The organism is Candidatus Zixiibacteriota bacterium, assembly GCA_034003725.1.
Classification (GTDB): Bacteria; Zixibacteria; MSB-5A5; order GN15; family FEB-12; genus WJMS01.
Map to the genome: position 1 here is coordinate 57,672 of JAVEYB010000007.1, position 57,671 is coordinate 115,342.

Annotated in this window: 54 protein-coding genes (2 of these 54 cut by a window edge); 31 read left to right on the forward strand and 23 right to left on the reverse strand. The window is 58.0% G+C overall.

Annotated elements, in window-relative coordinates; all coding sequences use genetic code 11:
* Both RBT76_09400 and ilvC read right to left on the reverse strand, forming a co-directional pair.
* On the reverse strand, window positions 1-2,010 hold the 5' portion of the coding sequence (locus RBT76_09400; GenBank protein MDX9857994.1) for a TonB-dependent receptor. Its footprint begins 225 nt before the window's first position; the window shows 2,010 of its 2,235 coding nt (coding positions 1-2,010); its start codon is at window positions 2,008-2,010; its stop codon lies beyond the left edge, outside the window.
* A 211-nt stretch (window positions 2,011-2,221) separates the two neighbouring features.
* Entirely contained in the window at window positions 2,222-3,184 is a 963-nt protein-coding gene (gene ilvC / locus RBT76_09405; GenBank protein MDX9857995.1) for a ketol-acid reductoisomerase, read from the reverse strand.
* Between the two features lie 55 nt (window positions 3,185-3,239).
* Between ilvC and nadC the strand changes: the two genes are divergently transcribed.
* From nadC to RBT76_09425, 4 genes are all read left to right on the forward strand, one after another.
* A complete protein-coding gene (nadC, locus tag RBT76_09410) occupies window positions 3,240-4,127 on the forward strand; it encodes a carboxylating nicotinate-nucleotide diphosphorylase (protein MDX9857996.1) in 888 nt (295 codons plus the stop codon).
* Entirely contained in the window at window positions 4,124-5,116 is a 993-nt protein-coding gene (locus RBT76_09415) for a biotin--[acetyl-CoA-carboxylase] ligase (protein MDX9857997.1), read from the forward strand. Before nadC ends, RBT76_09415 begins: the two co-directional genes overlap by 4 nt.
* A gap of 58 nt (window positions 5,117-5,174) precedes the next feature.
* Window positions 5,175-5,543 carry an iron-sulfur cluster assembly scaffold protein gene (locus RBT76_09420; protein MDX9857998.1) on the forward strand — a complete coding sequence of 123 codons (369 nt, stop codon included), beginning with the start codon at window positions 5,175-5,177 and terminating at the stop codon, window positions 5,541-5,543.
* A 140-nt stretch (window positions 5,544-5,683) separates the two neighbouring features.
* Complete coding sequence (locus RBT76_09425; protein ID MDX9857999.1) at window positions 5,684-5,977, forward strand: GIY-YIG nuclease family protein; 294 nt, start codon at window positions 5,684-5,686, stop codon at window positions 5,975-5,977.
* A 130-nt stretch (window positions 5,978-6,107) separates the two neighbouring features.
* Here the strand turns inward: RBT76_09425 and RBT76_09430 are convergent, their stop codons facing one another.
* Both RBT76_09430 and RBT76_09435 read right to left on the reverse strand, forming a co-directional pair.
* A complete protein-coding gene (locus RBT76_09430) occupies window positions 6,108-6,758 on the reverse strand; it encodes a TrkA family potassium uptake protein (protein MDX9858000.1) in 651 nt (216 codons plus the stop codon).
* Window positions 6,759-6,770: 12 nt separating this feature from the next.
* Window positions 6,771-8,117 carry a TrkH family potassium uptake protein gene (locus RBT76_09435; GenBank protein ID MDX9858001.1) on the reverse strand — a complete coding sequence of 449 codons (1,347 nt, stop codon included), beginning with the start codon at window positions 8,115-8,117 and terminating at the stop codon, window positions 6,771-6,773.
* 129 nt (window positions 8,118-8,246) lie between these two features.
* Between RBT76_09435 and mutM the strand changes: the two genes are divergently transcribed.
* The gene (gene mutM, locus RBT76_09440; protein MDX9858002.1) at window positions 8,247-9,098 is read left to right on the forward strand and encodes a bifunctional DNA-formamidopyrimidine glycosylase/DNA-(apurinic or apyrimidinic site) lyase; all 852 of its coding nucleotides are present in this window, start codon (window positions 8,247-8,249) and stop codon (window positions 9,096-9,098) included.
* Here the strand turns inward: mutM and RBT76_09445 are convergent, their stop codons facing one another.
* The 9 genes from RBT76_09445 to ileS all read right to left on the reverse strand — a co-directional run bounded on the left by RBT76_09445 (window position 9,099) and on the right by ileS (window position 20,227).
* Window positions 9,099-10,139: an ABC transporter ATP-binding protein gene (locus tag RBT76_09445; protein MDX9858003.1), complete on the reverse strand. Its 1,041-nt coding sequence runs from the start codon at window positions 10,137-10,139 to the stop codon at window positions 9,099-9,101. It lies immediately after the preceding gene.
* Entirely contained in the window at window positions 10,139-11,227 is a 1,089-nt protein-coding gene (locus RBT76_09450; GenBank protein MDX9858004.1) for a DNA replication/repair protein RecF, read from the reverse strand. The genes RBT76_09445 and RBT76_09450 overlap by 1 nt, the downstream gene beginning before the upstream one ends.
* Before the next feature lie 67 nt (window positions 11,228-11,294).
* Window positions 11,295-12,407, reverse strand: a complete 1,113-nt coding sequence (gene dnaN, locus RBT76_09455; GenBank protein MDX9858005.1) for a DNA polymerase III subunit beta — start codon at window positions 12,405-12,407, stop codon at window positions 11,295-11,297.
* A 283-nt stretch (window positions 12,408-12,690) separates the two neighbouring features.
* Window positions 12,691-14,139 (reverse strand): chromosomal replication initiator protein DnaA, encoded by a 1,449-nt coding sequence (gene dnaA / locus RBT76_09460; protein MDX9858006.1) that lies wholly within the window; start codon window positions 14,137-14,139, stop codon window positions 12,691-12,693.
* A gap of 372 nt (window positions 14,140-14,511) precedes the next feature.
* Entirely contained in the window at window positions 14,512-15,567 is a 1,056-nt protein-coding gene (locus RBT76_09465) for an Mrp/NBP35 family ATP-binding protein (GenBank protein MDX9858007.1), read from the reverse strand.
* Entirely contained in the window at window positions 15,557-15,979 is a 423-nt protein-coding gene (locus tag RBT76_09470) for an Rrf2 family transcriptional regulator (GenBank protein MDX9858008.1), read from the reverse strand. The genes RBT76_09465 and RBT76_09470 overlap by 11 nt, the downstream gene beginning before the upstream one ends.
* A gap of 110 nt (window positions 15,980-16,089) precedes the next feature.
* Entirely contained in the window at window positions 16,090-16,635 is a 546-nt protein-coding gene (gene lspA / locus RBT76_09475; protein MDX9858009.1) for a signal peptidase II, read from the reverse strand.
* Window positions 16,625-17,011, reverse strand: a complete 387-nt coding sequence (locus tag RBT76_09480) for a TraR/DksA family transcriptional regulator (protein MDX9858010.1) — start codon at window positions 17,009-17,011, stop codon at window positions 16,625-16,627. Before RBT76_09480 ends, lspA begins: the two co-directional genes overlap by 11 nt.
* 15 nt (window positions 17,012-17,026) lie before the next feature.
* Complete coding sequence (gene ileS, locus RBT76_09485) at window positions 17,027-20,227, reverse strand: isoleucine--tRNA ligase (GenBank protein MDX9858011.1); 3,201 nt, start codon at window positions 20,225-20,227, stop codon at window positions 17,027-17,029.
* A 230-nt stretch (window positions 20,228-20,457) separates the two neighbouring features.
* Here ileS and RBT76_09490 point away from each other — a divergent pair, with 230 nt between their 5' ends.
* The 7 genes from RBT76_09490 (at window position 20,458) to RBT76_09520 (ending at window position 26,107) form a co-directional block, all read left to right on the forward strand.
* Window positions 20,458-20,796, forward strand: coding sequence for a YciI family protein (locus RBT76_09490; protein ID MDX9858012.1), 339 nt, complete (start codon window positions 20,458-20,460; stop codon window positions 20,794-20,796).
* Window positions 20,797-20,802: 6 nt separating this feature from the next.
* A complete protein-coding gene (locus RBT76_09495) occupies window positions 20,803-22,086 on the forward strand; it encodes a sigma-70 family RNA polymerase sigma factor (protein MDX9858013.1) in 1,284 nt (427 codons plus the stop codon).
* Between the two features lie 93 nt (window positions 22,087-22,179).
* Entirely contained in the window at window positions 22,180-22,644 is a 465-nt protein-coding gene (locus tag RBT76_09500) for a TrmO family methyltransferase (protein MDX9858014.1), read from the forward strand.
* 31 nt (window positions 22,645-22,675) lie between these two features.
* Window positions 22,676-23,263: a TetR/AcrR family transcriptional regulator gene (locus tag RBT76_09505; GenBank protein MDX9858015.1), complete on the forward strand. Its 588-nt coding sequence runs from the start codon at window positions 22,676-22,678 to the stop codon at window positions 23,261-23,263.
* Window positions 23,264-23,366: 103 nt separating this feature from the next.
* Window positions 23,367-24,464 (forward strand): class I SAM-dependent methyltransferase, encoded by a 1,098-nt coding sequence (locus tag RBT76_09510; protein ID MDX9858016.1) that lies wholly within the window; start codon window positions 23,367-23,369, stop codon window positions 24,462-24,464.
* Between the two features lie 99 nt (window positions 24,465-24,563).
* Window positions 24,564-24,854, forward strand: coding sequence for a hypothetical protein (locus RBT76_09515; GenBank protein ID MDX9858017.1), 291 nt, complete (start codon window positions 24,564-24,566; stop codon window positions 24,852-24,854).
* Between the two features lie 248 nt (window positions 24,855-25,102).
* On the forward strand, window positions 25,103-26,107 hold the full coding sequence (locus RBT76_09520; GenBank protein ID MDX9858018.1) for an HD domain-containing phosphohydrolase: 1,005 nt from the start codon (window positions 25,103-25,105) through the stop codon (window positions 26,105-26,107).
* A 23-nt stretch (window positions 26,108-26,130) separates the two neighbouring features.
* On the opposite strand, the gene RBT76_09525 is transcribed toward RBT76_09520, so the two are convergent.
* A complete protein-coding gene (locus RBT76_09525; GenBank protein ID MDX9858019.1) occupies window positions 26,131-26,691 on the reverse strand; it encodes a methylated-DNA--[protein]-cysteine S-methyltransferase in 561 nt (186 codons plus the stop codon).
* The gene (locus RBT76_09530; GenBank protein ID MDX9858020.1) at window positions 26,684-27,229 is read right to left on the reverse strand and encodes an Ada metal-binding domain-containing protein; all 546 of its coding nucleotides are present in this window, start codon (window positions 27,227-27,229) and stop codon (window positions 26,684-26,686) included. The genes RBT76_09525 and RBT76_09530 overlap by 8 nt, the downstream gene beginning before the upstream one ends.
* Window positions 27,230-27,471: 242 nt before the next feature.
* Between RBT76_09530 and pepF the strand changes: the two genes are divergently transcribed.
* From pepF to RBT76_09545, 3 genes are all read left to right on the forward strand, one after another.
* Window positions 27,472-29,289: an oligoendopeptidase F gene (gene pepF / locus RBT76_09535; protein ID MDX9858021.1), complete on the forward strand. Its 1,818-nt coding sequence runs from the start codon at window positions 27,472-27,474 to the stop codon at window positions 29,287-29,289.
* Complete coding sequence (locus RBT76_09540; protein ID MDX9858022.1) at window positions 29,286-29,768, forward strand: DUF4440 domain-containing protein; 483 nt, start codon at window positions 29,286-29,288, stop codon at window positions 29,766-29,768. The genes pepF and RBT76_09540 overlap by 4 nt, the downstream gene beginning before the upstream one ends.
* 67 nt (window positions 29,769-29,835) lie before the next feature.
* A complete protein-coding gene (locus RBT76_09545) occupies window positions 29,836-30,129 on the forward strand; it encodes a hypothetical protein (protein ID MDX9858023.1) in 294 nt (97 codons plus the stop codon).
* Between the two features lie 108 nt (window positions 30,130-30,237).
* On the opposite strand, the gene RBT76_09550 is transcribed toward RBT76_09545, so the two are convergent.
* The gene (locus RBT76_09550; GenBank protein ID MDX9858024.1) at window positions 30,238-30,513 is read right to left on the reverse strand and encodes a helix-hairpin-helix domain-containing protein; all 276 of its coding nucleotides are present in this window, start codon (window positions 30,511-30,513) and stop codon (window positions 30,238-30,240) included.
* 115 nt (window positions 30,514-30,628) lie between these two features.
* Here RBT76_09550 and RBT76_09555 point away from each other — a divergent pair, with 115 nt between their 5' ends.
* The 6 genes from RBT76_09555 (at window position 30,629) to RBT76_09580 (ending at window position 36,020) form a co-directional block, all read left to right on the forward strand.
* Window positions 30,629-31,207 carry an ATP-binding protein gene (locus RBT76_09555; protein MDX9858025.1) on the forward strand — a complete coding sequence of 193 codons (579 nt, stop codon included), beginning with the start codon at window positions 30,629-30,631 and terminating at the stop codon, window positions 31,205-31,207.
* A gap of 36 nt (window positions 31,208-31,243) precedes the next feature.
* Window positions 31,244-33,460 carry a hypothetical protein gene (locus tag RBT76_09560; GenBank protein ID MDX9858026.1) on the forward strand — a complete coding sequence of 739 codons (2,217 nt, stop codon included), beginning with the start codon at window positions 31,244-31,246 and terminating at the stop codon, window positions 33,458-33,460.
* Window positions 33,461-33,470: 10 nt separating this feature from the next.
* Window positions 33,471-34,091: a DNRLRE domain-containing protein gene (locus RBT76_09565; GenBank protein MDX9858027.1), complete on the forward strand. Its 621-nt coding sequence runs from the start codon at window positions 33,471-33,473 to the stop codon at window positions 34,089-34,091.
* Between the two features lie 58 nt (window positions 34,092-34,149).
* The gene (hflX, locus tag RBT76_09570) at window positions 34,150-35,262 is read left to right on the forward strand and encodes a GTPase HflX (GenBank protein ID MDX9858028.1); all 1,113 of its coding nucleotides are present in this window, start codon (window positions 34,150-34,152) and stop codon (window positions 35,260-35,262) included.
* 41 nt (window positions 35,263-35,303) lie between these two features.
* A complete protein-coding gene (locus tag RBT76_09575) occupies window positions 35,304-35,663 on the forward strand; it encodes a response regulator (GenBank protein MDX9858029.1) in 360 nt (119 codons plus the stop codon).
* A gap of 162 nt (window positions 35,664-35,825) precedes the next feature.
* Entirely contained in the window at window positions 35,826-36,020 is a 195-nt protein-coding gene (locus RBT76_09580) for a CDGSH iron-sulfur domain-containing protein (GenBank protein ID MDX9858030.1), read from the forward strand.
* A 47-nt stretch (window positions 36,021-36,067) separates the two neighbouring features.
* On the opposite strand, the gene RBT76_09585 is transcribed toward RBT76_09580, so the two are convergent.
* Window positions 36,068-36,595 (reverse strand): ECF transporter S component, encoded by a 528-nt coding sequence (locus tag RBT76_09585; protein ID MDX9858031.1) that lies wholly within the window; start codon window positions 36,593-36,595, stop codon window positions 36,068-36,070.
* 20 nt (window positions 36,596-36,615) lie between these two features.
* Window positions 36,616-37,221 carry a methyltransferase domain-containing protein gene (locus RBT76_09590; GenBank protein ID MDX9858032.1) on the reverse strand — a complete coding sequence of 202 codons (606 nt, stop codon included), beginning with the start codon at window positions 37,219-37,221 and terminating at the stop codon, window positions 36,616-36,618.
* A 280-nt stretch (window positions 37,222-37,501) separates the two neighbouring features.
* Between RBT76_09590 and RBT76_09595 the strand changes: the two genes are divergently transcribed.
* From RBT76_09595 to RBT76_09620, 6 genes are all read left to right on the forward strand, one after another.
* Window positions 37,502-38,494 carry a tetratricopeptide repeat protein gene (locus RBT76_09595; GenBank protein ID MDX9858033.1) on the forward strand — a complete coding sequence of 331 codons (993 nt, stop codon included), beginning with the start codon at window positions 37,502-37,504 and terminating at the stop codon, window positions 38,492-38,494.
* A 110-nt stretch (window positions 38,495-38,604) separates the two neighbouring features.
* Window positions 38,605-39,780: a M24 family metallopeptidase gene (locus tag RBT76_09600; GenBank protein ID MDX9858034.1), complete on the forward strand. Its 1,176-nt coding sequence runs from the start codon at window positions 38,605-38,607 to the stop codon at window positions 39,778-39,780.
* Window positions 39,780-40,358, forward strand: coding sequence for an NUDIX hydrolase (locus tag RBT76_09605; protein ID MDX9858035.1), 579 nt, complete (start codon window positions 39,780-39,782; stop codon window positions 40,356-40,358). The genes RBT76_09600 and RBT76_09605 overlap by 1 nt, the downstream gene beginning before the upstream one ends.
* A 74-nt stretch (window positions 40,359-40,432) precedes the next feature.
* A complete protein-coding gene (locus tag RBT76_09610; protein ID MDX9858036.1) occupies window positions 40,433-40,924 on the forward strand; it encodes a hypothetical protein in 492 nt (163 codons plus the stop codon).
* 147 nt (window positions 40,925-41,071) lie between these two features.
* The gene (locus RBT76_09615) at window positions 41,072-42,895 is read left to right on the forward strand and encodes a DUF4153 domain-containing protein (GenBank protein ID MDX9858037.1); all 1,824 of its coding nucleotides are present in this window, start codon (window positions 41,072-41,074) and stop codon (window positions 42,893-42,895) included.
* A 632-nt stretch (window positions 42,896-43,527) separates the two neighbouring features.
* Window positions 43,528-44,070, forward strand: coding sequence for a hypothetical protein (locus tag RBT76_09620; GenBank protein MDX9858038.1), 543 nt, complete (start codon window positions 43,528-43,530; stop codon window positions 44,068-44,070).
* Between the two features lie 1,211 nt (window positions 44,071-45,281).
* Here the strand turns inward: RBT76_09620 and RBT76_09625 are convergent.
* From RBT76_09625 to RBT76_09645, 5 genes are all read right to left on the reverse strand, one after another.
* Window positions 45,282-46,976 (reverse strand): serine hydrolase, encoded by a 1,695-nt coding sequence (locus RBT76_09625; GenBank protein ID MDX9858039.1) that lies wholly within the window; start codon window positions 46,974-46,976, stop codon window positions 45,282-45,284.
* A 160-nt stretch (window positions 46,977-47,136) separates the two neighbouring features.
* Complete coding sequence (gene uvrA / locus RBT76_09630) at window positions 47,137-49,998, reverse strand: excinuclease ABC subunit UvrA (protein MDX9858040.1); 2,862 nt, start codon at window positions 49,996-49,998, stop codon at window positions 47,137-47,139.
* 403 nt (window positions 49,999-50,401) lie between these two features.
* Complete coding sequence (locus RBT76_09635) at window positions 50,402-51,049, reverse strand: redox-sensing transcriptional repressor Rex (GenBank protein MDX9858041.1); 648 nt, start codon at window positions 51,047-51,049, stop codon at window positions 50,402-50,404.
* 203 nt (window positions 51,050-51,252) lie between these two features.
* Entirely contained in the window at window positions 51,253-52,404 is a 1,152-nt protein-coding gene (gene alr, locus RBT76_09640; GenBank protein MDX9858042.1) for an alanine racemase, read from the reverse strand.
* Window positions 52,405-52,514: 110 nt separating this feature from the next.
* Complete coding sequence (locus RBT76_09645) at window positions 52,515-53,000, reverse strand: ferritin family protein (GenBank protein ID MDX9858043.1); 486 nt, start codon at window positions 52,998-53,000, stop codon at window positions 52,515-52,517.
* A 181-nt stretch (window positions 53,001-53,181) separates the two neighbouring features.
* Between RBT76_09645 and RBT76_09650 the strand changes: the two genes are divergently transcribed.
* The 4 genes from RBT76_09650 to RBT76_09665 form a co-directional block, all read left to right on the forward strand.
* Entirely contained in the window at window positions 53,182-54,309 is a 1,128-nt protein-coding gene (locus RBT76_09650; protein MDX9858044.1) for a hypothetical protein, read from the forward strand.
* A 76-nt stretch (window positions 54,310-54,385) separates the two neighbouring features.
* A complete protein-coding gene (locus RBT76_09655) occupies window positions 54,386-55,081 on the forward strand; it encodes a YggS family pyridoxal phosphate-dependent enzyme (protein ID MDX9858045.1) in 696 nt (231 codons plus the stop codon).
* An 88-nt stretch (window positions 55,082-55,169) separates the two neighbouring features.
* Complete coding sequence (gene chrA, locus RBT76_09660) at window positions 55,170-56,357, forward strand: chromate efflux transporter (GenBank protein MDX9858046.1); 1,188 nt, start codon at window positions 55,170-55,172, stop codon at window positions 56,355-56,357.
* Between the two features lie 271 nt (window positions 56,358-56,628).
* Window positions 56,629-57,671: the 5' portion of a DivIVA domain-containing protein gene (locus RBT76_09665; protein ID MDX9858047.1), read on the forward strand. It continues 118 nt past the right edge of the window; only the first 1,043 of its 1,161 coding nucleotides appear in the window; its start codon is at window positions 56,629-56,631; the stop codon falls past the right edge of the window.

Below are 57,671 nucleotides of genomic sequence, written 5' to 3' on the forward strand. Positions count from 1 at the left end.
GCGGCTGTGATAGTCCCCCCAGAAAGAGGCGCCCAGGCCCGTGCGCTCGTGGTACCCGGTCAGATAGAATTTAATGGTATGATCAGGTCGGTTGATGAGCTTGTTTCCGGTTTCGAAACGCGAGGTGTCGCCTGCGGGTCCGACTTCGAGCGAATCCGTATTCAAAACGACATTGTGCAGGTACGTATACGAGAAGGACAGGTCGATCGCATTAGAGAGACGCACGCGAGACTCCCACTCGATACCCTGCGTCACGGCCGCATTGATATTGCCATACACGTACCGCCCCCGCCAGTACCCGTCAGCGAAGTCCCGCAACTGGAAATCTATGAGGTCCTCGAGGTGGTTGTAGTAGTAGGTCAGCCGGTGGAGGCCGATCACTCCGTAAGAGAGTTCGACCGAGAGCGCACTGTTCAGGGAGACTTCCTCGTTCAGATCGTTGGTGGCGCCGTCGTCGCCGAAGGGGACCAATCCCCCGTACACGACATACCCGGCCGCAGTGTGATCGAACACGAAGAATTGCTCTTTTATGGACGGCGCGCGGAAGCCGTAACCGACCAGCCCGCGCACCCGGACGTGTGATACCGGTTCGTACATGATGTTGAACGACGGGTTCAGGTGATCGCCGAACGAATTGTGACGTTCGTAACGGACGCCCGGCAGGACACTGAGGTTGCGGGTCGGCGCGAGCTCATACTGGAAGTACGCCCCGGCCGCCTGATCGGCCTCTGCCTCAGCGACAAGCTCGGTCGAGACGAGATCCTGATGCGTCAGCGACAGCCCAAACGTGGCGGTATGATGCGAACCGATCCGGTAGGTGCCGTGCGCCGACACCTCTGCGAAAACGTCCTCCGTATTCGACGTGTCCACCCAGTAACCGAGTGAATCATACTTGTCCCATGAGTGGTCGTAGTAGGTACCGTAGGCGCTCAGGTCGAGAGAAAACACGTCGCCGGCCAGAAAGCCAAGCCCGACCGACCCGCTGTACCGAGTATTGGTTTCGTCGTCATCGAAGGCCTTGAAAAGCGTATCGCCGTGGGCGTTGAGGGCGCGTGCCTCCTCCTCTATCCAGTCCTTCTGCTCCCACATGACTCCACCCGAACCGGTAAGCGTCCATCGGTCGGACAATCGCGCACGCATACGAGAATCGACGTTGATCCGATCGACGGCTTCGAGGCCGTTGGTGTGCCGGGTGGCCGGATCGAGATCGAATCCGCCGGTTGAGTAGAGTTTCCCACCAAGCGTGAGAGCGATATCCGGCGTTCCGTATGCAAATTCTGCCGATGGCTGGTAACTGGTGTGCGAGCCGTAGTCGGCATAGAATCGGCCCGACAGCGTGTTGAAGTCCGGGTTCTTTGTGATGATATTGATAACGCCCCCCATTGCATCCGAACCGTACAGTGTCGACCCGGTCCCCTTGACGACTTCGATCTTCTTGACATTGGTCAGCGAGAACTGGCTCAGGTCGATCGAGCCTCGGACGCGACCCACGGCGCGCTCGCCGTCGATAAGCACCAGGACGCGCTCACCGTCGATTCCGCGTATCTGTGCTCCCTGCCCGGAAAGGTCTTCCGACACCTGAACGCCGATCGCCGAGGAGAGCGCCTGATCGACTGTCGTTGCGCCGGTGCGCTCGAAATCGCGCTCCGAGATCACCTCCGTCTGTACCGGCACGTCCTTGAGCAGGTATGGCGACCTCGTGCCGGTTACGACGATGTCGTCGAGTACCCAGGGTTTCGGGTTCAACCTGATCTGGACGGGTGAAACTGACCCGTTACTCACCAACACCGCCACCGTGTCGCTGGCATCGTACGCGACGTGGGTAACCACCAGCCGATAGCGACCGTCGAGCATATCCGGCATCGAGAACACACCGCGTTTATCGGAGACAAATGCGCGACCGGTTTCGACAATGCGGATGGTGGCGCCATCGACGGGGTTGCCGGTCTCGTTGTCGAACACACGACCGGTCAACTCCCCGGAAGACACTGGAGCGCGCAGAAGGAACATCAAAATCCCGGCGGCACACAGCCGGAGAGCGAAGTCAGCAGGCCGTAATTTCATGCCGCCAAAAAAGCGATTTCGTAGACCGCTTGTGTCACTAATTTGTCATGCCGGGAGGGATTCTCATGTTCGTTAAGTGATTGTCATAAAATGAAAACGGAGGAAGAAGAGATCAGTCGAAGAAGTGGCTACAGTTGAAATTCAAACTGCCGTTTGCTTATCCGTTCCTGCGAACCCGCTTGGCAGCTCGTTCCAGCGCTGGGCTCGTCAAGGCCCGCAAGCGCTCAGTCAGTCTCTTCAGCGAAGCGTCATCCAACTCCGCCAGCGTCCTGGCAAATGCTCCCGATTTCACCCGTCCATACGCATCCTGCATCCGACGCTTCACGGACCGGTCAATCACCGCCGGACCTACTTCCGCCGAACCGAGCCGGGCTGCCACCGAGATCCGCGCGAACATTCCCTCGATGCCGTACCGCTTGATCAGATCGACTATCAGGTCAAGCTGGTATGCCACTTCGAGCCAGGCGTGTTCCGGCTTGTGCCCGTTCTCGACCAGCACGTCGAACCCGGTTTTGATCAGCATCGCCAACCCTCCGCACAGCACGGTCTGTTCTCCGAACAGATCGCCGATCGCCTCGTGGTCAAACGTCGTTGCCACCAGGCGGGCCCGGTCGATACCGATACCCTCGGCCAGGGCGAAACAGGTGGAGCGGGCGTGTCCGCTGCGGTCCTGCTCCACCGCGTAAAACGCCGAAACCGACCGATCGCCGAGATATTTCTCCCGCACCGCCGTTCCCGGTGCATGCGGCGCAATCAGGACGACATCGGCGTTCCCGGGAGCGCTCACCATCCCGAAATGAACCGACAGCCCGTGCAAAAACCAGAGGGTGACGTTTGCAGCCAGGTTGGGCGCGATGTCGGCTGCAAATACGCGTCCGTGGAGATGATCCGGAAAGGCAAACGCCACCACGCCGGCGTCGCGCACCGCGTCGGCCACAGATCGTATATCGGTAAGGCCGTCCGCACGTGCCGTGGCGCGGGACTTGGAGCGGACCCGCAGCCCGACAATGACGCGAACGCCCGAATCCTGCAGATTCCGTGCTACCGCACGTCCCTGCGATCCGTAGCCGAGCACCGCGACCGCGGGCAGCGAGGGCTTTGACTTTCGTCGGGGAGACATGGCGGGAATATAACTTGGGGTTTGACTTTTCACAATGCCGCTGTTGTTTTGCGGTATGGACCCCCAGTATGGACATGTGCTTGATCTGGTCAAAGCGGCTCTTGCCGAGGACATCGGCCCCGGCGATCTGACGTCGCTGGCCTGTCTTGAGCCGGACCCTGTCAAGGCGGGCGTGGTCGCCAAGTGCGACGGTGTGCTGTCGGGGATCGTTCCGTTCATGATGGCGTTTGAGATAGTGGATTCCGCGAATGTCGTGCGACCGATGATTCACGATGGCGACCCGTTCAAGAGCGGCGACATCGTAATCGAAGTCGACGGTTTCAATCAGACCGTGCTGGCCTCGGAACGGGTCGCGCTCAATTTTCTCGGACGGTTGTCCGGGATTGCCACACTGACGCGACGTTTCGTCGATCGCCTCGGCAGTCACCCATGCACCATTCTCGACACGCGAAAAACCACGCCCGGCTGGCGGTGGCTGGAAAAAGCGGCCGTACGGCATGGCGGCGGCGGCAATCATCGCATGGGCCTGTACGACATGATACTTATCAAGGACAACCATATCGCCTCCGCCGGGTCTATCACCCGTGCGGTTGATCTCACGCGCGAGTACCTCCACACACCGGATTTCCGCCTGCAATTCGACTGCAAAGCCGAACACATCCAGATTGAGGTCGAGGTAACTTCGGAATCCGAGCTCGTCGAGGCGCTCAACTGCGGCGTCACCCGGCTGCTGCTGGACAACCAGTCGATCGAGTCACTCGCATCGCTGGTGAAAAGAGCGCGGTCGATCAATCCCGAAGCGAAGCTTGAAGCGTCCGGCAATGTCTCGCTCGACACCGTCGCGGCTATCGCCGCCACCGGAGTAGACTACATTTCGGTCGGCGCCCTGACGCACTCGGCCCCGGTCGCGGATTTCTCCATGAAAGTCACGCCCGCCGTATGAGCGATCCCGCGCGCGAGCACCTTGCCGAGCAACTGCTCGTCATTATCCGCAAGAAACCCGGCGAGCGATTCGAGGTCGAAAAACTCGCTCGGCGGCTGTCCTGCGACAGCGAGCAGATCCGTTCTGCCGCACAACTGCTTCATGACTGGCGTTATCGGCTGAAGCGTCATCGCAGGACCGTGACCTTTGTCGCGGCGCCGGACCTGCTGACCGAAATCGAAATAGCTCACAACATAAAGACCAAAACAATCGGCCGCACGCTGTGCTGTTACAATACGGTACAGTCGACCAACGATATCGCGGCCCAGAAAGCCGAACACGGCGCACCGCACGGGACGGTCGTTGTAGCCGACCGTCAGACCCGAGGTCGCGGCCGGCTGGGACGTATCTGGCATTCCCCGCCGGAGTCGGGCATTTATGTTTCCATCGTGCTCAGGCCGCCTTTTTCCCCGGAGCAGGCGCCCGCTCTTTCGATTATGACATCAATCGCGCTGGCGGACACGTTCAATCGCTACGCGCCGCGAGAAGTGCAAATCAAGTGGCCCAATGACGTCTGGATCGGCGGCAAAAAGGCCGCGGGCATCCTGACCGAGCTTTCGGCCGACAAACACAAAATCAACCACGTGGTGGTTGGGGTCGGCATCAACGTCAACCAGGGGGTGCGCCAGTTCCCTCCCGAGTTGCGGCAGAGCGCAACGTCGCTTCGACGGGCCGTGAAACGCAAAGTACGGCGAATTGAGGTTCTGCAGGATTTCCTGGTGCGGTTCGAAAAGGAGTACGAGGTCTACCTCAAGGACGGCCTTCGCCCCTCACACGCGAAGATTCGTCGGTACTCATCGTTGATCGGACGGCAGATCGGTATTAGAACGGGAAATACGGTGATCGAAGGGGTGGCGATTGATATCGACAACGAGGGGCGCCTGATTATGGATCACAACGGCACGGCGGTGGCGATCACTGCCGGCGAGGTGTCGGTGGTGAAGAGGTAGGGTATCCGGCCGGCCCACCTGAGTTGCCTTAACGCAACTTCGTGCGTATCTTTCTCCCATGTACAACGATACCATCATGGAGCACTTTCATAACCCGCGCAACGTGGGGGAGTTCGAGGACGCGGATGCGGTCGGACAGGCCGGAAACGCCGCCACCGGCGATGTCATGCGCATCTATTTGAAAGTCGCCGAGGGTCGGATCGTGGGGTGCCGCCACAAAACTTTCGGTAACGCCGTCGCAATCGCAGTCAGTTCCATGGCGTCGCTGATGATCGAAGGGAAAACGCTCGCCGAGGCCGAGCAGATCACCAAAGAAGACGTCTCCGAGGCGCTCGATGGCATCCCGCCCGACAAAATGTCCTGTTCCAACATGGCGCCCGATGCGATCAAGGCCGCGGTGGCGGACTACAGAAAGAAGCACCAGTAGGACGAACCGAACATTTGCCATTCCTGCGAAGGCAGGAAACTATCCTGACAATCAACAGGAGTCGCAGACTCGACTCTGCATCGAGCGGCGTGTCTGTTTGTGACCGTCCAGCATTTCCTCCTTAACACATCTCTGACGACGTGGGGACTTACCACATCTACATCCTCGCCAATAATCGAAATGGCACTTTCTACATCGGGGTCACCAACGATCTTCTGCAGCGTGTGTATGAGCATCGAAACGACCTTATTGATGGATTCACACGCAAGTACGGAGTTCACCCTCTGGTCTATTTCTTGACTTGTGGCGACGCTTATTCCGCTATCCGGCGCGAGAAGCAGTTGAAGCGATGGAAGCGAGCCTGGAAGATCCGGTGGATTGAGGAGAGGAATCCGGAGTCGGTGGACTTGTGGCACTCACTAGGCGGGGAGTGACGCACCTGCGGCACGTCCGGAGTTGAGGATGGATACCTGCCTACGCAGGTATGACAGAGAGGGGATGGTATGACAAAGCCTGGAAGGCGTGACGAACTTTGTCAGTCTTCTCAGCAGGACTCCACTCGCTCTACCCCTTCAGCTTCTCGATATCCGCGCCTTTGCCCAGGACCACTAATATGTCTCCGTGTTTGATCTTGAATGATCCGGCCGGGGCGAAATCGAGCGCCTCGCTGCTCTGGTTTTTCACCGCCACCACCTGGATGTGGTACCTGTTGCGAAGGTCGAGATCCGTCAGCCGCTGGCCCGCAAAATTGCGCGGCGCGAGCACCTCGGCGACATAGTAGTCTTCGGAGAGCGGCAGGTGATCAAGCATATTCGGCCGTGCCAGAGACATCGCCACCCGCTCCGCCATCTGTTTCTCCGGAATGACAGCCTCGTCGGCGCCGACTTTCAGAAGCACTTTGGCGTGGTCGTTGGAGTTGGCTTTGACAATTAACTTTTTGGCTCCCAGCTCCTTGAGGTGCAAGGCAATCAGGATCGAGGCGTGCGAGTCTTTTCCAGTGGAAACGACGATGCAGTCGAAGTCCTGTACCGAGAGTTTCTCGAGGAAGGCGTGCACGGTGGCGTCGCCGACCAGCGCCAGGTCAACATCGTCCGCCAGCGCCTGCACCCGCGCCTTGTCTGAGTCGACCGCTGTCACCCGGCAGTGCTCGGCAGACAGACCTCGCGCCACCGTGGCGCCGAAATTCCCCAGACCTATCACAGCAAAGCGTTTCATTTGTATTCCTCACTAACCAACCATGATCGGCTCGTCGGGATAGACCAGTTCGCCGTGCTGCTCGCCGCGCGACAGCGAAAACAAGAGAGTCAGCAAACCAACCCGACCGACAAACATCAGAAGTATAGCAATGATCTTCCCGGACGCTTCGAGCTGTGAAGTCGCCCCAAGTGACAGCCCGACGGTCGCAAACGCGGACACCACCTCGAACAAACTGTCCACAAACCAACCGTGCGCCAGCAAATGCGGCACCGGCCGTTCCTGAAGGAACATCATCGCCACAAATGCCCCGGCAATCGTGATCGATGCGACCACCATGATCGTCAGGGCCCGGGTAACCGAGTCCGGTGACAGGGACCGCTTGAAGGCTGCCACCGAGCGACGACCCATCAGGCGGTTGTAGGCCAGCAGCACGATCACCATGGCGGTCGTCACTTTCGTCCCCCCGCCGGTCGAGCCCGGACAGGCGCCGATAAACATCAAGAGCATAGTCACCAGCAGACTGACTTCGGTCAAGTGCGTCTGGGGAATGGTGTTGAATCCGGCTGTTCTCGCGGTGACGGCCTGGAAGAAGGCGTTCGCGAACGCATCAACCGAGGACATATGCGCGAACACATTGCCGCGGTCGGCGACTACGAAGGCAAGCGTTCCCGCGACAATCAGCACCGCCGTCCCGGTCAAACAGAGCTTGGTATGCAGCGACAGGCGCATCTGGCCATTCGGCCGCCACACCGCCACATCACGAACCACGGTGAAGCCCAGACCGCCGAGTATTATCAACGCCGAAACCGTCCCGATCAACGTCAGATTCGTCTGGTAGTGCTCCAGACTGCTGCTGAAGGTTGAGAAGCCGGCGTTGCAAAAGGCGCTGACCGAGTGGAAGATGGCGTGCCAGAGGGCCTGATCAGCCGGATAATCGGCCCGAAAAACAAAAAACAGGATCGTCGTTCCCACCGCCTCTACGACGGCGGTAGTGATCAGCACCGCCCGAAGGATCGAGTGCGGGTGGAGTATATCCCCAGTGGAGAGCGATTCCGAGAGCACCAGGTTGTCCCGGAACGACAGCCGGGGTGTAATCGACAGCAGCAGCGCCGTCGCAAATGTCATGATTCCGAGACCGCCGAGTTGGATGAGCGTCAGGATTACGACCTGACCGAACAGGGAGAAGTCTTTGGGGGTATCGAGAACGATCAGGCCGGTGACACAGACCGCCGAGGTGGAGGTAAACAGGGCATCTATACAATGTATGTCCGGCCCCGCTGAGCTGAGCGGCAACGCCAGCAGGATAGAGCCGAGCAGGATGGCGCCTGCGAAATAGGCGATCAGTTTACGCCCGGGGCGTTTTCCGAGAAGTTCCATAACATTCCATGATACAAGCAAGCCGGTATCTCGATGCGGGGTAATATAGTTGCCGGCCGGATTGTCACAACTTAAAGATAACGGTACGCCCGGTCGAAACCTGAAGGGGGGCAACAACGTTTATCTGACATGCCGGAACTCCCAGAGGTCGAAACGGTCGCGCGCGGTCTTCGCGGACTGATCACCGGGCGAACCATCGCGCAGGTGCGACAGTCCGCACCGCCGTCATCAATAGTAATCAGCCCGTCGTTTGGACGGCGGACATTCGAAGCGGTGCTTCGAGGTCGCACTATCAAAGAGATCACGCGCCGGGGGAAAAATATCCTGATTTCTCTTTCGGGCGACGTGACGCTCTGGGTCCACCTGAAGATGACGGGTCGCTTTCTATACATCGAAAAGACTGCCCCGATCGACAAACACGATCTTGTACTATTCGATTTGGAGTCGGCCGGCAACGGCAACGCCCTGCACATTCGATTCAACGACTACCGCCGCTTCGGCAGGCTCCGTGTATTTCCGGACTGCGAACTCTGGCAACAAGACGGCCTGCGCGATCTCGGCCCGGAGCCACTCGAGATTTCCGCTGAGGAGTTCGTCGCACGCTGCCACACCCGCGCCCGACTGCTCAAAGCCGCGCTGCTTGATCAGTCCTTTCTCGCCGGGCTGGGCAACATCTATGCCGATGAGTCGCTTTACTACAGCCGGTTGCATCCGAAACGACTGACGACCTCCGTATCCCGCCGGAAGCTGATCGAACTGCACGGCCACATACAAGCGTTGCTTCGGAGGGCAATCGACGCTGCCGGAACATCGGTTGATACGTACAGCGGTGTGAACGGCAGGCCGGGTACCTTCCAGCAGTATCTCAAAGCTTACAATCGTGAGGGGGAACCATGCGAACGATGCGGCATGAGTATCGTCCGTGAAAGAATCGGCGCTCGATCGGCGCACTATTGCCGGCACTGCCAGCGTCTCCGTTGACTACACGAACCGAATCCGCTCGCCCGTTTCCGGATCAAAAAACAAGAGCGCACTGGAGTAGAAGCCGAAGCGAACGTCCTGTCCGATCTCGACCGGATCCGTCAATTTTGCGATTGTCAACGAAATGTCCTGAAACCGGATGGTGGCGACGTACTGGTCGCCGAGGTATTCGCACGCAGTGACTCTCCCGGGGTATTCGTACTGGGGTCCGAGCCGGACCGACTCGGGCCTGATGGCTATGACAATATCCCTGTCCGCGCACCCGGTAAGGTCCGAGCCGAACGGAACGAGCCGTCCGCTGTGGACTTTGGCCTCGACGGTGTTGATTCTGGGCTGGCCGATGAATTCCGCCACAAACCGATTGGACGGGTCACCGTACAAGTCCTCCGGCGTACCAAATTGCTGCATGGTGCCTCGATGCAGGAGCGCGATCCGGTCGGCCATGGTCAAAGCCTCGGCTTGATCGTGGGTCACGTGGATCATCGGACGCTGCTGCCTGCGCTGCAAGTCGACTATCTCCCGGCGCATCCTCACGCGCAGGTCGGCATCCAGATTTGACAATGGCTCGTCGAGAAGATAGATACTCGGCTGGCGAATAATAGCCCGGCCGAGTGCGACGCGCTGCCGCTGTCCGCCGGACAGCTGCCCGGGCTTTTTGGCGAGATGGGCGCTCAGGTCAAGAATCTCGGCGACATGCGCAATCCTCCGCATCCGCTCCCCCCTCGCTACGCGGGCAACCTTCAGCGGGAAAGCCAGGTTTTGTTCGATCGTCATGTGCGGATAGAGCGAGTAGTTCTGGAAGACCAGTGCGACATCGCGGTCGCGCGGCCGAAGCTGATCGACCCGGCGGCTGTTTATATAGATCTCTCCTCGGTCAGCCTCTTCGAGTCCCGCAATGATGCGCAACAACGTCGACTTGCCACACCCCGAAGGTCCCAGCAACACCAGCAGCTCGCTGTCACCCGTCTCGAACGAGATGTCGTCGAGCACCGGCATGTCGTCGAATCGCTTACTGAGATTCCGAACGGTCAATCCGGCCATCAGTGCATCTCCTCGATCGCCCCGTTTCGAATCCGGAAGTTTCGGCTGTTGGCCGCCAGATCGTCCGGAGGTGTAACGGCGGTCGTCAGAAACAGCTGGGTGAAACTGTCGAATGCCCGGACCAGTCCCATCGTGCGCGTATCATCCAGTTCCGCAAAAATCTCATCAAGCAGCAGGATTGGCGGCTGATTCCGCCGTTCCTTCAGAATGTGATATACGGCGAGCTTCAGCGCGATCGCGGCTGTCCGAAGCTGACCCTGTGAGCCGTGGGTCCGCGCCGGGTATCCGCCGATCTCGAAATGAATGTCATCGCGATGCGGCCCTACGAGTGCGACGTTCATGGCGCGCTCCCGGTCCCGGTACCGTTCCAGCGTCGCCACTATGCGCCGTTCAATCGCATCGGTATCCAGATCGTCATCGCCGAGTCCGACCGACGGCCGATAAGTGACTGTCATCGTCTCGCCGTCGGCAATCTGCGCATAGTGGGTACCCGCGTGGGCCGCAACGTCGCGTAAGAAAGCCCGGCGGGCCGTCATCACCCGCGCACCCACCGAGGCCACGATAACGTCAAAAGGCGTCGGGTCCATGTTGTTTTTCAGGGCAGCGTTTTTCTGGGCCAGGGCCTTCTGGTAATCAGCAAGATCTGCCAGGTACTTCACCGAATACTGCGAGAGGTACATATCAAGGAATTGTCGCCGAGTCGACGGCGCCGCGGTCAGGATAGCGGTATCTTCCGGGCCCGCCGCCACGGCGCAAAAATGGCGATAGAGTTCGGCCAGTTTGATACCCACACCGTCAAGGGTGATACGCTTCCGACCACCGCGTTCGTAGGCGAGGGCTAGTTCCGGACATCTGGATCCGTCGTCCAGCGTCCCTTCCAACCGATAAAAAGGCTGGTCATGCTTCGTTAATACGGCATCCGGCGCTCCCCGCTGCGATCGACCAAGCATAAAGACGAATAAAGCCTCGAGAAGGTTGGTCTTCCCCGACCCGTTGTTGCCGTAGAAGATATTCACGCCCGGGGCGAAGTCCACGGCCAGTGAGTCGAAGTTTCTGAAGTACGTCAGATCCAGTCGGGTGATAGTCATGACACGTACAAAAGAAAATGGCAGATAGGGGCTACCTGCCATTCTCCGCAAGATTGCAGTTCGTTCCCTATTCCGCGAGCCGAAGCGGCATGATCAGACAGAGATACTCCTGCTTGGCAAGGGTGGGCGAATATATAACGCCGGCCGCAACGGGCGATGATAACTCAAAGATAACCTCATCTCCGTCGATCCGGGCCAGAATCTCGGTCAGGTACGATGCGTTGTATCCGATCTCGATAGCGTCTCCCGTGTAGTCGCACTCAAGCTGCTCCTGCCCTTCACCCCCGACGTCAACATTACTCGTAGACAGTGTCAGGGTGTTTCCATTGATGCTGAATTTTACCTGGTGTGTGAGAGCATTTGAGAGAATCGACACGCGCCGTACCGCCCCATTCAACTCCTCTTTCGAGACGGTCAGCTTTTTGTCGCTGTTGGTCGGAATGACCTGCTCAAAATTCGGGTATGGGCCCTCAATCAGACGCGATGTGAGAATTACGTCATCAAGATTGAAAATTACATTGTTCTCCCCGAAAATCACACCGACCTCTACACCTTCTTTCTCGAGGAAGCGAGGAATCAGGTTCAGTACCTTCGGCGGTATAATAATATCTTCGTGCAGCCCTTTGAGTTTTGGATTGTCCAAGGACATCTTGGCCAGTCGATGCCCGTCCGTGGCAACCATCTGCATACGCTCGCCTTCGGTCTGCCAGAGGACCCCATTGAGCGCCGGCCGAGTCTCATCGTTGGAGCAAGCAAAGGTCGTCTTGCGGATCATTTTAACCAGCTCGTCACCGGAAATCCGTACTTCCTTTTTCGTATTCACTGCGGGGAGTTTAGGGAAATCATCTGCAGAGACCGTTGCTATCTTGTATGAACCGTTCGGGATACGGATTTCCATGCGAGTATTGGTAGACTCGAATGTAATCTCCGATTCCGGCAATTCACGGATAATCTCAAACAGAATGCGGGCCGGGAGCGCCGCCGATCCCTTTTTCGCCACCTGACACTCAACGGTCGCGGTAATCGAAATATCCAGGTCAGTCGCCGATATCTTCAGTTTGTTCTCCAGCGCTTCAACCAAGATGTTTGTCAGGATAGGCAGTGTCGATTTGGTCGGCACCACCTGAAGGATCGACTGGAGGGAACTGCTCAGTCGGGACTTCGAAAGAGTAAACTTCATCGCTCGGTTCTCCTGCAGAGAGCTTCCCACAGGAAGTCTCTTATAATACCCGCTATACTCAAAGGCATAATATCAATAAGGGCCGTTGATATGTGTGCAACTACCCCTCAGGTTGTGATAAGATACGGTATTTCGTGGTCGGAAAGCAACTTATCAAATTACTGCAGTCGTACTCTTTTCCACGGTCATTATAGAGTGGGCTGTGAGTAACTGCCTCATTTTCCACAGATCCGAGAGTAGCCCGGTTTATCCCGAATTTGTCCACGCCACAGTCCACAGGTTGCTAATACAGTAAAGATGCCGAAAGCTTGTCGATTTTCTCCCGGAACCCACCGTCGGTAGCCATCCGCTTGGCTACCAGATCGCACGCATGGATGACCGTGGAGTGATCCCGTCCACCGAAGGCATCGCCAATCGCCTTTAGAGAATTAGGTGTCAGAGACCGGCATAGATACATTGCGACCTGGCGGGCCAGTGCGATATGGGCCGTCTTCTTCTTGGCCACCATCATTTCGCGGGCCACACTGAAGAACTCCGATGTCTTCTGCTGAATGATCTCGATCGTGACGTGAGCCCGCTGTTCTTCGATGGCGTCGGAGAGCACCTTTCTGGTCATATCCAGGTCCACCGGTACGCCTTTAAGCGACGCATACGCAAGGACTCGGATCAGCGCTCCCTCCAGCTCCCGAATGTTGGCTTTGATCTTGTCCGCGATGAACCGCACGACGTTGTCCGGGATTGTCTTTTTGCCCTCGGACTCCAGTTTCTTATAGAGAATGGCGGTCCGATTTTCCAGATCCGGCGCCTGCAAATCCGTGACCAGGCCCCAGCTGAAGCGGGAAAGCAGCCGATCCTCGAGGCCTCGGATATCCTTGGGAGAGCGATCGGAGGAGAGGATGATCTGCTTGCCGTTGTGGTAAAGCGCATTAAACGTGTGAAAGAACTGCTCCTGCGTGGACTCTTTACCGGTAAAAAACTGGATGTCGTCGATAATCAGGCAGTCAACTTCGCGGTACATTCGGATGAAGTCGTTGATGGACCGATCGGAAATGGCGGAGATGAAATCGGAGGTGAATTTTTCCGAGGTTGCGTAGATGATGCGCTTCTCCGGGTATTGCCGAAGAATCTCGTTGCCGATCGCCTGAATGATGTGTGTTTTCCCCAGCCCCGTGCCGCCATAGATGTACAACGGATTGTACTTCGTGGTACCGGGCTCTTCGGCGACCGCCATTGAAGCAGCGCACGCAAACTGGTTGAAATCACCGACCACGAGCGTGTTAAAGGTATACCGGCTGTTCAAATTGTGTCCATTATTGCGGGCGACCGCCGTCACAGGTGCGAGGGCCACCTGCAGGCCGGCGCCGTTCGAGCCTCCGGTGACCCCGTCATCGTCGGCAAATTCCAGTATAGTCTGATCTTCCGGATCGGGCTGCCCGGTGAGGACGTACACAACCTCGTACGGATGCCCGAGGACTTCATTGAATGCTTCATCTATCAGAGAGCCGAAGTGATCCTTGATCCAATCGGCTACAAACTGATTCGGCACTGCGATTTTGAAATCGCCGTTGGTGCCCGGTTCTCCCTTCGTTGGGCGCAGCCAGGTGTTGAAGGTTTGTTCTTTCACTCGCCGCGCCATGTAGGAAAGACAGTCTTTCCAGTGTTTGGAATTCGTTACTCGATCGTTATACACAAAACCCCCGCTCACTCGTGTATGGTGTGCCTGCGGCGGCACTGATTACGGTTTGTGAGGATAACTTCCGAATGGAAAAGGGCGTAGGATATTGTCCACATAGTTGTCAACAGCGTCGATCAGATTGAGAGGTAGTTAATCACTGAACGGAAAGTGACTAGTGCTCATTGTCCCCAGATTGTCCACACCCTATTAACATCGCATGTTCCACCCGCTAACATGCGGATAATTAGCGATCGTGTGGACAACCGTCAAGTCGTCCCCTGAAAAAAAAGTGGATTAATCTAAAACGGTTGGCAGGGCGCGTTTTACGCGACGGATCGTTAGGCGCGAGTCAAGTCGCGTATAACGCTCACGCGGTGATTTGAAAAACAGCGTCCTTTAACAGACTACCACATCAGCGAGTTATCGCGCTCACATCGACGCGATCCGCCGTGCGATCCCCTCGAACATCGCCTGCTGTGCAGCGGTCCCCGATGATGCCACCGGCTGACCGTTGTCCGCCCCCTCGCGTATGGATGTTTCCAGCGGAATCTCTCCGAGCAAATTCACACCCAGCTTCTCCGCGAGAAATTTGCCGCCGTCGCGACCGAAAATATACTCTTTGCGACCGTCGTGTTCAAAATACGCCATGTTCTCGACGACCCCGATCACGCGCAGTTTTGTTTTCTCGGCAAGCTTTGCAACACGTCCCGCAACATGGGTGGCTGTCGCTTGAGGTGTCGTCACGACAAGCAGCTCGGCGGATGGGATCGCCTGCGCGATGGTGATTGTGACATCGCCCGTGCCCGGCGGCAGGTCGAGCAGAAGGAAGTCAAGCTCATCCCATACGACATCGGTGAGAAACTGATTGATGGCTTTGTGAAGCAGCGGCCCCCGCCAAATCACCGGCTCGTCTTCATTCACGAAAAACCCCATCGATACGGCCTGAAGGGAGCCACCCCAGCGAAGAGGCACGAGCTTGTCGTCAATTTGCGTCGGCTGCCCCGTCAGCCCCAGCATGCGCGGAATCGAAAACCCGTAGACATCGGCATCCAATAGCCCCACTTTATACCCAATTCTGGTCAGTGCCACCGCGAGGTTGGCCGTGCACGTTGATTTGCCCACTCCGCCTTTGCCGGATGATACGGCAATGAAACGTTTCGCAAACGAGACCGGCGTATCGGCCGCTGCACCCGCGGAGCTGCGCAGTCCGAGTTTCTTCTTTAGTGCGTCGCGCTGCTGTTCAGTCATCACATCAAACGTGACCTCCACCGAACGTACACCTTCAAGCTCCCCCACCGCCGTACGTATGTCCCCGGCAATTTTTTCCTTTAATGGGCACCCCGGCACGGTCAACGTGACCGCGATGCTCACAGCGCCGTCATCTATATGGACAGAACGGATCATGTCGAGGTCGGTCAATGGCCGTTTCAGTTCGGGGTCCTGGATCCGGGACAAAACGTGCATTACTGCTTCGTTACCTAACATTGATGCCTCGTTCACGGGCGTGGAAGTGAATATCGGTCAGGCGGGTCTGACGGAAGACGGCTTCCATCGCGTCCTGCGCACGGTGGTAGACGGCCTTGAGTTCGCAGCCGGGAAGGTGCATGCATTCCATGGCGCCGCGCTGGCACTCAAAAAGGTCCAGCCGCCCCTGTATGGCCTCGACAATATCGAGCAGGGTGACCGCCTGCGGCGGGCGACTCAGCCGAAGTCCCCCGCGATAGCCGCGAGCCGAAACCAGCAACCCTGCCTGCACCAGTTCGGCAACGATCTGCGGCAGATATTTTGGCGGGATTCCCTGCGCCTCGGCCACCTGTGCCGCGGTCCGGAGCCCTTCGGACGACTGCCCGAGTTCCCAAACCGCCCGGATTGCATATTCAGTCTTTTTCGTTATCATGAAATCCAATATAGACTCTCCCCCCGAAAATGGAAAGTCCTATCTACGAACAAATATCTCTACCGACCCTTTCGTCGGGCTGAGGAAACGTACACACGCGCGGATGTTCGTTAATGCGATCCTGACGATCCCCGGTCGTGAAGCATCATAGCGCGGTGGCGCCGCGGCTTGTACCAGAGCAGGTAACCCAGAAGGAACAGCATGGCGCAGAAGATGGCAGAATCCGCGATGTTGAACGTCCACCACCGGTCGAGCTTGTACCCAAACACGTTGATATCGAAGAAGTCGACATCGATGAAGTCAACGACCTGCCGCAGACGGATACGGTCGATGACATTGCCGATCGCCCCGCCCGCAATAAACGCGAGCGCCAGCGAGAGCGCGGGTTCCTGCCGGTGATGATAGATGTAGTACAGGATAAACGGGAGGATGATCAAGGCGACCACAAGATAATACAGCGGCGAGCCAAGCGTTGTGCCCATGGCCCCACCCTTGTTGTACACCAGTGAGAACATGAGAAAGTCGCCGATAATACGGAGGGGGGGTTCTCCAGAGAGTGCGGCCACAGCCCAGGCCTTCGTTGCCTGGTCGACAGCTACCACCAGGACAATAATCAGGACGGGCCAGATCAGCGCTGTTCGATTGTCAGCGCCCAGCTTTCTTTTCCTCCTCGGCCGACTTGCACTCGATACAAAGGCGGGCGTGCGGTACCGCCGTCAGGCGGGCTTTACTGATCTGCTTGCCACAGCCCTGGCATTGCCCGAAGGTGCCGTCCTTGATGCGTTTGAGCGCCATGTCGATGTGATACACCAGCCGGCCCGATTTCGACGCAAACATGAACGCCAGCTCGCGATCCATGTTATCGGTTCCCTGGTCGGCCATGTGGTAGGAGTACGACGACAGGTCGCCGGTAGCATCCCGCACCGTACTCGTAAACCGTTCGCCGTGCAGCCCCATTTCGTCGAGCAACTCCTTGCGCTTTTTCAGCAGCAGCTCTTCGAACTTGGCCAGATCTTTTTCGCTGAATGCCATGAGTAACCATCCCGGTTATGCTTTGGTCACCGCAATAACGGCTTCCTCGCCGTTTATATTCCAGGTTTTCGCACCGTCGTGCGTATCTGCGAGGCCGTAGTCAATCCGTTCGGCCAGCGTCTCGCGCCGGATGAATTCTTCGTGCCGGCTAATCGCCGTCCTGAGACGTTCGGATGGCCGCAACGCAACCGTAATCCGGTCGGTCACTTCGAGCCCGGAGCTCTTGCGCATGTTCTGGATCTTGTTAACCATCTCGCGGGCGAAACCTTCGTCGCGAAGCTCGTCGGTCAATTCGGTTACGAGCGCGATGGTCAACGCATTGTCGGTTTCGACGGCGTACCCCGCCCGCTCGACCCGCGTCACATCGACTTCTTCCGGAGTAAGCGCAACCCGCTCACCATCGACAGACAGTACCAGTTCGCCCGTTCGCGCAAACGCCCGCACGGCTTCGCTGGCAAGCTTCTGCACGAGCGGGGCGACAGACTTGACCTTGCCGCCGAGTTTGGGGCCCGCAGCCTTGAAATTGAGTTTGGCCGAATACGTGACGTAGCTGTCCACCTCGTCCGACTGGATGATCTGCTTGACATTTAGTTCATCACGCACGATCGGCAGATACTCCAGCAGCTGGTCGAGGTCGGACTTGCCGTGAAGCGATACCAGGAGTGTAGACAGCGGCTGACGCACTTTCAGATTGTGACGCGCCCGCGCCGCCCGTCCCATGGATACCATCCGGCGAACCGTCTCCATCGTGTCTTCCAGAACGTCATCGATCTCGGTCCCGATCGGTTTGGGGTAGTCGCACAGGTGTACAGTCAACGGCAAGCCGTGCCGTTCACGATCGGCCCCGGCCAGCTCGCCCCAGAGCAGTTCGGAGATAAACGGGGCGATCGGCGCGCTCAACCGACAGACCCCTTCGAGCATGCGGTACAACGTCAGGTACGCCCGCATCTTCGACGGATCGTCGCCGTCCGCCCAGTACCGCCGGCGGTTGTTGCGGACATACCAGTTGGAGAGATCCTCGATCACGAATTCCTGAATCTCGCGGACCGCGCGCGTGATGTCGTATTTGTCCAGCGACCGCGTAACTTCGGTCACCGTCGTGTTGTACCGGGAGACAATCCATCGGTCGAACCTGCTCGGTTCGCCGGACAGCGACTCCAGAAACGCATCGACTGTCTTGTCGGCCGCGGCCGCCCGCCCCGCGGTATCGTCGATATTGGCGTAAATGGCGAAAAACGAATACGTATTGCGCAGCGTGTCGAAATACTTTCGCACCACCTCGCTCAGCCCTTCGAAATCAAACTTGGTCGGCAGCCACGGGTTGGAGGTACTGACAAGGTACCAGCGAAGCGGGTCGGCGCCGTACTGATCGACCGTTTCGAATGGGTTGACGACGTTGCCTTTGTGTTTCGACATCTTCTTGCCGACTTTGTCGAGAATGAATTCGAGCACGATCACGTTTTTGAACGGGGCGATCCCCTTGAACATGGTCGATATGGCCAGCAGCGAATAAAACCAGCCGCGGGTCTGGTCCACCGCCTCGGAAATGAAATCGGCCGGAAACTTCCGCTGGAATTCATCGATATTCTCAAACGGGTAGTGCCACTGCGCGAACGGCATCGCTCCGGAATCAAACCAGACGTCGATCAGCTCCGGCACCCGGGTCATGCCGCCGCCGCATTCGCAGGTCAACTTGATTGCGTCGATACCGGGCCGATGCAGGCCAAGTTCCTTGAGAGCGGCGTCAATTTCGGCCCCCGGCGTGAGGGCATGCTTTCGCAGTTCTTCGAGCGATCCGATCGCCCGCTGTTTCCCACACGCGGGATCGTCGCAAATCCAGATCGGAAGCGGCGTCCCCCAGAAACGTTCGCGCGACAGCGCCCAGTCGACATTGTTCTCCAGCCAGTTGGCCATGCGGCCGGACCGGATCTCGTCGGGATGCCAGTTGATCGAATTGTTGTTCTCGAGCAGCCGGTCGCGAAAATCAGTCGTTTTGATATACCATGACTCACGCGCGATATAGATCAGCGGCGAGTCACACCGCCAGCAGAACGGATAGTTGTGCTCGTACTGCTCCTTCTTGAAGAGTCTGCCGTCGGCCTTGAGATCTTTGGTGATTTCCTTGTCGGCGTCCTTGATCCACATCCCGGCATATTTGCCCGAGTGTGGTTTGAAAATGCCGTTTGGCTCGATCGCCTGAAGGATCGGCAGATCGTGCAACTTGCCGGCTTCGTAGTCGTCGGCGCCGAACCCCGGTGCGATATGCACGATACCGGTACCGTCGTCGAGCGTGACAAAATCCGCATTGATTACAAAAAACGCCCGGTCACGATAATCGGCGAACGTATCGAACAGCGGCTCGTATTTTCTTGATACGAACTCAGAGCCTTTGTACTTCTCGAGAATGCGAGGTTGCTCATCGAACACCTGACCGAGAAGCGCCTCCGCCAACACCATCTTCTCCCCGTCGTGCTCGACCAGGACGTAGTCGGCATCAGCCTGCATGGCAAGGGCGGCGTTCGACGGCAGCGTCCATGGAGTAGTGGTCCACACGAGATAGGAGAAATCTCCGTCGGCCGCCTTGACTTTTACGAACACCGAGGGGTCCTGCACCATCTCGTACCCCTGCGCCACCTCGTGGCTCGACAGCGCCGTGCCGCAGCGCGGACAGTACGGGACGGTTTTGTGTCCTTTGTAGATCAATCCTTTGTCGTGCAGGAACTTGAGAATATGCCAGACCGACTCGATATAGTTGTCCGTCAGCGTAACGTAGGCATCGTCCAAATCCAGCCAGTAGCCGATTCGCCGCGTAATGCTATTCCAGTCTTCAAGATACTTGAAAACCGACTCGCGGCACTTCCGGTTGAATTCGATGATACCGTACTCGACCACTTTCTGTTTCGAATCCAGCCCCAGCGCTTTCTCGACCTCAATCTCCACCGGCAGGCCGTGCGTGTCCCAACCGGCCTTCCGGTCGACCCGGTAGCCCGACATCGTCTTGTACCGGCAGATGAGATCCTTGACGGTCCGTGAAATCACGTGGTGAATACCCGGTTTGCCGTTTGCGGTCGGGGGACCCTCGTAGAAAACAAAGTGCGGGCGGTCCGCGACAGCCTTGTTGACGTGGTCGAATATTCTGCGTTCGTCCCAGAAGGCGAGGATCTTCTCCTCGGCCCCAGGCAGCGAGAAGTTGTCTTTGAGCGGGTCGAATCTCATCTTCGTTTATGCCGGTTTGACGGATCTTTGTTTTGTTACAGCCTTTCAATTTAGACGGAAGGTCCGATTTTGTAAAGACAAAACGGCCGCCCCACGCGGGGGCCCTTGACAAAGTGGGTCGCTCGTGTCGATTTTAACCCGGCCCGTTCGTCGTCTCTGTGACAGCACTGGCGCATCAAGTCGAAACGTCAGTCACTCTTATATTTCATATTCCTCAGAAAGGACGGCTTATGCCTCAGTACATGTTGCTGATTCACAACGGAGACTGGGAGGAGTTGTCCCCCGAACAAATGCAGCAGACCATCCAGCGCTATATCGCCTGGGTGCGCACGCTCAGAGAGCAGCACAGATTCATCGCCGGCGATGAACTGAAAAACACGGGCCGTACTCTGGTCGTCAAAAACGGGCAAATCGTCGATGGTCCGTTCACTGAAACCAAAGAGATCATCGGCGGCTATTTCATCATTGAGGCCGCCGACTACGACGAAGCCGTGGCTGTCACCCGTGATTGTCCGACCTTCGCGCACGGCGGCTCCGTTCAGGTTCGCGAGATCAACAATCCGGGGTAGTGGCGCTTGAACGTTCTGCGTCCTCGCCCTCAGCCAACCGAACGAGTTAACGAACTGGTCGGACACCTTTTTCGCCACAAGTCCGGAGAGATCGTTGCTACACTGGTTCGTCTATTTGGGATCGATCGACTTGAACTGGTCGAAGATGTTGTTCAGGAAGCTTTGCTGACAGGACTTAAGAATTGGTCTTTCAAGGGAATACCTGACAATCCGGCTGGTTGGATCGTAACCGCCGCACGCAACCGGGCACTGGACATTATCCGTCGCGATAAGCTGCTGGCAGCGCGCGAAAAGGAAATTGTATCACAACTCTATGTCAGTGAATATGATAATATTTCTGAGCCCGGTGGTCAGTCGATCTGCGATGACCAGCTTGCGCTGATTTTCGCATGTTGTACCCCGGAGCTGAGTCATGATAGCCAGGTCGCCCTCGTACTTAAGTTGTTAGCCGGTTTATCGGTTACAGAGATTGCGAAGGCGTTTTTGACCTCGGAATCTGTGATAGCCCAACGCCTTGTCCGCGCGAAACGAGTACTCAGATGCCGCTCGGCTGCTATTAAGATACCAGAGGACAAGGAATTAGAGCATCGATTGAAATCGGTCCACCAGATTCTTTATCTGATGTTCAATGAGGGGTACAACGCGCATGCCGGCGATGATCTGGTGCGACATGATCTTGTCGGCGAGGCGTTGCGCCTGACGAATATACTGGTTAATCACCACCTCGGAGATACCCCGGGGTCATTTGCTCTAATGGCACTCATGTGTCTTCAGGCATCGCGGATCCCGGCACGAGTGGATCAGGAGGGGAATCTGGTCCTGCTCTCCAGACAGGATAGGTCGCTATGGGACAAAAAGTTAATATGTGACGGCATGCATTTCCTCGACCGGGCCGCTCAGGGAGATACTTTAAGCGCCTTTCATCTTGAGGCGGGTATTGCGGGCTGCCATGCCACTGCGCCGGATTACTCGGCCACAGACTGGAAGCAGATCGTCTTTTACTACGATGCTTTGCTTGAACGGCAACGATCGCCGGTTCTTGCCCTCAACAGGGCGATTGCTTTGTCCATGTCAGGATCTATAGAGCGGGCTTTGGCGGAACTCGAGCAACTCGCAGACGATCCTAAACTCGCCGGCTACTACCTGTACCACGCCTCGCGTGCCGAGCTGTTCACACGGGCAGGGCAGCACGCCGACGCGCGCCGGGCCTACCTGACAGCGCTGAAACTGACCGAGTCCGCCCCCGAACAGCGATTCCTCCGTGCGCAGATTGCCGCGCTCGAACACTGATCCGGCGGCACCTATTGTGCGACTGCAAGCTTGACATTCCCTTCACCCTTCCCTATCCCACCGGTGTTACAACCAAAGACCTGGAAGAAAACCATGTATATAGTAGCGCCGGTGGCTTGGGTGAGCTCCACCTACGGTGATGGTCGGGACGGCCGTGCCGACCAGGACATCGCAACCATAATGCTCGATGACCGCATGCCCGATGAAGCGCTCGACGGCGTTGAGGAATTCTCGCATCTGGAGATCATTCTCTATTTCCACAAAGCTGATCCCGCCAGAATCAATCCGGAACTTTCCCACCCCCGCGGAAACCCCGCCTACTCGAAAGTCGGTGTTGTTGCCCGGCGGGGACCCAACCGTCCGAATCATCTCGGCCTGACTGTGGTCGAAGTGGTTCAGCGCGACGGCCGGAAAGTGATCGTCAGAGGACGCGATGCACTCGATGGATCCCCGGTTATTGATATCAGACCCTTGATGACCGGACTTCTGCCGCGCTCTCCCGTCCGTCAGCCACGATGGGCCGACGAAATAATGTCCGAACATGAGAAAAACAGTTGACTATACCGACCAGTCGGTTTAGATTCTGGGTATGAAATCAGAGACGGCCAAAGAGAGACTAATCAGTGCATCGCTTCAGTTAATGTTGAGTCGAGGTTACGCAGCGACATCGGTAGATGACATTTGCAGTGCCGCCCAGGTGAGCAAAGGCAGTTTCTACCATTTCTTCAAGTCCAAGGAAGAACTCGGGCTTGCCATGCTCGACGATTTTTTCCGGCAATCCCGCGAAGCGACCATGGCCGGCTCGTTCAACCAGGAACCCGATCCGGTAAAGAGACTCCGCGGTTACCTGCACTTCATCGAGGAAAACGCCGAGACGTTTTGGGAGAAGGGCTGCATTCTGGGCAATTTCGCCAACGAACTTTCAAACACGCACCCCATCATGAGAGAGAGGGTTTCATTGATTCTCCAGCGTGTCACGGAGTCAATGGCTGAGCGGTTTGCCCCGATCCAGCAGAAATATCCGGATCGCGAAGAGCTCTCCGCCATCCGTCTGGCCGAGCTGTTGGTCTCTTTAATCGAAGGTGCACTTGTACTTAGCAGAGCCCATGACGATTGGTCCTACCTGACCAGAGCCCTAAAGGGCTTCCGCCTCTATACAGAATCTCTACTAAATTGATATTTTTTTGAAACAAATTGTACCGACCAGTCGGTATAGTAGATTGAAATAACGCCGGGCGGATTCATAACAGCGAACTAGTATTAATCGAAAGGACCATCCCATGGTACTCAACCCGTCTGCCATCGGAACGAACGAAACGCCCGTTGCTCTCAACGAGGAGAAACTCCATCAATTTGTCGGCAAGATGGTTAATGAGATGGGCGCCGCTGTGACCGCGCCACTCGTCTTGATCGGAGACAAGCTGGGTCTTTACCGAGCCCTCGCGAAGAACGGACCTATGGATGCCCGTCAGCTTGCTGCCGCGACGAACACGGGCGAGCGGTACATCACCGAGTGGCTGGCCAGTCAGGCGGCCTCGGGATATATCGACTATGACCCGGCATCACAGACCTTTTCCATGACTCCGGAGCAGGTTGCCGTTTTTGCCGACGAACACAGCCCATACCTGATGACCGGCGCGTACTACTCCATGGCGTCGGTGTATCGTGACGAACCGAAACTCGCCGAGGCCTTCAAGACGGACGCGGGGATACCGTGGGGCAACCACGACGGCTGTCTGTTTTGTGGAGTCGCCAAATTCTTCCGCCCGGGATACGAAGCGAATCTGATCCAGAGTTGGATTCCAGCGCTTCCGGGGGTCGGCGAGCGGCTCAGGGCGGGCGCGAATGTCGCCGATATCGGCTGCGGCTTCGGTATTTCCACGATCATCATGGCCAAGCACTATCCGAAATCCCGCTTCTACGGTTTTGATATTCATGCAGAGTCGATCGATGAAGCGCGAAAGCTCGCCGCGAACGAAGGGTTAACCAATATCACGTTCGAGGTAGCAACGGCCAAGTCGTTCCCGGGAAACGACTATGACCTGATAGCGTGTTTCGACAGCCTGCATGACATGGGTGATCCGGCGGGCGCAGCGAGTTACATATACTCGAAGCTTCGCGACGAAGGCTCCTGGATGATTGTCGAGCCGTTCGCTCACGATGATCTTGAGCAGAACCTGAACCCGATCGGCCGCGTGTACTACGCGTATTCCGCGCAGGTGTGCACCCCCACATCACTGAGCCAGGAAGTCGGCGCCGCGCTGGGGGCGCAGGCCGGCGAGCGGAAGCTCCGTGACATCATCGAACCCGCCGGCTTTCGATCGGTCCGCAGAGCGGCCGAGACGCCGTTCAACCTCATCCTGCAGGCGGTACGATGATCGTTCAACGAAGAGCAGAACCAATCGGGGGCCGGCGATCGCCGCAGCCCCCGGTTGAAGAAAACCTGAACATCAAGACAATGAATAGGAGACAGCAGTATGCCAAGATTCCTGATTGAAGTACCGCATGAAGAGGAAACGCTTGCCTGCGCCCGCGCCATCAAGATTCTCTTCGAAAGCGGCTCGCACTTTCTGACCAACGCGGATTTCGGCTGCCGCGACGGTGTGCACAAAGCGTGGATCGTGGTCGACGTCGATTCGAAGGACGAGGCTCGCACCATGCTTCACCCGGCGTTTCGCGAGAAGGCGACAATCGTTGAACTCAACAAGTTCTCGCCCGAGGCACTGGACGAGCTGTTATTGTATCATGAGAGCCTGCAGTCGGCGTGAATCACACCGCCGCCCTGCGACACGGGGAGGACCCATCGAATTGTTCGAGCATTTCGATGGGTCGTATCTCGACCGACCGGTTGCGCGCCGGGCCCGGGTATGAGGCGGACGTCCCAATAAATCCGCTGACATCGCCTTTCCGTTTCGTATATTAGTACCGCGCGACCACATTCCGGGATTACCACGTGCGTACCGCCCACCGATGCTGTCCGGAATCGGCCACAACTCTGAACCGAGAGGTAAAGCCGATGCTTACCAGCGACACCAGGAGACGGATTGCCGCCCTGCTCGACGACTCAGCCGTGCGACAGATTATTGTCGAGGAATTATCCGCGGTATGCCACCAGAAACCGCCCGATATGACGATCGAGGTGTTCGGGCACGAGGTTGCCCGCCTGATACTTCTGAGTCTCCATGAGCAACTTCGTGACGAGTGCGATCGCCAGCTCGGACGAGAGCGGGCCATGCGCGCTATCGACCGAACGACACCCCCGGACCACCCTATCGATTTCGAATTTGTGCTCAACGGCTTGATGCTCGGCATGGAGCATGACCTCCTGGTTGGCAATCTGCAGATGATCCGGGCGCTTGGCGGCGCAATCGCACAGCGCGACACCGGTACCGACGAACACAACGCCCGGGTGACGCTGTATGCTCATAGTCTCGGACAGAAGGCCGGTTTCGGATCCGAGCGCCTGCAAGCGCTCCTCAAAGGCTCGTTCGTGCACGACATCGGCAAAATCGGGATTCGAGACGGTATCCTGCTCAAAGTCGACCGGCTCAGCGAAAAGGAGCTGGCCACGATGCACTCTCACGCAGTGCTCGGCTGCCGGATAATCAAAGGCGTACGATGGCTGGCCGATGCGTACGATGTCGTGCGGCATCACCACGAACGATACGACGGACTGGGGTATCCCGACGGGCTGTCGGGGGAATCGATTCCCATAACGGCGCGCGCGTTTGCAATCGCCGACGTATTCGACGCTTTGACGTCGGAGCGTGCGTACAAGCCTGCCCTGTCGTGCGAACAGGCCCTCATCCAGATGGAAGCCGAGCGGGGAAGACATTTCGATCCGGACCTGCTCGACATCTTTCTGCAAATCGCGACAGACCTGTGCGAGTCAATCGTCGCCCGCCCCCTCGCCGAACTTGACAATATGGTTGTCGAGGTAATCACACGCGTGTTCGGGGTCAACCCGTCGAGCGAGTACGTTGCCACCGACGAATTCAAACAGCGATACAGCGGTCACTAGTGCCCATCGTGTTTCCCCGCTGTCTACCGAGCTCGGTCGAGATTCTGAATCCGTGACGTGGTTTCCAACGGCATCCGGCTGATGCCGCGTTCAAGGTCCAACAGCGCCCGCTTCCGCCACAGCTTGCCGCCGTAGCCTCGAAGGTTCCCGTTGGATTCGATTACCCGATGGCATGGGATGACGATTGCAAGGTAATTGGCCCCGTTGGCGCGTCCGACCGCTCGCGAGGCACCGGGTTTATCGAGCGATGCAGCAATCTGACCGTACGATCGCGTCTCGCCATACGGTATGCCGAGCAACTCGCGCCAGACCAGCTGCTCGAATGCCGTGCCGGTTACGTCGATCGGCACGGTGAATTCCCGCAGTTGCCGATCGAAATATGCGCGCAGTTCTCGCCCGAGGGCTGCGAGGTGTGCGCTGCTGCCTTCGACCAGATCGCATCGATACCGTTTGATTACCCGCGCTCTGATGTGATGGACTCCTCCGCGGTCGTGCCACTCCAGAAATGAGACGCCGTTCTCGGTTGCACCGGCAATCATCGGGCCGAGCGGGGATTCCAGATCGGTTATCCACATTTTACGCATGTGTTTGACTCCTGCCCGGCGTGATGCCGAACTCCCGTCGAAATGCGTCGCGGAAGCCCGACGATGACTCATAGCCGCATTCATAGGCTGCGCTCAGGTAGTTCGCACCGGAGGCCAACAGCTCCCGCGCATACAACAGGCGCTGCCGACGGTTAAACGCCAGCGGCGTCATGCCGAGGTGATGACGGAAATGACGACGGATCGTAGTGATATCAACGCCGGCTGTCTGAGCGAGCATTCGTTCCGTCAGGCGCCGCGTCCGATGTTCGCGCATGAACGCCACCACCTGCCGCACCCATTCCGGCAGCACGTCGGGATAACGGTCGGACCTGCACCGTTTGCAGCCGCGCAACCCGGCGGCGATCGCCTCTTCGCGAGTCGCGTAAAACCGGACGTTTTTCAACAAGGGGAGGCGGGCCGGGCATGACGGCAGGCAATAAATACCGGTTGAACGCACGCCGACATAAAAGCGGCCGTCGTACCGCCGGTCGTTGGTCCGCATCGCCCGCACCATCGTCTCGTAGGAAAGCTGTATCATGACGGAAAAATGCGGCAGACATCGGGGCGGCGCTACCGGAAATCGGGCGCCGATATGAAAAACTGCAGATAAGATTCGGCCGGCGCGCACTCTATTTAACGGGCCCGTCTCCGGACTGCAGAGGGGGCCGGAACCTTATGCCTCGCTTCCGTGTAGACTAGTAGCGTACTTGCCGCTTGCCATCCCGTACGGCGTATGCGATCATTGGACCAACGAACACTCACCCGACCGAAAGGACCGCTATGCCGACCGAAGCGACTCGCGCCGATTCCATCCCCCAGCGGAGCGATATCGACCCGAAACACACCTGGAATCTGGCGGACATTTATTCCGACGAGGCGGCCTGGGAAGCCGATTTCGCCAAGGCCAAAACACTCATCGACACCGCCGACTCCTTCCGAGGCAAACTGGCCGAATCCCCGGATACCCTCTGGCGGTGTTTCGAAACGAGTTCGGCGTTGCGTCGCGTGTTGTCCGCCCTGCATCAGTATGCGTACCTCAGCAAAGACCTGGACAACCGCGTATCCCGATACCAGGAGATGAACGACCGGGTGGCGATGCTTGGTTCGCAGGCGGGGGCGGCATTTTCTTTTGTCGAACCGGAACTGCTGGCTATCGACGAGGCCGAGCTACGGTCGCTGGCCGCGCGATTTCCGCGAACTGACGTCTATGACCTGTATATCCGGGAATTGATCCGGTCGCGCGCACACATTCGCTCAGGGGAGGTCGAGGAAGTGCTGGCGCTGATGAGCATGGTATCGCGAGGGCCGGACAATATTTTCAGTATGCTCGACGATGCCGATATGACCTACCCGTCCGTGCTCGATGAATCCGGCAATCAGGTCCAGTTAACCAAGCAGCGTTATGCGAAATTCCTCGACTCGGCCGACCGGCGCGTCCGCCGCGACGTCAACGAGGCGTTTTATTCGAGCTATCGCAACCACGTCAACACCATCGCCGCTACCCTGAGCACCTCGGTGAACCAGGACGTCTTTTACGCGAAAGTACGCAATTACGAAAGCAGCCTGCACAGCGCCCTGGACGGCGACAACATCCCGCTCTCGGTGTATCACCAGCTGCTCGATACCACCGAGCAGCATATCGCGGCCCTGCACCGCTACACGCGGCTTCGCAAAAAAATCCTCAAACTGGACAGCATCGCGCCGTACGACATGCTCTGCCCCCTGTTTCCGAAGTACGATATCGAAGTGACTTACGACGAGGCCGTGGCACAGTTGCTTGAGGCGGTCGGGCCGCTCGGCCGGACCTACCACGAGGTCCTCAGCAAAGCCATGCAGTCACGGTGGGTCGATGTATACGAAACGCAGGGGAAGGGAGGCGGCGCCTACAGCTACGGCGATAATGTTGATGCCCACCCGTTCGTCCTGATGAACTACAACGATACGGCGGAGAGCATGTTCACCCTGGCGCACGAAATGGGCCACGCCATGCACAGCCATCTCGCGAATGCCGCGCAGCCGTACCCCAAGGCCCGCTATTCGATATTTGTCGCCGAAGTTGCCTCAACCCTCAACGAGGGCCTGTTGCTGCAACACCTGCTTGCCCGGGTCAAAGACACCGGAGAGCGACTCTACCTGATCGACCGCCGTCTCAACGGCACCATGGGCACGTTTTTCCATCAGGTCATGTACGCCCGGTTCGAACTGGCGATTCACGAGCACGTCGAGAAGGGGGGAGCGCTGTCACCCGACTTCATGACCAAACTGTGGCATGACCTGACCGCACAGTATTACGGTCCGGATATCGTCATGGACGATGACACTCCCCTGAAATGGGCGCGCATCCCTCATTTCTACCGCAGCTTCTACGTGTACCAGTACGCCACGTCTTTTGCCGCGTCCCAGGCGATATTGAAGAAATTCCTCGACGGAGAGTCCGGCATTATCGAGAAGTACCTGGCGATGCTCAAGGCCGGTGGGTCGGACTACCCGATCGAGCTGCTGAAGATCTGCGGAATCGACATGACCACCCCGCAGCCGGTCCTGGCGACAATCGAGATGTTCGATTCGCTCGTCAGGGAAATGGACTCGTTGATATGATTGCGAAGTTGCTGAGAGCGGTTACACTCGCTGTACTATTACCGATCACCCCCGCGCCCGCACAGGTGGGCCCGCCGGCGCCGGACGATCGCGGCCAGATCGAGAATCGGATAGCCACCGTACAGGATGGAATCGCCAAGCGCGATGTCGAGCGTATCGTGGCGGCACTCGCCGACAGTGTTGTCGTTACGTCCGAAGGCCGCACCGTACGCGGTCGCGCCAACGCCCGTCAGTTGCTGATGTTGCTGTCGACCCGGATGGTCGAAGTGTCTTTTGACATGAAGACCGCCATCCTCCGCGTCACCGACACCACGGCGTTTCACGCCGGCAGTTTCTCCTATACGCTCGAATTTCCCATGGGAGGCTCTTTCTCACGATCGGGGACATTTGCGGCCGACTGGCTGCGAGTCGCTGAAAACGACTGGCGGGTGATCCAGCTGGTGGCGACTCCCGAGCCTCCGAGTGCACCACCCCGATGACACATGCCACCGGCCGCATTGAATTTCTGCCGCGTCCGGTCGTACGTATGGCAAGGAGGTATGACTTATGGCATCTGGTGGATCCGCAGCCGGGGCTGCTGCCGCAGCAGCAGCGGCAATTGCTCACGCAATCAAGGCGTCGGGGTCGCTGGTCAAGGTCAATCCCGACGACTTCGTCAGGATTCTGCATCGAAACAAAGACGGTCTCGTCGTGACCGCTACCGGCGGTTTGTTCTCCAAAAACTACCAGTATCTGACGTGTTATAAAGGACTGTTTTTCTTCACAAAAGTCGACCGCCCGCTGTCGATTCCGGGCACCATTGAAACGGTGACAGCCGAGAAAATCTGGATGCCATCGTAGCAGCGGTCGAAACGGCTCCATGACCCGGCGACACCCCCTTATGCCGGGACATCAGACATTTGTGACCGCTTGTGACGTGCGTTCCACAGGTGCTTTTGTCACTGTCGTTCACTTCTGACGGTTCTTGCGAAGGCGCGACCAGTACCACCAGCGACATTGCTCGTCGGGCAGATTGGGGTCCTTTGCCTGAGCTATTGCGGCGTTGAAGGTGTCAAGCACGCACGGATCCTGTCTGCAGCCCGTGAGCTGTTGCAGGCGCCCGAAGAGCTCGTCGGCATTGCACGCCGCCAATTGCTTTACCTCGAAAACGCCCAGCAAGTGAAAATCCTGCTCGATTGCCTTGCCGACAGATACGAGGTCTCGAAGCCTTCTCTTGTCAGCCATATCGGCAACATACGATTCCCTGCAAAAATCGCCCATCACATTCTCAATCGGCAGGCGCGACCCGCGACCCGTCCTTGACATGGCTGCCCCGGTCAGCTAGATTCCAACGGGAGATATGGCACACCGAATTGTTATAACGGGGGCGCCGGCATCCGGAAAGACCGAGCTGTTTGACCGGTTGTCCGCCGACGACCGCTTCCGGTCGTTCACTTTCCTCCCCGAACTGGCGCGGCGGCTACTGGTCGAAAACCCCGGTTTCCGGACCGATCGAGAGACCTTTCACCGAGAAATATACCGTCGGCAGGTCGACCGTGAGGATGCGTTGGGTGGCGGAAGTTTCATAACCGACCGGGGGACAGTCGACGCCTTCGCATTTCACCCTGAGACGGCGGCATTAGTGGGTACTACCATCGAGCGCGAATTCGCCCGTTACGACGCCGTCGTCCACCTCGGATCGGCCGCCGATCTGGGACCCGGCTACTATCGGACCGATACGGTCCGACTGGAGACAATCGATGAAGCGCTTCAGATCGAGCAGGCTATCCAGTCGGTTTGGAAAGCGCATCCGGGTTATGCGTATCTCCCTGCTCACGTCACCTACGAGAAGAAGTACGAGGAATTTCTGGGGGTAATGCTTGCGCTCGCCGGTATAACCAACGGACTTGACAATCTGAACGCACATTCGTCCGTATAGAAGGCAAATATCCACTCTGATAAAGGACTGAGTCATATGAAGAGGGCCGTTTACGGATCGGTTTTATTCGCAGGTCTGCTCGCCCTGGCGGCGGCCGCCCCGGTCTTCGCCGAGTCCGAGTTTATGAAAGAGTTTAGAGGCAACTACAGTCGTCTCGATCTTGATCTCCTGAATAACCCCTGTGAGATTGCCGACATCGCGAACTTCGTCTACCAGAAGGACATCGCTACCTTCACGTTCACCGAGGGGAAGCTGTTCATGCTTCGCCACGTATTCGATCGTCCCACAACAGCCGTGTTTATCGGCAAGGGGCATGCGACCGTAGCGCCGCCGGCTATACCGATGGAGCGCGCCAACCTCGCATGGGCTTCAGGAGACACGGCGGTCAACGAGGATTTCGACATTTGCTTCATCCGATTCGGCGACGACTTCGACCTTGAAGCAAAGAAGTCGGCAACGTTCGATCTCTCTACTCTGGACTTCAAGTACTACACTCAGACGATGCAGTCGCAGGGGGAGTTCTTCTTCCGCCCGCGCATTTTTCACACGTATGACCATTACTTCCAGTTGCTGCGCTCCTGCCACGAGCGCGGGCCGGAAGGATACTTCTGGATCGACTTCAATCGCACCAGTTTTTCGTATGATCCCAACCGCCCCGAACAAACCCAGATCGGTTACGAGAAGTACGGCGGCGATTTTTCGACAGTTGACGCAGTCCTGATGCAGCGCAGGGAAAACAATGTCACGACAGATGTCGGTATGTCGCGGGTTCCATATCCCACCACGCTTATTGGCATCGACGCGACTGTCGAAATGGGCGGCCTAGATGCAAAGAGGATGGAGGGGTGCGAGACCACCGTGCGGGTGCTGGTGAACGCTGATTCGCTTCGGTTCGTTTCGATGTTCCTGAATTACAATCTGAAGGAAGATTCGATTTACTACAACGGCGCCCCGGTCGACTACTATCGGCGGAAGGACTTCTCGTTTATCGGTGTTATCCTCCCCGAATATGCCTTTGCCGGCGACACGCTGACATTCACGCTCTGGTATCGCGGGAAAGATTTCCTGCATGCCTTTCCATTTGTCGAAAACCCGGCGCCATCGCCGCACCGACTGCACTTCCGAGTACCGCGCGACTATACGTACCTCATGCCGGGCAAGGGTCCGACCGGTCGCGACGGCCGATACGACACCTTTTCGGTGGTGACCGACCAGCCGTACTGGCGCTTCTCCTATCAGGGATATGTATCAGGCTACGAATCTATCCCGTTGACTACCGCCATGGGCATCACTATCGATCTGCTGAAGTCCAAGGCCGTCAAAAAACAGCAGGAGTGCTTTATTCCCGACGACCAGCTTCGAGCCGCTGTCACCGGGTCATTCGATTTTGCGACCGGCATTTTGGGTCCGCCGCGCGGTACTTTTGCCCTCACCGTCTTCCCGGACAGCAACCTGTCGATGCCGGGGCTGGTGAATATCCCTCAGTTGTATTGCTATACCGCAGGGATGGGGGGCATTCAGATGAAGGCTGCACAACAGATGTCCCGGCAGTGGTTCGGGGCCACGTTGAAACCGTTGTCGGAGCGCGAATACTGGCTGGCCGATGCTGTGCCGGACTATTTCGGTTTGATGTATGCGCAGAAAGCGGTCGGGCCCGACGCCTTCTATTCCGAACTCGAGGACCGCAGGCGAAAGATCCTGACCGTACGCGACCAGGATGGAGATCAGCCGCTCGCACTCGGCAACCGTGTGAACCCCGTATTACGTGCGTACAAAGGATCCTGGATGCTGCATATGCTCCGGTTCGCGATGATCGACCTTGCCACGAGTTCCGAAAACGCCTTCAATCGTTTCCTCGCTGAACTGTCCATGCGCAGCACCATGCAGTCGTTTTCCAACGCCGATGTTATGACGCTGGCCGAGAAGCACTACGGGCAACCTCTCGACTGGTTCTTCGATCATTGGCTGTTCGATCGCGGGATACCGCAGTACCAGGTTACCTACGCCATCGCGCAGCGCGACGATGGCTGGTATGTCAGCGGGGCTGTTGAAACGAAAGACGTGAGTCCGGACTATCGCATGCCGGTCATCATGCGGGTGGAATCCGTCGACCGGCAAAGCATCTTTTATCGGCAATCGCTCGCAGCCCCGAGAGATACGTTCGAACTGGGTCCAATGGAGCGGGAACCGAAAGAATTGTTCTTCAACGAATTCTTTTCGGTTCTGTGCAACGCCAGCGTCAAGAAGCAGTGAGAAAAGACACGTGCGGGGAGATCCGGGGACGCGGTGTGGGGCAGGTATCGCCATTGCTCTGTTGGTGGTGGCAATACTTGCGGCGTGCGATGACCGGATAAAGGACAGCGATACCGGTCAGGCGCCGCTGGTCACACGGTCGTTCCCAATCACTGATGATGCCATGGTGTCCTCGGCCGTCCCTGGCGGCCACTACGGCGGCGGCCAGCTTCAGGTCTCGACCATCGTGTACAGCGATGGTCTGACCTATATCACTAACACCCTGATCGGGCTCCCACCATTGCCGGACTCGGTTATGCCCGACCAGATCGTTATTGCCACGTTGGTGCTTCGCTTTGCGGGCGCTGAAGACAGCCTGCCGTTCGCAATTGCCGCCCATCGTATTGTACGCGCGTGGATGGAAGACTCCGTCACGTGGTCAAATGCTCCCCCCTTTGATCCAGCCAACCTTTCGGTTGGCCATGTAACCGGTGGCACGGTGAGCCTGAATGTGCTGGGGGCCTATATCGACCCGCTCGCGTACGGGGTTGCCTTGACCAGTTCCAGTCCTGAGCAGTGGTTTTATTCAAGCGAGGATCCGCTGCCGGCGCGCCGGCCCGTGTTGGTCGTAACCTATCGTGAGAGCGAATAGCCGGGACGTGTCGTTTCCGCGTTGAACTTTGAGCGACAATCTCGTATCATCAGTACGAATGGCTATAGAACACGGCAGAACCCAGACGGAACGGGCGATCCTGATCGGGATCGCAGAGAACTCCCTGACCAAACCGAAAGCTGCCGATTCGCTGGACGAACTCGCCCGCCTCGCTTCGACCGCGGGCGCCGAGGTGGTCGAACGGCGGATCCAGGTGCGAGCAAGGATCAACCCCGCTTTCTATATCGGCCGGGGACTCGTTGACGAATTGAAAGGGTCGCTTGCCGACGGCAACGCCAACTGCGTCATATTTGATGATCCGCTTGCGCCCGCCCAGCAGCGCAATCTCGAGCGGGAGCTCGAAGCGAAAGTAATCGACCGTTCCATTCTCATCCTGGACATATTTGCCCGGCAGGCCCGGACAGCCGCCGCTCGGCTGCAGGTTGAGCTGGCCCAGCTCGAGTATACACTCCCGCGTCTGACCGGCGCCTGGGTCCATTTTTCCAAGCAGTACGGTGGAATCGGTTCCAAGGGCCCCGGTGAAACACAGCTGGAAATCGACCGCCGCCAGGTGCGCGACCGAATCGCCCACCTCAAGCGAAAACTCGACAAGCTGGATGTCCAGCGAAACACCCAGCGCAAGCGTCGCCAGCGCCTGTTTAAGGTCGCGCTGGTCGGCTATACCAACGCCGGCAAGTCTACGCTGTTCAACCTGCTTACCAAGTCGGAGGTGACTACCGCAGACAAGCTGTTCACGACCCTCGATTCCACCACCCGAGTCATGTCGACCGGGTATCCCTGCCAGATCGTCTTCTCCGACACCGTTGGTTTTATCAAGAAGCTGCCGCACCAACTCGTTGAGTCGTTCAAATCGACTCTCGAAGAAGTGCATACCGCCGATCTGCTCTTGCACGTTGTCGACTGCGCCGATCGCAATCTGCTGGAGCATATCGAGCAAACCCGGGCCGTGCTCTCGGAAATTGACGCGGACTCGATCCCGTACATAATGGTATACAACAAGATAGACGTCAATCCCGGTTTTGTCGCGCCGGTCGATCACGGCTCCGTCGCCGTTACGCTTTCGGCGGTCGCGAGCACCGGTATCGAGCCTCTTCGCTCTGCTCTCATCGCCCGCGCATTCGCTGCCGCCGAGCGCCGAATTACTGCCTAAATTCCAGTCCGTTCCTGCCGATACGATCAGTAGGAGCGAATATGGCGAAAAAGATTCTAATCGTGGACGACAACCCGAACATGTCATCCCTCCTGCAGGAAATGCTGGAAGTGTTTGACTATGAATCGGTGCGCGCGGGCGACGGCGCCGAGGCGCTCAGCGAACTCGAAAAAGGCACTTTCTCCATGGTCATTACGGACATGCGTATGCCCAACATGTCCGGACTCGAATTGATCGATGAAGTCAAGGCCAGATATCCCAAGATGCCCGTGGTGCTGATCTCCGGATATTCCGTATCGGAAATCGATGCTCAGCCCGGCTCGCACAAAGCCGACGGCTTTCTGGGAAAACCGCTGATGATGTCCGATATCGAAAAGATGCTCAACACGCTGCTTCGGTAACCCGGCCTGTCGATTCCGACTTTTTAACGCCGCCCAAAGCGGCGTTTCTTTTCACGGAGCAGATGCTCCGCCGTCGGCCTCCCTGCTCGGCGGGAACCGCAGATAACCATTCTTCGTTACTGCTCAAAATCGAACACCGTGAAAATATACACGAGGTTATGCATGCAACCGGGCAAAGTGAGAATAACGATCATTGCCAACGGCCCCGCCAAGGTCGAGTGTGATGACGCGGAAATTGTCTTGGCTGACGGTTCCATCCAGACAAAGACCGGTCGGTTCTCTTTGTGTCGCTGTGGCGAATCGAAGTCCAAACCGTTCTGCGACGGCACTCACAAGACGTGCGGATTTGAAGGATAGCTGTAGCCGATAGTTTTTTCGACGGTGCTCGAGCGCCCGCCTGACCGCTACCAGCGGCTGCGGGCGCTTTTGCGTTTTACCGCGGTGACGATGATCGGGACCACCACCAACTGCAGGACTACGCCGGGGAGGCTGGCTGCCAGCACCCCTCCGGTGACATACTCTGCCGCGGTATACGGAAGCGCCATGAAGCCCGCCAATACGAGCAGCGCAAAAACGAAAACGACACGCCCGAACACCATCGCCAGAAGCAGTGCCGCATAAATGTTCCAGCGAAAGCGCTGATACAGCACCCCCGCCACCAGACCATACACCGGCAGCTCTACGGTCATCAGCGGGATGGCGTACGCCGGAGGCATGCCTGTGATGAGCGCGGAAAGCCCGGGAGCAAGCAGCCCAACCAGGACGCCGGAACCGGGACCGACCAACATGCCTGCCAACAGCACCGGAAGATGCATCGGCAAAAGCACCCGCGCGAACAGCGGATTGATGACATGGATGCCGATCGGGAGCAGCACCGCAAGGGCGAGCATCAGTGACGTAGTGGCTATAAAGCGTGTGCCGTTGGGATTCATGCTGGCCTCGCGGCCGGAGCTTACTTGACGTTTACCGCGCAGGCGAGGTACAGGCCCGGATGATCCTCAATTCGAACGGTCCGGAAATTCGACCGATCGAACAACTCCAACATCTTTTCCCGCGGCGGCAGCTTGTCCGCTGCCAGAAGACCGCCGGTCTGCCGGTGTTCCTCGGACAACTCCTTCGAGGAAACGAGGTAGATTATGCAAAACTGGGCGCCGGTTCTGAGGACGCGGTGTGCCTCAACGAGGGCTTTCTGTTGGTCGGCGAAATTATCAAACGAGGCGAATGAAACTGCCATATCGAACGTATCGGCCTTGAACGGCAGGTTGGTTGCGTCGGCGCCGACAACATTGACGTTGTCAAACGGGAAATTGCGGTGCGCCCGGCTCGCCATCTGAAGCGAGAAATCCACACCGGTGACCGTGCCGGAGGGCCCCACTCGCCTTCGAAGCATATCAAACAACACCCCGGTCCCGCAGCCCAGATCGAGAATATGCCACCCGTCGTCAATTTCAAGGCCGTCAACAAGATGCGATAACCGCTCCATGTCTTCGGCGGTGAACATCAGGTCCCATTCGGCAGCGAGGGAATCGTAGAAGTGTTGATGCTTGTCGTGCGACATTTCAATAATCTACAAACGCTGGGCAGGGTGGTCAAGGCCTTTTAGGCCGGCCGAACATGCGCGCCTCCGCTCAGCGATGCCGCTCGACCGCTTCATAGAAGCAGGCGGTCGAGTTCAGACCGAACCTGCACAGTCCAACCTGCCCGTGATGTGTTTTGCCGTGGTTGCCGAATGATCCATGCTGCCTGAGAACGGGCCCGACATCCGCGGCGTCTTCGCCGGCTGACCGACCGACGATAACTTCGCTTGTCTTTCATCCCTGCTCCGTGTATAAAAGGACATGTACAAGCGTAATCTCCCGGCGGTCTTATCCGCACTTCTGCTGCTTTTGGCGGTAGAGGTAACGGCTCAGCAATCGGTTGACCCTGATTCGCTCAAGCAGTACCAGCTTCGCGGCCGCCGCGCGATCAAGGCCGGCGAATACGAGGCTGCACGAGACAACTGGACCAGAGTTTTGCAGATAGCCCCGGACAATTTCGAGGCGTTGCTGAACCTCGGTACGACTTACGCCGGCACCGGGCGCAACGAACAGGCGCTGGTCTATTTCAAGCGAGCCTATGAGATCGACTCGTCGATGGCCGAACTGAGCAACAACCTCGGCGCCGTCTACGCCAACCTCGGTCGCCCGGATGACGCGTTCCGCCACTACCTTCGGGCCATCGAGCTTGATCCGGCCCAGGCCCGCTACTACGCCAATCTCGGTCTCGAGTATATCAAGGGGGGCCGCCCGTCGGACGCCTTGAAATCATTGCGCGTCGCCGACAGCCTTCAGCCGGGCGTGCCCGCTGTGCTGTACGCGACCGCCAACGCGCTTGCGTCGATGCGTGCGTACGACAGCGCCGAAGTTTATTACACGCGCGCCTCGGATGCCGGCGGCAAGTCCGCCGAATTACTGTACTTCCTCGGGACCGTCCAGCGAAATCGCGGTGATGCTGTCGGTGCCGACACGAGTTTCCGGGCGGCGCTCGCGCTCAACCCCGACTACAAGGAATGCCGACAGGCGCTTGGGCTTCTGTATCTCCAGAGCGGGTTGTACGACCGGGCCTCAGAACAACTCGAACATGCAGTCAGCCTCGACCGTACGTTTTACCCCGGCGTGATCGCGCTCGGCGTCAGCTACTCGATGACTCGGCGGTTCGCCGAGGCAGATTCGCTGTTGCAATCGTTATACGCTGTCGACACCGCCCTCGCATTTCAAATGCTGGACCTGATCGATGCCGAAACGGCCCGACGCCGCGCCCGGGAAGAGGCGGTGAAGACCAGAGAGAAGTGAGCCGCGGCTTATTGTCGTGTTATCCGCCGGATGCGCCGGTCTGCTCCCCGGTCCACAATACCGGTTGAAGTTCTCTCACGCCCGCCGTATCATTGTCCCGGAGACGACCAATGATGAACATCGAACAGATCCAGAGCTATCTCCGTGAGCATGACCTCGACGGTTGGCTCATGGCGGACTTTCACGGCCGGAACGAGATAGCCATGCGCATGCTCGACATCATCGGCATGGTTACCCGCCGATCGTTTTACTTCATTCCGGCCGAGGGGGAACCGACCGCGCTTGTTCACAATATCGAAGCCGCCAGATTCACGCATGTGCCCGGCCGACACATCCGCTTTTCCGGCTACGCCCACCTCGAATCAAAGCTGCACGACGTACTGCACGGCGTCCGGCGGGTCGCCATGGAGTACTCACCGATGGGGAGATTGCCGTATGTCGGACTTGTCGAGGCTGGAACGGTCGAGTTGATCCGCAACTTCGGAATCGAAATCGTGTCGTCGGCCGACATGGTCGCGCTTTTCACCGCCGCACTGTCCGCCGAACAGATGGCGATGGCCCGTATGGCCGCCCGCAACGTGATCGAAATCAAGGACCGGACATTTGAGTTCATTTCCCGGTCGCTGAGAGACGGCGCCTCGCTGACCGAATACGACGTCTGTCGCTTTATTCGTGGATGTTTCGAAGAATACGACATGTCTACCGACGACGGGCCAAACTGCTCGGTCGACGCCAACGCCGGCAATCCGCACTACGAACCATCCGCAACCGCCTCCGCGGCCATCCGCAATGGACAGCTTATCCTGATCGATCTGTGGGCGAAGATCAAACACGATCACGGCGTCTACGGCGACATTACGTGGATGGCCTACGCCGGAAGCAGGACCGAGATACCCCGTAAGTACGTCGATATATTCTCAGTCGTCGCGCAGGCCCGCGACCGGGCCGTCGCGTACCTTCGCGAGCATATCGATACGCGCCCGGTCTTTGGTTATGAGATCGACGACGCCTGCCGGCGGGTGATCGAGCAGGCCGGATACGGCGAGTATTTCACGCATCGCACCGGCCATTCCATCACCACCAGCATTCACGGGACGGGGCCGAATATCGACAACCTGGAAACCGAGGATCGTCGCCGACTACAGAAAGGGCATCTCTTTTCGATCGAACCCGGAATCTACCTCGATGATTGCGGGTTCCGCAGCGAGATCGATGTGCTCATCGGCCACGACGGAATCGAGGTTGTCACCCTGCCGCTGCAAACCGAGATAACGGCGCTGCTGTAATGTTTGTCACCGACAGCATGATAGCCGGGATGGAGAGCCGGTACGGTATCCCGGATGAGCGCACCTTCGGTATCGCCGTCACCCCGGCCGAGTTCAAAAGGATCAGAGACTCGCAAATCGATGGTCGCAACCACGATGTCACGCTGTACATCCGCAAAGACGACCAGGTGGTGGTGATCGCAAAACACATCTATCCGCCGGAGCTGTATCGCGCCCCTTCGGGTGGGCTCAAGCCCGGCGAGAGTTTCGAGGATGGCATAGCGCGCGAAGTAGCCGAGGAAACCGGGTGCCGTATCGCTATAACGGATTACGTGCTGCGAACCTCGGTCGCCTTCACCCTCGGTTCGGACATGATCTTCTGGCGCTCGTTTGTTTTTATGGCTGACTTTCTCGATGGCGACTTCCGATTCACGGATCACGAGGAGATCCGGGAAGTGCGCCTGGCGCACTGGCCGGAGTTCTCCCTCTTCGGCGCCATCATGAGGCAAACCGCAATGGGCGGACTGCATTATCGGGCATCAATGCATGAGGAATTGGAGGGCATCCTCCGGGAGCGGGGCTTGTTTCCCGGCGCGTGACGGGCGCCATAGACAGAGAATGCGAGCCTCGTCGACACGTGTCGACAGGTATCCATACAGGAGGTACATGGGCTATGAGAAAAACAGGTATCGCAATCACGTTGTGTCTTCTGACTGTTGCGGTCGTTGCCACGGCCGACGACGGTCCGCCGAGAAGTTACGGCGTCCACTCCGGCTTCGGGCTGGATCCCGACCAGTTCGTACTCGGCGCTCAGGCCGAACTGGGGCAGGTGAAAATTGCCCGGTTCGCCCCCTCGTTGAACGCCGGCTTCGGCGACAATCTCACCATATTCGCGTTGAACGGTGATGTGCGCCTTTATCTCAGTCCCCCGAAAACGACCTTCGCCGTGTTTCTCGGCGGCGGTCCCACACTGGCCATGATTGATTTCGAGGGCGGAGACACCGATACGGAGATCGGTCTGTCCCTTGTCGGCGGGCTCAAAGCCGCAATGGGACGGTCCAACGCCTACACCCTCGAAGGACGCCTGGGCCTGGGCGATATCCCCGACTTCCGCCTCCTGGTCGGCATCCTCTTCGGCGGACACGACAACGCAGGCGGTAAATAGCGGCCACATACTGCAGGTCACGTCCGGTCCGGGCGGCATCGTGTCGTCCGGACCGTTGTTAACTTGACAACAAACCTCACTCAGTTGTACTTCTGACTGGTTCACCGCTACTAAGTCCTAATTCACAACCAGCGTGAAAGGCATCCCATGAGTATCGTCAGTCGATTCCCATCCTATCGGCATGTGGTCACCAGTGCCGTCGCGGCACTCGTTCGATTTCCATTCGCAATGCTGAGCGCCACTTTCGGCACGGTCGTGATGATCATGCTGATCGAACGGCAGGGCGACAGTTCGGAGCACCTGTTGGTTCGCCTGGCGTGGACCGCGGCGTTGGGCCTGCCGCTGTTTATCTCTTTGGCGACCCTTGCCGAAAGACTGTTTACCCGAAAAATGCAGCGGCTGATGGTTCAGTCTCTCGGTCTCGTCGCGCTGGTCGCGTTTTACCTGAGTCTGCCGGCAAATCCGTACAGTCCCGAGATGTATGTTCTTCGTTGCGTGGTGCTGTTCGTTGCATTGCACGCGCTGGTTGCTTTTGTCCCGTACCTCGGCGGCGCCCAGGTACAGGGTTTCTGGCAGTACAACAAATCGCTGTTCCTGCGCCTGCTGGTCGCGGCTCTCTATTCGGGTGTGCTTTTCGTCGGACTCGCGATCGCCCTTGCGGCCATGGATTACCTCTTCGGCGTCGATATCCCCGAGGAACGCTATCCGCAGTTGTGGATCCTGCTTGCGGGCGTCTTCAATACCTGGTTCTTTCTTGCCGGCGTACCGGACAATCTAACGTCGCTCAACGCGGATTCGTCGTATCCGAAAGGACTCAAGGTTTTCACGCAGTTTGTGCTGCTGCCGCTGGTCGGCCTCTACTTCATCATTCTGATTTCCTACGAAATCAAGATCGTCGTCGAGTGGGAACTTCCCAAGGGCTGGGTCTCGCAACTCGTGCTCTGGTATGCAGTGGTGGGAATATTCTCGATGCTGCTGTTGCACCCGCTTCGGGAAATGAGTGAAAACAAATGGATCAAGACCTTTGTGACGTGGTTCTTTCGCACGATCATTCCTCTTATCGTGCTCCTGTTTTTTGCGATTATCGTGCGGATCGATGACTACGGCGTCACCGAACCCCGCTATTTCGTCCTGGCGCTGGCGGTAGGACTCTCGGCCGTGACCGCCTGCTTCGTGCTGAGCAAACGGGCCGACATCCGCGTCGTGCCGATCGTCCTGTTTATCATTGCGATTCTCTCGGCCTACGGGCCGTGGTCCGCCTTTGCTGTCTCCGAGCGGAGCCAGCAGGGGCGGCTCGAGACTATTCTTGAACGGAATAATCTGTTGAGCGACGGTCACATCGCGCCGGCATCGGGCGATATATCATTCCAGGACCGTCAGGACATCAGCAGTATCCTTACGTACCTGAACTCCACCCACGGCTTCGACGCAATCGCCGGGTACCTCTCCGACAGCATGCGTGTTTCGATTGACACCCTTGCCGAGGGCAGTCGGCCGATGGAGATAGCGCGTCTGATCGGATTCGAGTACGTGCATACGTGGTATCCGGAGCGCGAAGGAGCGTATTTCGCGTTTAACAATTCCGAATGGGGCAGCCTCGACATTCGCGGTTACGATTATATGATTCGTGTGCAGGGAGTTCCCGGCGGCGGACCGCAATCCGCGTACGGTTTCGGCGCCGACAGCATGTTCATCGCTCTCGATACGTTAACGACCACGCTCCGGTTCTCGCTGACACGCGACGACGCCGACAGCGCGCGTATCGGTTACCTGCCGCTTGCCGACACAATCGTCGGACTGCGAACCCAACCGTCACGCGGCTGGAGGACCAACACCGAGGACATGAGCTTCGCCGTGTCTGCGATCGATTTTGATGGCCGTTTCGTGCTTTATAATCTCGCCGGTGATTATGTTGATGAACGTATCCGGATAAACGCGCTGAGCGGCACGTTGCTGGTGAAAAAGAAGTAGTCCGGGGGTGCAATCAGTCGCGACGACCCGATCCGGATCATCGCGGCCAGAATCGTCCGACCTTCTCCATGTATTCGCGATACCGTTGGCCGAAGTGCGCCAGCAGCGCGGCTTCCTCGCATCGCGCCCGGCGGCGAGGTCACCAAACGCGCCGACCCATGGAAGCGGATCGATTCCCAAAAGCAGCAGCATAACACCGGTTGAATGCAAAACCATCAGAACGTGCGGCGCGTGATGCAAGCACCCCGTGGCCTCAGCGAGAATCGGTTTTGGTTTGCGGCGGACCCATCGGCCGAACCACGCTCCGAGTGAAACGAGCGTCCCGGTCGCAATGACAAGGACCACGACCTTGATCCAGAAAAGCGGCAGCATTCTATCTGTCTATTCTCTTTCTTCCGAAAGTCCCGCTCGAACCACGTGACCCGGTTGACGGCTCCTCACCATTATCCGGTGATTCACCCACTCCCATCTACTGTGGTAGGAACCCCATTGTTTGTCCGAAAGTGCCGCCGGTCAAGCAGCGCTCCCATTATTCTAAGTAGTGGCCTGCAAACCGATTAGACAGAACGGCACTGCGTTTGAATAAGGTTCGGCGGTAGCAATCCAATTCCCGGACGGACAAGGGGAAAACTATGGCACGACATTTCCTGAAATCCAAGCTGGCAGTTATCTCGATCATTCTGACTTTGGCCGCCGCCGTAAACGCCGCTCCGCCCGACGGTGTCCCCCCCGAAAATACGGCGACCGACTCAATGTCGGTTTACGAGCGTCGAATCGATCTGACGGTTGATGGCCTCACCCACGCCGTCGAGTTGTGGCACGACGCCAACCTGCTGGAGAATCCTGATCTCGTCGCCCGCTACGAGATCCTCATCGACAACATCCTGCGGGCCGACCTCCGCGCCACCGAGATGGTGCTGAAGACAATCGAGGCGGAATCCAAGGCCGACGGCACCGATGGTGACCCGGAAATCAAGGCAGAGCTCGAAGACACCCATCGCGTGCTTTTCGAAAAAGAGAAGCTCGCCCGCCAGGTACGCGACGCGAAAACGTTCAGCGAAAAATACCGCTACCTCGGCGGCTATATTAACGCGCTGCGCCGCGAGCTCGGGATGCCCAAACTCCGCCTTGCCGACGATAAGGAGTTTCTCGAGGACGCCAACAGAAACCACTAATGACTATCATCTCGCTCCGGACGGCGGCGGGGAGAGTCAGAGCCGCCACGGAGATGATGATATAACGTAGACCGACAGGTATCGTGCTCTCCCCTTCTTGTCTGTCTCTTCGCGCAACCGTCGCGACCTCACCGGTCGCGGCGGTTCTTTATTGCGGGTGAACCGGCGAGCAACGCACGATGGCGTGTCAAGATGGTCGCCTCCCCTCAGCCAAAGAGGTCAGATCTGGTCAGTCGTGACAATAAATGTCACTTGTTTCAATTCCCGGGTTCACTCGCCGATAATCCTCGTAAGTCGCTGCTTTTCACTCGTATCATTATGCTCCACAATGCATTGCGTCACAAGGTGACGTATGAGGCTGAATCCGTCGGCCCGGCGTAAGATATTATTAGATTCTTCTTTAGAAATTCTTTGCACATTACTGCCAGAATATGACAGGCAGCTTTCCGTTATTTCCCTTGAGGGGGGGAGGGGTATGGCTCCTAAGGACCCCAATGGAGCCTCCCCCTCCGAACAGCGGACGTGCAATATCAGGTGCAGTGACATCGAAGCGCTTTCGGAAGACGGCGGCAATCCCATCGGGGCCCGATGAGCGTGGGGTCCGAGTCTCGGCGAAAGTGCTGCCAGGAAACAGGGAGTACCGAGCCCGGATCGTTGAATCGTACGCGGATGGCTTACTGTCACACCGGTACTGAACCGTCGGCGAGGCTGGCCGCAAGCACACGAGACGGATAGGCCGCAAGGCACTTGGAGAAGCGGTGCCAAAACGACGGGGGAGAGACGAGCCCACGCGAGGACAGGACACCGGCGGTCCCCGCTGATCACGGTGATCCTGTGTCGAGGCTGGTAACCATGCCCGGACCACTCCCCCAGGGATCCGGGCGGTTGCCACGCGTCCCCTCGAGACGGCGTCAGCCGGCCGCCTTGTCGCGCCCATTACAAGGCCGGCTGGCGCCTCAGTTTATATTCGAAATGGATCACTGCCAGTGTTCCCCCTCAAAAATTCCCCGGCCATGATGACGGTGTATTATGGCCCTTGTCGGAGCGGCGCACAAAGTGACTGTCCCGTCGTGTCAGCAGCATCGGCGGGCGACTTTCGCATGGATCCACGCCGGCTGTCCCCCACCGGTCGCAGGATAAGCTGAACGCATAAAGAAACGGGGCGCGACACTGATATGTCACGTCCCCGTGTTTGTCCGCCGGTCGTTGCGCTACTTCACTACTTTCTTCGCGGGCATGTCGCGGCCGCCCTGGTGCAGCACGAGCGACTGCACGACGCCAGACTCGTCACGCACAAACGAGATCTGCGCATCAACCACTTTCAGGAAGTACTCGTCTTTCGCGCGGGAGAAGATTTCAATCTCTCCCTGTCCGGTTGCCTGCGCGAACAACCGGTTGTCTCGCGTGCGAACCGTCAGGATGAAGCCCGGCGCCAGCTCGTACTCCCCGACGTAATCGGCGAATATAGCGGCATCAACCGCCGCCTCGACCGGAAACATCTCCGCCATTATCGTTGCTGCTTCCTCGGCGGGAAGTCTGGTCGCACGACTGTCCTCCCCCTGCTGGTGAATGACGTGTTCGATCACCCGCCCTTGGCCGTCGCGTACGAAGGTCAGTGTAACGCTATTGTCGTGTTCGAAGAAGAACTTGTCGGTCGCTTCGGGAAATATCTCGATTTTTCCGGAGCCGGTACGCTCCGAAAACAGCTTTCCGTCCTCGATCGTCACCACCCGGTATTGTCCGCTGTCGATCAGGTACACGCCGGCATAGTCGGGCCACGCATCGACGTCCGATGCTATAGCTTGTTTGCGTACCGGGACGTCATACGGTTTGTCGAACAGAATCGCCGCCAGTGCGCCGGCCACTCGTCCGGCAACCCCTTCATCGGTATTGGTCAAGACGACGATACACGCGTCGTCCTCAACGAATCGCTGGATGATCGAACTGAAGCCGTCGATCCCGCCCGTATGCATGATCATCGGCCGGTCATAGAGTGTGGTGATCATCCACCCGTAACCGTAGTCGTCGCGCACCGCCGTGAACATTTTCTGCCGCGACTTCTCGCCGATAATCTGGTCGGTGTAGAGGATGCGGTCCCACTTGTACAGATCGCCGACCGTAGAGTACAGGGCACCCGCCGAATAGGGCAGTGACATGTCAATGACCACGGCGTTGATCAGTTCGCCGTCGGGATTGATCGTGTATCCGTTCGCCATTCCCGGCCTGATGCGCTCGGTGTGCGCGTACCCCGTATTGGCCATCCCGGCCGGGGTCAGGATGTGCTCCTGCAGATACTGCTCGTAGGTCTGCCCGCCTGCCCGCTCGATAATAACGCCGAGAAGGTAATACCCGGAGTTGCTGTATTTCCACTGCGTGCCCGGCTCGAAGTCAAGTGGGAGGTCCTTGAACGTGCCGATTATTTCATCGCTGCTCATCGCGATTGTCCGACGCGCCATCACATCCGGCAGGTCGGTGAAACTGTGAATGCCTCCCGTGTGCGTGAGCAGATGGTGGATCGTGACTTTGTTGCCGATTTCGGCGGGAAGCTCGGTGATGTACTTCGCGATTGGATCCTCGACCCGAAGTTTCCCTTCCTCTTCGAGCTGAAGAATCGCCGCTGCGGTGAAGTTCTTCGTGATCGACCCGATCAGGAACTTGGTTTCGGCGGTGTTGGGTATGTCAAACTGCCGCGATGCCCAACCGTAGCCGTTCTCGAAAATGATCTTGCCGTCTTTCGCCACCAGCACGGCGCCGTGGAAACGGTTGATCTCGCTGGCGGCCCTGCAGTATGCGTCGAATTTCTGCTCCAGCGATTGGGCCGGGACCGAGATCGACAGCAGCAGCGATAGAGCAATCAGTCCGGCTCCGACCAGCCGGCCGGTCGTGGGAAAGCGATACGCGAACATGGAGACTCCTTTGCGTTTTGCCCTGACAGACTTTTGAGAGATTATACTCAGATACGACCGGTGAATTCAACGGATTGTTGCACGAGCGGGGAACCGTGTGCCGCGCCGGATCGCAAACCGGGTGTGACCCTTTGCGCCCCCGAATTGACGGTCACAGTCGCTACCGGCCGTTCTTCAGAACGTTTTTGAGGAACTGTCCGGTGTAGGAGCCCTTGATCTTCGCGACATCTTCCGGCGTCCCGACGGCGATGATTCGGCCGCCGTCGTCTCCCCCCTCCGGACCGATATCGATAATCCAGTCCGCTGTCTTGATCACATCGAGATTGTGCTCGATCACCAGCACCGTGTTGCCGCGATCGACCAACTCATTGAGCACCCCGAGCAACAGGCGAATATCCTCGAAATGCAGTCCCGTTGTCGGCTCGTCGAGTATGTACATGGTCTTGCCGGTCGCGACTTTGGACAGCTCGGTCGCCAGCTTCACGCGCTGGGCCTCGCCGCCCGACAGGGTGGTCGCCTGTTGGCCCAGCCGAATATACCCCAGCCCCACCTGCATGAGCGTCAACAGCTTGTTCTTGATGCGCGGGATATTCTCGAAAAAACTCAGCGCTTCCTCGACCGTCATGTTGAGCACGTCGGCAATCGACCGACCCTTGTACGTGACTTCCAGGGTTTCGCGATTGTAGCGTCGTCCCTTGCAAACGTCGCACGTCACGTACACGTCGGGCAGAAAGTGCATCTCGATCTTGTTGACGCCGTCCCCTTCGCACGCCTCGCAGCGGCCGCCCTTCACGTTGAACGAGAACCGCCCCGGCTGATATCCGCGCGCCTTCGACTCCGGCAGCGATGCAAACAGGTCGCGGATATGCGTGAACACGCCGGTATAGGTCGCGGGGTTGGAGCGCGGAGTCCGGCCGATCGGCGACTGGTCGATATCGATCACTTTGTCGATGGAGTCGAGTCCCTTTATCTCGCCGTAAGGAAGCGGAAGCTGCCGGCTCGAGAAGAAATGCCGCGACAGGATACGATAGAGCGTCTCGTTGATCAATGTCGACTTGCCGGAACCCGATACGCCGGTCACACACACCAGGACGCCCAGCGGAACCGCAACTTCTATGTCCTTCAGATTGTTGCCGCGCGCGCCGGACAGCGTAATCCTGTTCCCGTTAAATTCGCGTCGTGTTTTCGGAATCGCAATTACCCGACGGTCGCTCAGGTACTGCCCGGTAATCGATTGATCGCATTTCATGATGTCCGCGGGGGTGCCGGCGGCCACAACCAGTCCGCCGTGAACACCCGCTCCCGGTCCGAGATCGATGACGTAGTCGGCCTTCTCTATTGTCTCCCGGTCGTGTTCCACCACCAGCACGGTGTTGCCGATATCGCGAAGTTCGATCAGCGTGGAGAGCAGGCGCTGGTTGTCGCGCTGGTGAAGGCCAATCGACGGTTCGTCGAGTATGTACAATACGCCCACCAGGCGCGAGCCGATCTGTGTCGCCAGCCGGATTCGCTGCGCCTCCCCGCCGGACAACGTCGATGCCGCCCGGTGGAGTGTCAAATAATCCAGCCCCACATTCGTCAGGAAATCGAGCCGCTCGCGGATCTCCTTGAGGATCTGCCTGGCGATCGTTTGCTGCCGCGAGTTGAGAGTGATGTTTCTGAAAAACTCCGACGCCCGTCTGATTGACATCGACGACACCGAGTCAATCGTCTCACGGTCGATCACCACCGCCAGCGCCTCCGGTCGAAGCCGTGCGCCCTTGCAGACCGGGCAGTCGCGGATCGCCATGTAGTTCTCGATCCACTGGCGCACACCGGACGATTCAGTCTGCTTATAGCGGCGCGCCAAATGCGGTATCACCCCTTCAAACGGCGCGTTGTACACGCCCGATCCGCGACCCTTGCCGCTGGTATGCTCGTACTCGAAGGTCACCTCTTCCTTGCCCGTCCCGTACAGAACCGCCTGCTGAATCTTGTCCGAGAGCTTGTGGAACGGTGTGCTGAGCTTGAAACCGTAGTGACCGGCCAAACCGCGGAGCATATACCGGTACCAGTTCGACATGTCGGCGCCGCCCCACGGCCGAATCGCCCCGTCGGAGATGGACAGCGATTTGTCCGGGACGACCAGTCCCGGATCGATCTCCATCGTTTGCCCGAGGCCGTCGCACGCCTTGCACGCTCCGTGCGGCGAGTTGAACGAAAACAGCCGCGGACTCAACTCCTCGTAACTGATGTTGCAGTCCAGGCACGCGTACTTCTCGGAGTACAACAAATCGTCGTTTTTGATATTGATAAGCACCGTGCCCTGGCCCATCTTCAGCGCCGTCTCAACCGAATCCGCCAGTCGGCGTTTCGATGTCGCTTTCACCACCAGGCGGTCGACCACCGCTTCGATCGTGTGCTTCTTCTTTTTGTCGAGCGCGATCTCGGAGTCGGACTCGATGAGCTCGCCGTTGATACGCAACCGCACGAATCCCTCGCGCCGCGCCTCCTCGATGATCTCCTTGTGCTCCCCTTTTTTGCCCCGCACCAAAGGCGCGAGCACCATGAGCCGCGAGCCCTCCTCGAAACTCAGCACCGAATCCACGATCTGTTCCACCGTCTGCTGAGTGATCGGCTGACCGCATTTGAGACAGTGCTGTACGCCTACGCGTGCGAACAACAATCGAAGGTAGTCGTAGATTTCCGTGACCGTGCCGACCGTCGAACGCGGGTTCTTGGCGGTTCCTTTCTGTTCGATCGAAATGGCGGGGGAGAGCCCCTCGATAAAATCGACGTCGGGCTTTTCCATCAGCCCCAGAAACTGGCGGGCATACGCGGAAAGAGACTCGACATAGCGACGCTGACCCTCGGCGTAAATCGTGTCGAACGCCAGAGAGCTTTTGCCTGACCCGGACAGACCCGTGATGACAGTCAGCGTGTCGCGAGGGATGCGCACGTCGATGTTTTTGAGGTTGTGCTCGCGAGCGCCCTTTATGTGAAGAAAGTCTTGTCCGTCTCGACTGCGTGTACGTCTGGCCATATTCGGGTCCTACCTCCCGATCGGCGCGGCCGTGCGGACGTCGCGCCCCGCGGGTCGCGCTTCGATATCCCCGCGCTGCGGGTGTGCTGTGCCCGCGCGCGACTTCAAAGGTAACCCGAAATATATCATCGCAGTTTCCCCGGCAAAAGGACTTTCCGGATGTCCGGTATCACATTGTGGGCGAGACAGAAACACCCCCCCGCGAATTCAGTCGACCCGCCGGGCTGGGCGGGGACGTGCCACCACCACCGAAGACCGGTGCAACAAAACGCAAGGTTGACCGGATGAACGGACCCTCAGACCGGAACACAAAAACGCGGCCCGGGTGGCTTCCGGACCGCGCGCGTAAAAGGACGCTTACAAAAAGTAGTAGCACCCTGTCCATCCCTGGACAGGTATTTGTCTATTTTGACCGTTTTGGCGCGTGGTTGTTCACCAGCGCAAACGACAGATATTCCAACTCCATCGACATGTTCTCGTGCCGAAGGTACACGTCGTCCGGCACCTTCAGATTCACCGGCGCGAAATTCAGAATTGCCTTGATTCCCGCCCGTATCACGTCATCCGTGATGTACTGCGCGACTGTCGCCGGCACCGCCATCACGACTATTTCGATGTTCGAATCGCGAAGCTCTTTCTCGAGATTCGCAATGTCGGAAATGATAATGCCTTTGTGATTGGAGCCGATCTTGCGCTGGTCGTTGTCGAACAACTTGACGATCTGGAAGCCCTGTTTGGCGAATTCCTTGTAGCTCACCAGCGCCGAACCAATGTTCCCCACACCTACCAGCGCCACGCGCCACACCCGGTCGATGCCCAGAATCGATGAAATCTGGTGCTTCAGCTCCCGTACCGGGTATCCCAGCCCCCTCGTACCAAACGTGCCGAAAAACGAAAGATCCTTTCGCACCTGCGCCGGGGTCAACTTCTCGCGCTTGGCCAGTTCCTTCGAGGAAACCGTTTCATAGTTCTCTTTTTCAAGCAGCGACAATGCCCGGTAGTACAGAGACAGCCGATGGATAGTCGATTCGGATATGCGTTTTTTGCCCATAGAGTCCGTTGATCAAACTATGCCATAAAAGGCGTTTTCAGGTCAGTCCCAAACCCCAGCATATGTGAAATCCTTCACAAGAATATTATGTGCGTCGGCATTTCCTGTCAAGGTGAAATTTGTACCATCCATTCACAAAGTCGGCCATGCCGGCCAATAGTTTACAGTTACGATCACAGTTGAGTCCGGTTAAGTAGGGAGATTTAATCTACTATCAAACGCTCGATCGCCCCCGAAATCCGACTGAGAACCTCATAGTGAATCGTCTGTCCCCAGTCCGCCAGATGACTTGCACTCAACCGCTCAGAACCATCACGCCCCAGGAGCGTCGCCCGACTGCCGACCCGCACTCCTTTGATATCGGTCACATCTACCATCATCAGGTTCATGCATATCCGTCCGCGCACCGGCGCTCTCTTGCCGTTTACGAGCACATAGGCCCGATTTGAAAGCGCCCGCGGATAGCCGTCATAATACCCGACCGGCAGCACGGCGAGGGTGGTGGGAGCGGTCGTCCGATAAGTACAGCCGTACCCGACGAAGCTGTCGGCCGGAAGTTTCTTGATCTGCGTGACGGTAGCTCGCCATGACAGTACCGGTTCGAATATCTCGTTGTCCCCGCCGAGCAGGCGGTAGGACAGGTAGGTCTCTTTGGATGGCCAGTAGCCATACAGGGAGATTCCTGGACGTACGAGGTCGAACCGCGTCTTCTCAAAGAGAATCAGCGCCGCCGAACTGGCCGTATGCAGGAGCTGCGGTTTGATTCCCGCCTTGCCCATAATTCCCACCAGCCGCTTGAACTCGCCCAGTTGCTGTTCCGCATAGGTGTGACTTGTGGTATCCTCGATGTTGGCGAAATGCATGCTCGCCCCGACCGGCCGCTGCAGACTCCGAAACTTCTTATAGATCGCGGCAAACCGCCCAATCTCCCGCTCGGTGATTCCCTGGCGATTGGTTCCGGTCTCCAGCTTGAGATGGGTACGGATTCTCGCCCCGGCCTTTGCCCCGATTCGACCCAGTGCCGTGAGGGTGGACGTATCGAAAACCGTCGGTTCCAGATCGTGCTCGATCACGCTGCCCAAACGGTTGGTCGCAATCGGACCGAGCACAAGGATGCCCCTCGGCCATCCGTGCTTTCGACACGCGAGCGCTTCTTCGAGCGAGTGCACCGCGACATAATCGACCTCGGGCCGCTCAACCATCAAGCGAACGATTTCAGGGAGCCCGTGACCGTACGCGTTGGCCTTCACCGATACCGCCATCATGCGGTCACCCGCCAGTCGCTTGAGCGAACAAATGTTTTTGGCCAGCGCCGTACGGGAGAGTTCGATCGCCTGAAGAGGGGAACTCGTCATGGCTAGTGTATACGCCGGAGCATGCGGCGTGACAACAAAAAGTTGTGAAATAAAAAACGAGCAGCATCAGCAAGAGCCGCTCGTCTGACCATAGCAAAAGTGCCGAACAACTAAACGTATTTTTTCATCATGTCTTTTATGACCGCCATGTGGCCTTTTTCGAATCGGGCAAGCCCCTCGAACATCTTCTGCTCCTCGGGCCGGGTGGCTCGAACCGCTTCCCGGGCGAACAAGTTGTGCGCGTCCTCTTCCAAACGGTAGGCGATATCCAGCAGCTCCCGCGCGCTTGAGCTGCCACGCACCGCATCGATAAGCTCGCGATGCTCACTCGCCATGTCCTCTCCCACCTCCGGCAGCCCCTCGCGCTTCATGATGTCCGCCGTGCTGATCCATTTCTCGCTCCTGACAAGGCTGTGATGCTGTCGTTCCAACAGGCGGAAGTGGTCCTTCTCCTCGAGCGCCAGCTTCTGGAGTAGCTGACGAAGGTCGGCACGATCGGTCTGTTTGGACGCCTCCACGTAAAACACGTAGCTGGCTAACTCGGACTGTATCCCGGCCGACAGGGCCAGCAGCGTATTGGGATGGACCGAGGGCATATCAACTCCTCCAAATCAGATGCGCGTGCTCACGCGTCGTTGCTCACCTGACCGCAAGTTACATTTTTCACAAGTTTTGTCAAGCCTTCCGCAACCGAAAGTGGCTCACGATTCGTACCAAAACGCCGATACCAGATAGTGTAGTCGTGGCTTTTTGAGACCATAAACATTGGGTGCCAACATGCAGCTGTTCGATATCCTCACCGCTTTCAATAACTGGCGGACCTTCGGCCGACCCGACCCCTCCGCGACCAACCGTCCGTGGTGGAATCGCTACCCGACAACCAACGGCCAGCTCCCGACATCAGCCGCCGGGCCGGCCGCCGCCAAAACCGACACCTACGTTCCCGGCAATCAGGTCGCTCCTGAGGTTGCCGCCCCGGTCGAAGAAGACGAGCAAACCGACGGCGAGGGAACTTCGCAGCCCGTCGTCGCCAAACAGCCCGACGGTACCTATTATTACCGGCGCGAGGCGCGTCTTGACTACCGCCTCGATCTGAAGTTCGATCTCGCGGCTTTCGCCCGCTCCGTCGAGCAACTTGTCGATGGTGACAGCTCCCAGGTCGAGAACCTTATCGCCGCCGGGTTTGGGCTCAGTGCTGATTTCTCGGCATCGGGATACGAACGAATCGCGACGAATGTCACCGACGGGGAACAGGTCGCCGATGGCAAGCGGGTCGAAAAAGCCCAGTCGAGAAGCAGGACCGCCGTCGCCGTTGCGGAGCGGTTCGCACAGCAGGATCGCGCTTACGCGCTCGAAGGATTCTACCGACAGGCTGCAAAAATCAGGCGGTCACTGCATGAGTCCGTTCAGGACGGACACCGCCGCACCACCAACCGGATTGCCCTGCGCTTCCAGATGGACACGCGATTCACGTTTGCGCTCGCTGAACGTTTCAACGTCCAGACCCAGCAGGTAGCGGAACAGCAACCCGGCTCGCTGGCCGGATACCTCGACCGCGCCGGACAGGTCGCTACCGATGGCACCGCTGACCTCATGGCCAAGTTCTTCGACGCAGTCGACACCTATCTGGCCGGGTCGGAAGCTCAGATCCGCGAGCAGACCGAGCAGTTCTTCACGATGGCCGCCGAGGAACTGGGATTTGACCCTGCGCAGGTGGCTGCCGCCCGCGACCGGTTGCTGGGCTCGATAGACTCGTTCTTCGATCGTGTGAGTTCGGCGCTGGGGACCATCGAGTCGTTTTACTCTCCCGGCGGCGTAGATGTCGAACCGGGGATTTCGACAACCGGATCGAGCCTTCCGCTCGACGGCGTGTCCCAGTATCGCAATGAGTTGGCGGTGGCGTAAGAGCGCCGTCCCCGGCCTGCGACGGGATATTTTGCTTGTCTGATGAGCCCTGCCCGGTATTTATTGCGCCGGAACAATGAAGCAGCGCATTTCAGATAATCTGGTACAATTGCGCGGCCGTATCGCCGACGCCTGCGAGGAGTACAACCGCGACGCCGATGACATAACGATCGTTGCCGTCTCTAAGACACATCCGGCCAGCGCCATCCGCAAAGTCGTCGCAGCCGGTATCCACAACATCGGCGAAAGCCGGGTCCAGGAAGCAGAACCAAAAATCATCGAAGTCGGCCATATCGCACGCTTTCATATGGTCGGCCACCTTCAGACCAACAAAGTCAAAAAGGCTATCGAGCTTTTTGACACTATCCAGTCGGTCGACTCCCTCAAGCTTGCCGAAGAAATCAATCGACAGGCGGGGGTGATGGAACGCCAGATCGAATGCTACCTCGAAGTCAACTGCTCCGGTGAGGAGCAGAAGCACGGCTTCCGGCCCGAAGAAACGATCGACATGATCAATACAATCAGCACCTTCTCCAATATCAAGTTGACCGGGCTGATGACCATCGGGCCGCTGACCGACGACGAGGACGAAATCCGAGGGGCCTTCCGCCGCTGTGCGGACTTGTTCAAGCAGGGCCGCGATCTTCTGGGCGATGACTTTGATACGTTGTCCATGGGGATGTCCGACGATTTCGCCCTGGCCATCGCCGAAGGCTCAACCATGATCCGAATCGGGACTTCCATTTTTGGTCCCCGAAAACTACGGGACTGATCGGTACACCCTCGCCAACCGCGTGACCGTTTCTGCCTTGATCCAGACCAGTCCGGCGGCCATACGCCTGATTACCGAGTGAATCGATATGCCTGACGACCAAGCACCGCCACGCGGAGAAGAACCCGGAAGAAGCGATTCAGTTTACAGCCGACGGTCGCTCCGCGAAGTCGCCCTGCTGTTTCTTCGGCTCGGTGCCACCGCGTTTGGCGGTCCAGCGGCCCATATCGGCATGATGCACGATGAAGTCCTCTCCCGCCGCCGCTGGCTCACCGACCAGCAGTTCCTTGACCTCGTCGGAGCTACGAATCTGATTCCGGGCCCCAACTCCACGGAAATGGCTATCCACATCGGCTATATGCGCGCCGGCTGGCGCGGTCTGCTGCTGGGCGGGCTGTGTTTTATGATCCCCGCCGCCGTCGCCGTGCTCGTCCTGTCCTGGGCCTACGTTCGGTTTGGTTCCACACCGCAGGCCGAGTGGCTGTTGTACGGCGTCAAGCCGGTCGTGATTGCAGTAATCGTCCAGGCACTCTGGTCCCTCGGTCGAAAGGTGATCAACGGTATCTTGCCGACCGCGATTGTCGTCGGCGTCGTCACCCTCTACTTCTTCCGTGTTAATGAGATCGCACTACTGTTTGTCGGTGGATTGGTGATGATGGTCGGCCGCAACGTAAGGTCCGTACAGGGAAGCATGAAGACGCTGCTGCTGGTACCGCTCAGTACCGCCGTCACCGTCGCGGGAACGGCCGCGCCGTTCAGTTTTGTCGGGCTTTTTCTCAACCTGCTGAAAATCGGCGCCGTCTGGTACGGCAGCGGCTATGTCCTTTTGGCTTTTCTCCGAGCCGACTTCGTCGACCGGCTCGGCTGGCTGACCGATCAGCAGTTGATCGACGCCATCGCAATCAGTCAGATTACCCCCGGCCCGCTGTTTACTGCCGCAACATTTATCGGCTATCTGCTCGGCGGTGTTTTTGGAGCAGTCGGTGCGACCGTCGCGATCTGCCTTCCCTCGTTTGTCTTTGTCGCCCTGTCCAACCCGCTGATCCCCCGTATTCGAAAATCCCGTCTTGCTGGAAGCCTGCTCGACGGAGTCAATGTCGCGGCCCTTGGCCTGATGGGGGCCGTCACCTGGCAACTTGGCCGCGCTTCGATAGTAGATCCCGTCTCAGCACTTCTGGCGATCGCGGCTGTGGTCCTGCTCTTCCGGTATCGGATCAATTCCGTCTGGCTTATCGCAGGCGGCGCGCTGGTTGGACTGGTAACCGCGCTTTTCTGATCCCTCGGTTCGGCCGTTCGCGCGACTTTCTGCAGAAGCACTGCCGGCGCAGAAACGGGGAACCGTTTTGGGTGTTTCGATCGGACCCCGAGCCGGGGCCATGCTCCGTACACCCGCTTTTTCCCGGTAAATAATTCCGGCAAATCCCCGATAACTATAAAGACGACGCAAGGATGTGGTCCTGTCTGAATTTCGAACATGGGACCTGACACAAATACACTCACGAGAGCACGACCGAATAACAGTCCACTGTAGATAAGCGAGAGACACTATGGATTTGTCGCCGAATGATATCCGCAAGTACCATTTTCCAAACCAGATGCGCGGCTATGATCGGGAAGAGGTCGACAGTTTCCGCGAACAAATGGCTCAGGCGTTCGAAACCCTCAAACAGGAGAACGTCAAGCTGGGAATGGAAGTGGAGTCGCTCAAGAGCCAGTTGACGGCCCTGAAACAGTTCGAGGACACCATCAAGAGCGCGGCGATCGATGCCCGCCGCAATGCCGACATGACTCTGGCGAATGCCCGCAAGGAAGCCGAGGAGTTACTGGCCAAGGCTAAGAACCACGCGGAAGAACTCAAGAAGGCGCACGAAGCCAAAGCCCAGCACTATCAGCAACAGCTGGCCAAGTTGGAACTCGCCCGCAAGTCCTATGTCAACAAGCTCCGTCAGCTCATCGGCAACCACCTCGATCTCGTCAATGAAATCGCCAACGCGGAACCCAAAGAAGTCAAGGATGAACAGCAAATCGAGGTAACCGATTCCACCGAGGTCAAGCGCGCGCGTCGCGAAACAGTCGCCACGGTGCCGTCGAAGCAGCCTGCGATAAAGACCGAAGAAGCAAACGCCGCTCAGGAAATTGTCAAAGTTGCCCCGGCAGCTCCGCTGTCTCGGCCCGCGGCCCCCCAGAGTGAAGACCTGACCGAATCGCTCCGCCGGGTCGTCAAGGATGAGCAGGATCGCCTCTCGACAGCCGCACCGGCCGTCGAGAAAAAACAGGTACAACCGTTGCAGGAATCACGGCCGCTCGACATGACCTCCGAAGAAATGAGCAGCCGGTCGGACGACGCGTTCGAACACAATGTGCTCGATGAGGAAGCGACCGAGCAGACGCCCGCGTCGCCGATTGACCCCGAGCTGGCCGCAGCGCTGGAAAACTACCAGCACGCGAAAGCACAGCAGCATGCCGATGCCGCCGCGCGAAAAGCGGCCGCCGACGTCCCGCGACAGGGAGAAGTTACCGAAACCGATTCACGGGCCGAGGATATCCCGCGTGGCTTTGTCCCCGTGCAGGAAGCCCCGGAATCGGCCGG

What these genes read in the sequence shown, in the direction of transcription:
- ilvC (MDX9857995.1), bottom strand. Translation starts at nt 3,184, where the DNA reads ATGTCTCCCCGACGAAAGTCAAAGCCCTCGCTGCCCGCGGTCGCGGTG.
- nadC (MDX9857996.1), top strand. Translation starts at nt 3,240, where the DNA reads ATGGACCCCCAGTATGGACATGTGCTTGATCTGGTCAAAGCGGCTCTT.
- RBT76_09415 (MDX9857997.1), top strand. Translation starts at nt 4,124, where the DNA reads ATGAGCGATCCCGCGCGCGAGCACCTTGCCGAGCAACTGCTCGTCATT.
- RBT76_09420 (MDX9857998.1), top strand. Translation starts at nt 5,175, where the DNA reads ATGTACAACGATACCATCATGGAGCACTTTCATAACCCGCGCAACGTG.
- RBT76_09430 (MDX9858000.1), bottom strand. Translation starts at nt 6,758, where the DNA reads ATGAAACGCTTTGCTGTGATAGGTCTGGGGAATTTCGGCGCCACGGTG.
- RBT76_09435 (MDX9858001.1), bottom strand. Translation starts at nt 8,117, where the DNA reads ATGGAACTTCTCGGAAAACGCCCCGGGCGTAAACTGATCGCCTATTTC.
- mutM (MDX9858002.1), top strand. Translation starts at nt 8,247, where the DNA reads ATGCCGGAACTCCCAGAGGTCGAAACGGTCGCGCGCGGTCTTCGCGGA.
- RBT76_09445 (MDX9858003.1), bottom strand. Translation starts at nt 10,139, where the DNA reads ATGGCCGGATTGACCGTTCGGAATCTCAGTAAGCGATTCGACGACATG.
- RBT76_09450 (MDX9858004.1), bottom strand. Translation starts at nt 11,227, where the DNA reads ATGACTATCACCCGACTGGATCTGACGTACTTCAGAAACTTCGACTCA.
- dnaN (MDX9858005.1), bottom strand. Translation starts at nt 12,407, where the DNA reads ATGAAGTTTACTCTTTCGAAGTCCCGACTGAGCAGTTCCCTCCAGTCG.
- RBT76_09465 (MDX9858007.1), bottom strand. Translation starts at nt 15,567, where the DNA reads ATGTTAGGTAACGAAGCAGTAATGCACGTTTTGTCCCGGATCCAGGAC.
- RBT76_09470 (MDX9858008.1), bottom strand. Translation starts at nt 15,979, where the DNA reads ATGATAACGAAAAAGACTGAATATGCAATCCGGGCGGTTTGGGAACTC.
- RBT76_09480 (MDX9858010.1), bottom strand. Translation starts at nt 17,011, where the DNA reads ATGGCATTCAGCGAAAAAGATCTGGCCAAGTTCGAAGAGCTGCTGCTG.
- ileS (MDX9858011.1), bottom strand. Translation starts at nt 20,227, where the DNA reads ATGAGATTCGACCCGCTCAAAGACAACTTCTCGCTGCCTGGGGCCGAG.
- RBT76_09490 (MDX9858012.1), top strand. Translation starts at nt 20,458, where the DNA reads ATGCCTCAGTACATGTTGCTGATTCACAACGGAGACTGGGAGGAGTTG.
- RBT76_09500 (MDX9858014.1), top strand. Translation starts at nt 22,180, where the DNA reads ATGTATATAGTAGCGCCGGTGGCTTGGGTGAGCTCCACCTACGGTGAT.
- RBT76_09505 (MDX9858015.1), top strand. Translation starts at nt 22,676, where the DNA reads ATGAAATCAGAGACGGCCAAAGAGAGACTAATCAGTGCATCGCTTCAG.
- RBT76_09510 (MDX9858016.1), top strand. Translation starts at nt 23,367, where the DNA reads ATGGTACTCAACCCGTCTGCCATCGGAACGAACGAAACGCCCGTTGCT.
- RBT76_09515 (MDX9858017.1), top strand. Translation starts at nt 24,564, where the DNA reads ATGCCAAGATTCCTGATTGAAGTACCGCATGAAGAGGAAACGCTTGCC.
- RBT76_09520 (MDX9858018.1), top strand. Translation starts at nt 25,103, where the DNA reads ATGCTTACCAGCGACACCAGGAGACGGATTGCCGCCCTGCTCGACGAC.
- RBT76_09525 (MDX9858019.1), bottom strand. Translation starts at nt 26,691, where the DNA reads ATGCGTAAAATGTGGATAACCGATCTGGAATCCCCGCTCGGCCCGATG.
- RBT76_09530 (MDX9858020.1), bottom strand. Translation starts at nt 27,229, where the DNA reads ATGATACAGCTTTCCTACGAGACGATGGTGCGGGCGATGCGGACCAAC.
- pepF (MDX9858021.1), top strand. Translation starts at nt 27,472, where the DNA reads ATGCCGACCGAAGCGACTCGCGCCGATTCCATCCCCCAGCGGAGCGAT.
- RBT76_09540 (MDX9858022.1), top strand. Translation starts at nt 29,286, where the DNA reads ATGATTGCGAAGTTGCTGAGAGCGGTTACACTCGCTGTACTATTACCG.
- RBT76_09545 (MDX9858023.1), top strand. Translation starts at nt 29,836, where the DNA reads ATGGCATCTGGTGGATCCGCAGCCGGGGCTGCTGCCGCAGCAGCAGCG.
- RBT76_09550 (MDX9858024.1), bottom strand. Translation starts at nt 30,513, where the DNA reads ATGGCTGACAAGAGAAGGCTTCGAGACCTCGTATCTGTCGGCAAGGCA.
- RBT76_09555 (MDX9858025.1), top strand. Translation starts at nt 30,629, where the DNA reads ATGGCACACCGAATTGTTATAACGGGGGCGCCGGCATCCGGAAAGACC.
- RBT76_09560 (MDX9858026.1), top strand. Translation starts at nt 31,244, where the DNA reads ATGAAGAGGGCCGTTTACGGATCGGTTTTATTCGCAGGTCTGCTCGCC.
- hflX (MDX9858028.1), top strand. Translation starts at nt 34,150, where the DNA reads ATGGCTATAGAACACGGCAGAACCCAGACGGAACGGGCGATCCTGATC.
- RBT76_09575 (MDX9858029.1), top strand. Translation starts at nt 35,304, where the DNA reads ATGGCGAAAAAGATTCTAATCGTGGACGACAACCCGAACATGTCATCC.
- RBT76_09580 (MDX9858030.1), top strand. Translation starts at nt 35,826, where the DNA reads ATGCAACCGGGCAAAGTGAGAATAACGATCATTGCCAACGGCCCCGCC.
- RBT76_09585 (MDX9858031.1), bottom strand. Translation starts at nt 36,595, where the DNA reads ATGAATCCCAACGGCACACGCTTTATAGCCACTACGTCACTGATGCTC.
- RBT76_09590 (MDX9858032.1), bottom strand. Translation starts at nt 37,221, where the DNA reads ATGTCGCACGACAAGCATCAACACTTCTACGATTCCCTCGCTGCCGAA.
- RBT76_09595 (MDX9858033.1), top strand. Translation starts at nt 37,502, where the DNA reads ATGTACAAGCGTAATCTCCCGGCGGTCTTATCCGCACTTCTGCTGCTT.
- RBT76_09600 (MDX9858034.1), top strand. Translation starts at nt 38,605, where the DNA reads ATGATGAACATCGAACAGATCCAGAGCTATCTCCGTGAGCATGACCTC.
- RBT76_09605 (MDX9858035.1), top strand. Translation starts at nt 39,780, where the DNA reads ATGTTTGTCACCGACAGCATGATAGCCGGGATGGAGAGCCGGTACGGT.
- RBT76_09610 (MDX9858036.1), top strand. Translation starts at nt 40,433, where the DNA reads ATGAGAAAAACAGGTATCGCAATCACGTTGTGTCTTCTGACTGTTGCG.
- RBT76_09615 (MDX9858037.1), top strand. Translation starts at nt 41,072, where the DNA reads ATGAGTATCGTCAGTCGATTCCCATCCTATCGGCATGTGGTCACCAGT.
- RBT76_09620 (MDX9858038.1), top strand. Translation starts at nt 43,528, where the DNA reads ATGGCACGACATTTCCTGAAATCCAAGCTGGCAGTTATCTCGATCATT.
- RBT76_09625 (MDX9858039.1), bottom strand. Translation starts at nt 46,976, where the DNA reads ATGTTCGCGTATCGCTTTCCCACGACCGGCCGGCTGGTCGGAGCCGGA.
- uvrA (MDX9858040.1), bottom strand. Translation starts at nt 49,998, where the DNA reads ATGGCCAGACGTACACGCAGTCGAGACGGACAAGACTTTCTTCACATA.
- RBT76_09635 (MDX9858041.1), bottom strand. Translation starts at nt 51,049, where the DNA reads ATGGGCAAAAAACGCATATCCGAATCGACTATCCATCGGCTGTCTCTG.
- alr (MDX9858042.1), bottom strand. Translation starts at nt 52,404, where the DNA reads ATGACGAGTTCCCCTCTTCAGGCGATCGAACTCTCCCGTACGGCGCTG.
- RBT76_09645 (MDX9858043.1), bottom strand. Translation starts at nt 53,000, where the DNA reads ATGCCCTCGGTCCATCCCAATACGCTGCTGGCCCTGTCGGCCGGGATA.
- RBT76_09650 (MDX9858044.1), top strand. Translation starts at nt 53,182, where the DNA reads ATGCAGCTGTTCGATATCCTCACCGCTTTCAATAACTGGCGGACCTTC.
- RBT76_09655 (MDX9858045.1), top strand. Translation starts at nt 54,386, where the DNA reads ATGAAGCAGCGCATTTCAGATAATCTGGTACAATTGCGCGGCCGTATC.
- chrA (MDX9858046.1), top strand. Translation starts at nt 55,170, where the DNA reads ATGCCTGACGACCAAGCACCGCCACGCGGAGAAGAACCCGGAAGAAGC.